A 57671-nucleotide genomic window follows, 5' to 3' on the forward strand; every position below is an offset into this window, starting at 1 on the left:
ATACGAGGAGCGGTCCAGCCCGCCATGCTTCTTATCCAGCGAGCCGTGGCGGATCAGCGTAATCAGCTCCTGATTCAGAGCTTCGAGGTGCTTGTCCTTCTGTTCATCAGCCATAGTTAGATTCCGTCCTTTACTGGTAACTTTGTCATTTGTCATATGTCTCCCTAGTATAATTGATAATACCGGCCTTATGCTAAGGCTGTCTGAGATTCTCGCCTCATTATGAAAGAATCATGAAATAAGTCACATTGACTTTCAAATACATAGTTGTATAATACACATATATTAATTTAATTGTATCATACACCTATATTAAGGTGAACCGCAAAATAGAGGAGAGAGCGCCCTTGAGCAGTCCGGCGGCAAAACATTCATCATTCTGGCTGATTATTCTGGCCATTTTTTTCGGTAATTTCATGGCTATTCTCAGTACAACTACCATTAATGTTGCGTTCCCGGTTTTCTTGAAGGACTTCCACGCCGGGATCAGCACCGTACAGTGGATGATTACCGGCTATCTGCTGGCTACCGGCGTCATTGCGCCTGTGGTGGGATATTTCGGGGATAAATGGAGCTATAAGGTTCTCTACGTATTTGCCCTGTCGGGCTTCACCTTGTTCTCGGCACTATGTACGGTGGCCTGGAATATTCACTCACTGATTACCTTCCGCATTATCCAGGGAATATTCGGCGGCCTGATTATCCCCACCACCATGACGATGATTTATCAGTTTATCGAAAAAGAAAAGCAGGCCTTCGCCATGAGCCTCTGGAGCCTGTCCTCGATGCTGGCGCCTGCCTTCGGCCCGACACTCGGCGGCTGGCTGACCGGATACTTCGGCTGGAAATCGCTGTTCGTGATTAATCTGCCGATTGGCCTGATTGCCATTGCCGTAGCGCTGAAGTGCCTGCCGTTCCAGCGGCAGAACACCGGGAGCAGAAGCTTTGATCTGCCGGGCTTCGTCACAGTCATTCTGAGCAGCGCCTTCATTATTCTAGCCTTCAATAAAGGGGGCGCCTGGGGCTGGATGTCATGGAACACCCTGACCCTGCTGCTGGTTGGGGCGGCGGCTTTAACGTATTTCATCCGCAGGGAGCTGTCGATCCAGGAGCCGCTGCTGAATCTTAAGGTATTCCGGCAGAGCCGGTTCACCTACAGCCTGATCATCAACTGTATTATCACCGTTGCGTTATACTCGGGGACCTTCCTGATCCCAGTCTTCCTGCAGGATATCCAGCAGTCCACCCCGCTGAAGACCGCGCTGGTGCTGCTGCCGGGCTCGATCGTGATGGCTGTTCTGTCCCCGGTGGTCGGCAAGCTGTACACCCGGATCGGCCCGTTCTGGCTGATCCTGGGCGGTATTCTGCTGCTAAGCGCCTCGACCTGGGAGCTTGCCCACATCACGCTGGCCGTGACCCATACCCGTGTGGCGGTGCTTATGGCGGTGCGCAATGTCGGCATTGCACTGGCCTTCATGCCGGTGACCAATGCCGGCATGTCGGCGGTGCCAAGAGCCATTACCGGCCATGCCTCCTCTGTAACCAATTGGGTCCGCCAGGCTACAGGTGCCTTATCCATTGCTGTATTCAGCTCGCTGCTCGCTTCCAGATCGCTTGCCCATCAGCAGGAACTGGCGGACGGGACGGCCCGGGCAGCGGGTTCTCTGCTGAAGGCGCAGGGGATGACGATGGGCGTACAGGATATTTTCCTGATCGCTACGGCAGTGGGACTGCTGGCTATTCCGCTGACCTTCCTCCTGAGAGGCAGTAGCGGCAAGCCAGCAGCTGCCCCTGCTCCGCAGGTGGAGACTTGAAGCCGTGACTCCGCCGTAAATACTCCTTTATCATGCGTTATAGCGCTTTCTCTTCGCATGTTGGGCGATTATGAGTTAGAATACTATAAAGCGAGCAAATCATAGGAGTTGTATACATGTCTAATAATGACGAAGTATTTTTGACCAAAGAGGGCTTGGCCAAGCTGGAGGAAGAGTTGAGGGAACTTAAGGGAGCAGGGCGCAAGGAGCTTGCAGCCCGGCTTAAGCTGGCGATCAGCTACGGCGATCTGAAGGAGAACAGCGAATACCACTCCGCCAAGGAGGATCAATCCTTCATGGAGACCCGCATTATGATTCTGGAGAAAATGCTGATCAAGGCGCAGATCGTGGATGCCAGCAATATGGATCTGAGTACAGTCAGCGTAGGCTGCATCGTTATCCTCAACGATGTAGAGTACTCGGAGAAGATCGAATATAGAGTGGTTGGACCGGCGGAAGCCGATGTGCTGGACAACAAGATCTCCTACGAGAGCCCGCTCGGCAAAGAGCTGATCGGCAAAAAGGTAGGCGATATCATCAGCGTCAACGCGCCGATGGGAATCATCAAATACGAGCTGCTTGAGATCAAAATGCTGTAAACCGAAGTCCTAACCGGAATCCCGTGGCCCTTAATTTGAGGGTGCGGGATTTTTGTTATGTTTTGGGGCGGGGGGCTGCCCATAGGCAATTGCTATTAAGGATATTGCTTCCTTGTCTTAGACGCTCCCTGCTAAGGAGGGTTATAGTAGAAATAACTACTACATAGAGGAGTCCTGGCTTGTGATTCAGACTGTACTCACGACACTTGTTGAGGTCATCGTACCGCTGTCCATTCCGGTGGCCGCCGGAGCGCTGCTTGGACGATATAAGCAGCTTGATACGAAGCCTCTGCTGACGCTGTATCTGTATTTTCTCAGTCCGGCTATTATTCTCGACACGCTGGCTACGGCGGATATCTCCTTCGATGATGTCTATAAGACACTCGCGTTCTCGCTGCTGAATCTGTTCCTCTTATGGAGCGTGGCGACGCTGATCGGCAAAATCCTCAAGCTGGCTCCGCCGGAAGCCGCTGGTCTTACGCTCATCTCCACCTTCACGAACAGCGTCAATTACGGCCTGCCGCTGGTGCAGCTGGCCTTCGGCCAGCTGGGCCTGGACAAGGCATCGGTTTACGTCATCGCCCAGATGGTGATTGTGAATACGATCGGCGTGTATTTTGCCGCCCGTTCACAGTTCTCCGTACGCAGCGCGTTGAAGTCAGTCTTCTCGCTACCGGCTATTTACGCCGCCATTCTGGCACTGCTGCTGCGGGCGCTGGGCCTGCATATGCCGCATGAGCTGGCTTCGGGGGTGTCGATGGTTGCCGGTGCCTATTCGCCGGTTGTGCTAGCGATTCTCGGCGCGCAGATGGTGAAGGTCAGAGCCGCGCACACGGAGCGCAATGTGCAGCTGGCCTTCTGGACGGGGCTGACCGTCCGGCTGGTGCTGGCTCCGCTGCTGGCCGCGCTGGTGCTGCTCGCCCTGAACATCACAGGCCCCCTTTTCTCGGTGCTGCTGATTCTGGCTTCCATGCCCGTGGCTGTCAATTCCGTCGTCCTGGCCGAACGCTTCGGCAGCTCGCCTGGGCTGGTCTCGCGCTGTATCGTCTGGACGACGCTGGCCTCTTTCCTGGTCCTGCCCGTGCTGATTGCGGCGGTGGGGGGATAGGGCGCGGGCCGAATGTATGCGAAAAACCGAATAAAGGGGCAATAATGCCCCTGGAAGTAATTATTCGGACACAGACACTTCACTCATCAAGGCATGTACATTCTTATCGGGGTCCTGAAAGAACGTCATCCAGGTTGCGGTTTGACCCATCTCAGCCACTTTATGCGGCTTGTCCAGGAAATGTACATTCCGCCCGACTAACGTTTCGTACGATGCGTGAATATTGTCAACCTGGAAATAGAATACCGAGCTGGGATGGTCGAACCGCGCGTCTTCAGCAATACTCAAGACCAGCTGAATCCCGTTACACTCCAGGAAGGTCATGTTCGGGATTTGAAATAACAGGTTTAGGCCTAGAGTATCTTGATAGAACCGGGTGGCTGCTTCCATGTCATGTACCCGAATGGATATTTGCCCGATGCCTTTAATTTGGAATTCTGAATTCATGTAAATATCGCTCCCTTGTGTAGGTTGTATGTTCCACGCAGTAAATGTAACATGTGCGGATGAAGATTTACTTTTCCAAAATCACTTTTTTCTAAACATCTGGGGCGATAATCCCGTTCTTTGTTTAAAAACCTTATTGAAGGAAGAGACATTGTCGAAGCCAACACTTAGGCTAATCTCGGTTACACTGTTTTCCGTTTGACAAAGGAGACGCTGTGCTTCAAGTATCCTTTTTTCAAGGATGAACTGGTGTGGTGTTCTTTTAAAAAAGTGACGGAAGTTGCGGATTAGATGGTTTTTAGAGAGACATGCGACTTTTGAGACTTCTTCAAGAGACACGTTTTGGTTGTAATACGCATGTAAGTACTCGTATGCTACGGTCAACCGCCGGAACAGCTCCTCCCTGGTGGCCGGGCGCGTGCCGGGGACGGTACTAATTTCTTGAACAATCTTCTGATGGACGTTAAGCAGTGCTTGAATCAGATTTTGATACTGTTCATCGACCCAGAGATTCTCGCTGCCGAATACAGGTAAGGATTGCTTAAAGTTCTCGATAAGCGGAGTGATCAAGTGACTATGACGGTATGACTTTGTATAAAATTGCAGCGGGTGCTTAGATTGTGAGAATGGATCGTCTAAAGACTTTTCTGCTCCGACATGAATAGCTCTAAGAAATTCTTCAGCATAACCTGCCTTGAAAAATACGCAAAAAGAGTCGACCTCTGTATCTGACTCAATGGCTATCCCGTACGGCTCCCCCTCATTTAAAAGGAGATAGCCCTCTTCCTCCACAGCATAATGACCTAGCTTTGTTTTGTAATAGGCACGACCATTCCGAAATGTCTTGATCGAAAGGGGGCCAGCGCCTTCCCAATGATGAGTTGTACTTCGGGCTTGCAGAACGAAGTTCCGCTGGAACAAAGGGAATGTGGAGGTTCCCATCTATACAATTCATCCCTTTCCGCAATTGGTTCATTCCATTCTACAATAGTCCTCACCGATAACAAAGAAGCTCCCTCTTCATCATCTGAAGGGGGAGCTTCTTTCATACAATCAGCGGCCAGGGTCTCAGTCCGGCTGGCCCTCAGCGACCTGGATGGTGAAGATGAAGGTAGCTCCGCCCACCACATCCGGCTTGGCATAGATCGTACCGCCCATGAGGTCGACCAGCATTTTGCAGATGGACAGACCGAGTCCGGTGCCGCCGAACTTGCGGTTGATGGTGGCTCCAATCTGGGTGAACGGCTGGAACAGGTATTTCATCTTGTCCGCCGGAATGCCGATCCCCGTATCTTCGATAATGAACTCTAGCTCCAGCAGCTGGTCCATGACCTGCCGGAGGCGGACATCCACCTTGACGCCGCCGGAATGCGTGAATTTGATGGCATTGCCGATCAGGTTATTGAGTACCTGACGCAGACGGTTGGGGTCACCGGTGAGCAGGGCAGGGATGTCAGGATCAATAAAGGTCTCCAGAGTCAGGCTGCGTTCTCTGGCCAGCGCCCGGAACAGATCAACGGTCTCCTTGAGGCAGGAGTGAAGATTGAACAGCTCGTAATCGAGCTCCATTTTACCGGATTCGATCTTGGTGAAGTCCAGGATATGTGTAATGACAGAGACAAGCGCGTGACCGCTGGTATGAATGATCTCAGCCATCTCCTGGTCGTCAGCGGACAGCTCGGAGGAACGAAGCACATCTGACATGGCAATAATTCCGTTCAGCGGGGTACGGATCTCGTGGCTCATCATGGCGAGGAAGCCGCTCTTGATCCGCAGTGCCACCTCGGCCGTCTCCTTCAGCTCGGTCAGGATGCTGTTGGCGGTCTCCAGCTCCCGCGTTTTGAGCTGCAGCTCCTTGTGGGTCTGGTAGAGACGGACGAAGCCGTCAATCTTGCTTTTTAACACGGTCGGATGGAACGGCTTAGTCAGGTAGTCAATTGCTCCGACCGAGTAGGCCATCATATAATTCTCCAGTTCGGAGGTCAGCGAGGTTAAGAAAATAATAGGGATATCCCGGGATTTCTGACGCATCTTAATCCGCTTCGCCGTTTCAAACCCGTTCATGCCGGGCATGAGCACATCCATAATGATCAGGGCGAACTCCTGCTCCAGCAGACATTTCAGAGCATCCATGCCGGTGAGGGCATGAACCAGCCGGTAGGGCGACTCGGCCAGCAAAGCCTGAATGGACAGGAACTCGTCTGTCCGGTCATCTACAACCAAAATATTAATCGGATACTCCATGCTGCCTCCTATTGAATCAACCATAATTTCAGCACTCTCACCAGTTGTGTGGTATTAATCGGTTTGGATATATAATCGTTAGCTCCTGCTTCAAGGCATTTGACCCGGTCTTCCTCCAGGGCGCGGGCGGTCAGCGCAATAATGACGATCTGATCATAGCCCGGGTTACGCCGGATATGCTCCATCGTCTCGTAACCGTCCATCTCCGGCATCATGATATCCATGAAGACCAGTTCAACGCCCGGGTGGGTCTCCAGATGCTCCAGGGCTTCTCTGCCATCCTGGGCAAAGCTGATCTCCATATTATAACCTTCCAGCACACTGGATAACGCAAAAATATTACGCATATCATCATCCACAAGCAAAATACTTTTGCCGGCAAAGGCTGACTCCGGATTATGCAGATTCTCAATCAGGCGCTGCTTATCCAGAGGCAGGTCTGCATGCTTGCGGTGGAGGTACAGGGCAGTATCATCATAGAGACGTTCCATTGAACGCACGTTCTTGATTACAATACTCTCAGCGTAGTGCTTAAGGCGCTGCTCATCTGTCTTGCTCAGATCCTTGCCTGTATAGATAATGACCGGCAGGGTCTGCAGCTTGCGGTTGGTCTTGACCTGCTCCAGCAGGTCGAAGCCGGAAATATCCGAGAGGCCCAAGTCAAGCACCATACAGTCAAAATGATGGCTCGCCAGATGCTCCATTGCTTCTCTTCCGGTACCCACCGCAATAATGTTCACATCGGGATGGGCGATGAATTCAACAAGACTGCCGCGCAGAACCTTGTTGTCTTCGACAATCAGCAGACTCTTCACCGGACGGCGGATATAAGTCTCGATCTGGAGGAAGGCTGCTTCCAGCTCCGCATAATCATTCGGCTTCTTCCAGAAAGACAAAGCGCCCATCGACAGGCTCTGCTGGTTCTCCTCGGCTGTAGAGATTACATGCACAGGGATATGCCGCAGCTCCGGCCGGCTCTTCAGGCGGCTGATAATGGACCAGCCGTCCAGAACGGGAAGATGCAGGTCCAGCAGAATAGCATCAGGCTTATAGGCATGGGCCAGGGCAAGTCCCTGATCGCCCTGGAAGGCGACGATGGCCTTGAAGCCCCGGCTGCGCGCCAGCTCCAGCAGCCGGGCGGCGAATTCGGCGTCCTCCTCGATAATTAGCAGGGTAATATCCCCGCTTAGCAGATTGCCCCGGTCATCATCCATCTCCGCATATTGCAGCAGCTTCGGATTGGAGATGGAAATGTCGGGCACGAAGGACTCGCGGAAGGCCGGATTCTCACGGCGGATAGGCTCGGAAGCCGGAATCTCCGGAGAGGCTGCTGCTGAATAGGCTGCGGCAGCAAGGGTCTGGGCATCCTCTCCTGGTTCCACAGCGGGAATAATCAGGGAGAAGGTGCTGCCCTTGCCCTCCATGGAATCCACCTCAATTCTTCCGCCGAGGAGTGTAGCCAGCTCCCGGCAGATCGTGAGGCCGAGGCCAGTGCCGCCGTATTTGCGGCTGGTGGTGCCGTCCGCTTGCTGGAAGGCTTCGAAGATGCTCTCCAGCTTAGAGGCGGCGATGCCGATACCGGTGTCGCTGACGGCGAAGATAACCTCCCCGCCGCTGGTGCGGATCGACAGGGAGACGGAGCCTTGCTCCGGTGTGAATTTGATGGCGTTGGATAACAGATTATTCAAGACCTGCTGCAACCTATGACCGTCGGTCATCAGATAATCAGGCAGCCGGTTGTCGGAATGGACATCGAACCGCAGGTTCTTCTTCTTGGCCTGCTGTTCGAAATGGCGGTGGACATGATTGCTGAGATCGACCGGGGAGACCGGCTCGATGACCGGGGGCATTTTGCCGACCTCCAGCTTCGCCAGATCAAGAATCTCATCGATCAGCTGCAGGAGATCCTTGCCTGCCGAGAAGATCGTATGCACGTATTCCAGCTGCTTCGCTTCCAGATTGCCGTCCTTGTTCTCGGCAAGAATCTGCGAGAGGATCAGCAGGCTGTTCAGCGGGGTGCGCAGCTCATGGGAGACATTCGCCAGGAATTCTGATTTGTACTGTGCAGCCATGAAGATCTCCTGTGCCTGAGCCTGGATCTCCTCTTTCTGCTTCTCGGTAAGCTCGACTTGAAGCAGCAGCTGATCATGGGAGGCGGCCAGCTCCTCCTTCTGGGTCTGAAGCTCATCGGCCTGAGCCTGCAGTGTATCTGTCTGGGACAGCAGCTCCTCCGTCTGGGCCTGGAGCTGCTCCTTCTGCTCCAGCAATTCACTTGTCTGGGCCTGCAGCTCATCGGCCTGATCTGCAATCTCGGACTTTTGCAGCTCCGTGATTTGCAGCTGCTTCTGCATATCGCGGTTTGCCGCAGAGATCTCATCCGCCTGGGCCTTGATCTCAAGGGTTTGCCGGCGGGAAATCTCCATTTGATTCTGTAATTCCAGATTGGAGGCGTGCAACTCCTGTGTCTGTTGCTTGAGCTCATCGGCCTGGGCCTCAATCTCGGCTTTTTGCTCCTCTGTCAGCTGCATTTGCGTCTGGAGGTGTTCATTGGAGCTTAGCAGGCTCTCAGCCTGAACCTCCAGCTCTGTCTTCTGGTCATGCAATTGCTCAGTCTGCATCCGGAGCTCCTCGGTCTGAGCCGCAAGCTCCTCGGTCTGAGCTTCAAGCTCCTGCGTCTGGGCCAGCAGCTCCTCGGTCTGAGCTTCCAGTTCATCCTTCTGCTGTTGTGTCTCATTCAACAATTCTTCAATTCTGGCGACATCCGCCAGCGTATTCATCAGCACGCCCATGTTCTGTCCGGTGCGTTCAATCAGCTGCATCTCCTTGGAGCTGAACGGGCTTAAGGCCGCCAGTTCCATGACAGCTACAACTTCCTGTTCATGCTTAATAGGAACGATAATCAGCGAGGAAGGGGCAGCTTCTCCGAGGCCGGAGCGGACCTTGATATAATTCTCCGGGAGATCCTGCAGAACGATCATCTGCTCATCCAGTGCGCATTGTCCGACCAGGCCGCTGCCCAGCGGTATGGATTCCTGTTGTCTTGCGGCATCATCGAAGGCATAGCCGGCTGCGAAGTCCAGCTGACTGCCCTGCTTCAGATAAATAGCCCCGTAGCTTCCGCCGACAGCGGTAGCCAGCCTGCGGATGAACACACGTGAGGCTGTTTTCAGCTGGACAGAGCCCTGAAGCAGCAGCGCCATCTCTGACACCTGCGTATTAAGCCAGGCCTGTTCCTCGGCTCTAAGCCGCAGCTCGCGCTCTTCAGCGGTTCTGTGGTGAAGGTCAGCTGCCAGCCCGAAAAAGGAAGCCGCCAGCTGCCCGAATTCATCCGTCCGCACAGTAGCCGCCGCCGCAGGGTTAAGACGGTCTGCGGCGATATCCTGCGAGATCTCCATAATCCGCTTCAGGCCGCGGTCTACATTCCGTCCGATACTGTAAAGAAGTCCGATACTGACCAGAATGCCGACCGAACCTAACCCTGCTGCAATCATGCGCGAGCCACCCTCCATAAAGAGGAGTGATATAGTAATCATACTGCCTAGAAGCAGTATAGTAGCTGAAGTTGCTAACCAAACCTGTTGTTTTATTCTCATTGTTCGCCGCCTTTGTTCAGTTAGAATGTTAAGCTATATAATTATAGCTTTTATGGAACTTCAGTGATATAGAAGACAGGAAGAAAACACCGTACACCTAAAATTTACAAGGCGCTCCGGAGTCAGGCCTGCTTTTGCCTGGGGTTTCATGAAAACTTTGAAATCACCGCAATTTACTTAAAATTTTGCTTGTAAGCAGCGGGGAGAGCGTGTAAGATAACAGACATGCTTCATGAATAGATTTCATATAACAGATTCATATAACTCATATAATCTTGGGAATATGGCCCATAAGTTTCTACCGGATAGCCACTGTAATTATCCGACTATGAGTGAAATAGCGCATCTAGGGTTCCGTTTCTTGTGCTGCGGCACGGGAAAGGCTGGTCCAAGCGATGCGGACACGTATATGTGTTACACCACCAAGGGACAAAAACCCAGAAGGACAGATTCACTTGAGAGAAACACTCAGGGAATCTGTCCTTTTTTATATCCGTTTTTTATTTCTAAGGAGGAAGATCCGCCGTAATGAAAGTATTGGAAGAACGTATTAGACAAGAAGGCTTAATTCTATCGGAGACTGTACTGAAAGTAGACTCGTTCCTGAACCATCAGGTAGACACAGCGCTTGCGCTTGCGATCGGGAAGGAATTCGCAGCGGTCTTCGGGGACCGGCAGATTACCAAGGTGCTGACTGTAGAGGCGAGCGGCATCCAGTTCGCCATGGCGGCGGGAATTGCGCTGGGCGTGCCGTTCATCTACGCCAAGAAGAAGAAGGCAGTCACCTTGTCCGAAGCGGTGTATTCGGCACCGGTTCACTCCTTCACCCGTCAGGAAGACTACCAGATCAGCATCTCGCAGAAATATCTCGGGCCGGCCGATACCGTATTGATTGTTGATGATTTCCTGGCTACCGGTGCGGCACTTGTAGGGTTATGCGATATCGTAGCAGAGTCCGGGGCGCAGCTGGCCGGGGTCGGCTGTGTCATCGAGAAAAGCTTCCAGGAGGGCCGCGGTCTGCTGGAGCAGCGCGGAATTCCGGTGTATTCTCTGGCACGGATTGCTTCCATGTCGCCGGGGGAGATTCATTTCATAGATAATGAAGGATTAATCAAGGAGAGTGCAGGATGTTAAGCAAACAGAAGATATTCGCCCTAGGGCTTCAGCATGTACTGGCGATGTACGCCGGAGCGGTCATTGTACCGCTGGTTGTCGGGGGAGCGCTCAACTTGAATGGTACGCAGATGGCGTATCTGATTGCAGCGGATCTGTTCACCTGCGGACTGGCAACTCTGCTGCAGATTATGGGCAGCAAATATTTCGGAAGCGGACTGCCGGTGGTTCTCGGCTGTACCTTTACGGCCGTTAGCCCCATTATCGCCATCGCTTCAGGTTCCAATCTGGCAACGGCTTATGGCGCAATCATTATCTCCGGGTTGTTCGTGGTGCTGGCAGCCCCGGTGTACGGGAAGCTACTGAAGTTCTTCCCGACCGTAGTCACCGGCTCGGTAGTCACAATCATCGGACTGTCGCTGATTCCCGTTGCGATGAATAATGTGGCCGGCGGCCAGGGAAGCGCCGACTTCGGGCAGCCCCGCAATCTGCTGCTGGCTCTGATTACTCTGCTCGTTATTCTGGCCGTGAACCGGCTGACCACAGGGTTCCTGCGCTCCGTATCTGTGCTGGTAGGACTTGTAGTGGGTACTGTAATCGGCTATGCCATGGGTATCGTGCATTTCTCTACCGTGACCACAGCCTCCTGGGTCAGCGTTGCGCAGCCGTTCTACTTCGGCTGGCCGCAGTTCAGCATCACCGCGATATTCACAATGATTATCGTGAATATCGTGTCTATGGTCGAATCGACAGGGGTCTACTTTGCCGTTGGTAAGGCGACGGACCAGCAGGTGGAACAGAAGCAGATCGTGAACGGCCTGCGCTCCGAGGGACTGGCCATCATGCTGGGCGGCCTGTTCAACGCCTTCCCGTACACCGCATTCTCCCAGAATGTCGGCTTACTGTCGCTGACGCGGGTGAAGACGCGGAATGTTATTTTTGCGGCTGGCGGAATTATGATCGTACTCGGTCTACTGCCTAAGCTGGCAGCATTGACTACAGTTGTGCCGAATGCGGTGCTGGGCGGGGCGATGATTGTCATGTTCGGCTCGGTCGCCGCTTCCGGCATGTCGATTTTGTCCGATGTGGATCTGCGCAAGGACGGCAATCTGCTGATCGCCGCCTGCAGCATCGCGGTGGGCCTCGGCTCTGCGGTGCTTCCGTCCATGTTCGACCAGCTGCCGGAATTCGCCAGAATGCTGCTGCAGAACGGAATCGTATCCGGATCGCTGACAGCGATCATTCTCAATATCTTCTTGTCGAAGACCCAGGAGAGTGTGGTTCCTGCAGCCGCCGCTCCGGAAACAAAGTAAAATATTCCATACACGTAACTCTAATCAGATGAACAGCCGATTCCGAAATAAATGGAACTCGGCTTTTTTTTGCTTCAGATGAACGGAGCCTGTTGTATAATTTATACAATGACAACTAGAAGGGACTGGCAGAGGATATGAGAAGGTATTGGCTGAGTATTCTCGGCAGTCTGGTGCTGGTGCTGATCGTTCCGCTGCTCTCGGTCCTCCAGACACATCAGACCAAGGGAGACAGGCCGCAGGCCGTGCAGGGCGTGATTGACCTTCGCTCCTGGGACTCCCGCCACGACGGAATTATGAAGCTGGATGGAGAGTGGGAGCTGTACCGTGATGTGTTGCTGTCGCCCGGGGATTTCCATCCGGTGAATGCAGGTAAGGAGGTTCCCGCTGCCTCTACGATGATTCAGGTTCCGGGGAAGTGGAACGACGAGATCGCTGAAGAGGGCGAGCGCAGAGCTAAAGGCTATGCTACTTACCGCCTTCAGGCGAAGATTACTCCAGGGGAAGCTGTAGTCTATGGTCTGCGCACCAGCAACATCCGGAGTGCGGGCAAGGTCTATCTGAACGGACAGGAGATTGGAAGCAGCGGAACTCCGGCAGCCTCGCCCTCTGAGGGTAGACAGAATAACATGCCTTTTATGGGATTCGCCTCGGTAACCGGGGATACCCTGGAGATTATTGTGCAGGTGGCTAACTACAGCTACTCTTCAGGCGGAATCGTTCAGCCGATTGTAATCGGTAATCAGGCCGCTATTTTGAAGCACAGGGAATTTGCCCTGTTTGTAGACGGGGCTTCATTGATCGGATTCTTCGTGTTATCTCTCTTCCTGCTGATGTTCTCCAAGGTGAGGGAGAGCCGGGGGGTCACATTGTATCTGGGCTTGTTCTGCATAGCGGCCTTTGTCTACATTTTCACGCATGGCGAAAAGCTCATCCTGACGGCGCTGCCCGGCTTCCCTTACGAGATTATACTCAAGCTGCAGCTCGCGTCCTCTACACTGGTCTATTATTATCTGCTGCACTATGTCGCCAATTCAGTGAATTACCCGATGTCTTTCGGGGTAATTAAGGCCTCCAGGCTAGTTACGGCATTCCTGCTGCTGATTGCTGCCTTCGTCCCGGCCTATCTGTTCAGCTATCTGGAGGTGCTGCTGCTGACCTGGGGCTCGGTAAGCCTGGGCTTCGTGCTCTACTCCATGGTCCAGGGCACCCGGAGAAATCCGAAGAATATGTTCCTGATGATGGTCAGCATCGAGAGCCTGAGCGTGGTTATTATCTATTATCTGGTCAGCTTCATGGGCCTGGGCTTCAGCTATTTCATCCTCTCCTACGAGATTCTTCTGTTCGGGTTCGTACAGGCAATTCTGATGACCCGGCAATACGCAGCCTCCTTTCAGGAGGTGGAACAGCTCTCCCGCCGCCTTTTGTCGCTTGACGGATTGAAGGATGACTTCATCTCTGACACCTCGCAGGAGCTGCGGAGACCGCTGCAGGGGATTGTCAACATGGCCAAGGTGCTGGCACAGGGTACGGCCGGCTCCATCAGCGCTGCCCAGCAGGATCAGTTGCTCACGATTGTCTCCACCGGCAAGCGGCTTACAGCCCTAATCCATGATATGTCGGACTTCGCGAAGCTGAATCACGGCGCGCTCTTCCTCCGCCGGCAGGCCGTCGATCTCCGCATGGCAGCTTCCTCCATTATGGCGGTCACCCGTCAGGTCTATGGCAACAGCCAGCTGGAATTCCGGCTGAATCTGCCCGGGCAGCTTCCGCTGCTGGAGACGGATGAGCAGCGGCTTGCCCAGATCCTGCATAATTTATTGGCAAATGCAGTGAATTATACGCCCAGAGGCGTGATAACGCTGTCTGCTGAGGTTAAAGAAGAGTATGTTGCCATTATCATAACGGATACCGGTCAGGGCATCCCGCCTGAGCGTCTGCGTACGATCTTCGATGCAAATGATCCAAGCGGTCCTGCCGCGAGTAAGGTCTACCGGGAGAACGGGCTTGGCCTCAGTATTACCCAGAGACTTGTAGAGCTGACAGGCGGAGAGATTGCGGTGCATTCCGAGCTGGGGCACGGCTCGGTCTTCAGCTTCACCCAGCCGGTATTGCAGCGAAGCAATGCGCTGCTGGAGGAGGCATTCGGGGAGCTTCACGGCTGGGAGACAGCGCCTTCGTACCCGCTTCCTGGAGAAGAGCCTGTGCTGCTGCCGTCTGAGGACTGTTGCTCCATTCTGGTAGTGGATAATGATCCTGTTAATCTTCGCGTGCTGGTTGGCGTACTGCAGCTGGATAACCATTCAGTGATTACCGCCAGCAGCGGGGCTGAGGCGATTCAGATCATCCAGCAGCATCCTGAGCTTGATCTGGTGATTGCCGACTGGGTGATGCCGGAGATGCCTGGGCTTCTGCTCTGCAAGGCCATCCGTGAACGGTTCACTTTGTCCGAGTTACCGATTCTGCTGCTCATGGCGAGCAGCCGGCCTGATGACATTCTTGCAGCCTTCGAGGCTGGAGCGAATGATTATCTGAGCAAGCCGGTGGAGGTGCGCGAATTCAAGGCACGGATGCAGACCCTGCTGGATATGCGCAAGTCGATCCGCGTATCCGTCCAGTCGGAGATTGCTTTCCTGCAGGCGCAGATTAAGCCGCATTTCTTATATAATGCGCTGAACGCAATTATCTCGGTCTGTCCGGTGGACCCGGACAAGGCCACAGAGCTGCTGCTGGACCTCAGCCAATATCTGCGGAGCAGCTTCGACTTCCAGAACCGGGGACAGACGGTTTCTATGGAGAAGGAGCTGGGACTGGTCAAATCATATCTTGCGCTGGAGCAGGCACGATTCGATGAACGGCTGAATATTGAGTTCGATGTACCGGAGGATGTAACGGCGATGGTTCCGCCGCTAAGCATTCAACCGATTGTGGAGAATGCCGTGAATCATGGCCTGATGCAGAAGGAGGCCGGAGGGACAGTAAGGCTGACCGTCGAGCTGCTGCCGGGCAGGCTCAAGGTAGCGGTCACGGATGACGGTGTAGGCATGACCCCGGAGAAGATTGCAGAGATCCTCTCGGAAGAGCGGACAGAGGGGGGCATTGGACTGCGCAATATTCAGCACCGTCTGCTCAAGATGTACGGAGCAGGCCTGAATATCGACAGTGCACCGGGAAGGGGGACCGCTATATCATATACCATCCCCACCTAAAGGCAGCTGAGAACGACGAAGAGGAGGTGAGTCCGGACGATGAAGGCCATATTGATTGACGATGAGAAACCGGCACTGCAGCATCTGGAGCGTATGCTCCAGAAGGATGGACGTCTTACGATTACCGGGAAATTCACCTCGGCACGCCTGGGGCTTGCGCATCTGGAACGGGAGAAGGCGGATATTGTATTCCTGGATATCGGGATGCCGGAGATGAACGGACTGGAAGCCGGTGAATACATTGCCGGGCTGGACCGGAGTATCCGGATTGTCTATATCACCGCGTACAGTGAGTATGCTATCGAAGCCTTTGAGCTCAATGCTGCAGATTATTTACTGAAGCCGGTGACCTCCCAGCGCTTAAGCAAAACCCTTGAGCGTCTGGAGGTCGGCAAGGAGAGCGCTGAAGGGAAGATGCCGCCTGCCCCGGCGTCTGCGGCGCCCGTTAAGGAGCTGTCCATCCTCTGCTTCCACCGCCTTGAATTCACAGACAGCACGGAGCCGGGGCGCAAAATGCAGTGGAGAACAAGCAAGGCGCAGGAGGTCTTCGCCCTGCTGCTGCATAACCGCGGCCAGTGGATACTCAAGGACACCATTGTGGATCTCGTCTGGCCCGATTTCAAACCGGAGAAGGCCGTTACGAATCTGCATACAACGGTATACCATATCCGCAAGCTGCTGAAGGCTTGGGATATGGAGGTGCTTGTGGAATTCTCACAGGAGCGGTACAGGCTGACCAAGGAGCAGGTGCTGCTGGATGTGGAGGAGTTCGAGCTGGGCTACGCCGGTACGCCAGTGGAGTCCGAAGAGGAATGGCTGCGCCGGGAAAAAATACTGAAGCTGTACCGTGGAGACTATCTGCAGGAGCATCATTACGACTGGGCAGAAATCCGGCGCAAGGAGCTGCAGGTCCGGTATATCCGCATGGCGCTGCATTCCGCCGAATATGAGCTGTCCTCCGGGCGGCCCCGGCTGGCGCTGGAGCGGCTGCTGGATCTGCAGGCAGCAGATCCTTATTCCGACCAGCTCTGCAGGCTGATTCTGCGAAGTTACGCCGACCTGGGGGATTTCATCGGGTTCAGGACACACTACGATAAGTACAAGGAGCTCCTGGAGAATGAGCTGGGTATCCGCCCCGATCAGGTTATGGACAGCTGGGTCCAGAAGGTATTGTAAGCCCGTAGCCGGCCACTGCAAAACTGCTTGTTGTCATTATTATTTATATGCTGTGGTATACATATTCAAGGCTGCGGAGTTGAAACGAAAGCGTTCATGACAGCGTATCAGAAGCATACGAATATTCAAGAGGAGATGGAGTGGGAATGGATAACGGGTTGAAGGTCATCCTGTTCGAGAAGCTGCCTGAAGGCGACCTGCAAATGATTGAAGAGCGTGTCTGGAGCATGAATATGGTCACGGCGCTTGAACATGTCAATTATATTGTCGTTGGCGGCCGTGAGTTCGAGGCGGTTGAGGGAAGGCTGAATGTGGATGAAGGGAAGCTGGAGCTTCTGCTGGTTCCCATGCGTACGGAGGGTTAAGGATGAATACCAGGAAAGGAGGTCTCAAGTTGGCAAAAGACGAAAGTGCTAAAGAGCCCGCAATCAGCAGGCTGTTCACGCCGGACGGCAAACCGGTCCGCGTATTATCCACCTCGCTCGGCATTGCCCTGCTGGCTAACGCATTATTCATTCCCGGCGGCGCAGGCGCAAGCGGCAACGGCGGCGAGGAGCCTAAGCTGGTCTCCTGGTCTACCGAGGAGGTTAAGCAATATTTCGATAAGAATGTAGACTGGAATATTCCATACCCGGAAGACCAGGAAGAGAAAGTTCAGGAAGGGCAAGGGGCTGTGACCTCCGGCGGTACGACGGTAATCAACAACTACGGCGGCTATAACTCGGGGTTCGGCTGGGATGATGTGCTTCTGTACCACATGCTCTTCAATAGCGGTTCGTTCTATTCCTCCAGAGGCTGGTACAATGACCGGCCTACTTATTATGGAGGTACACGCAATACCTATAAACCGCCCTCCTATAATAGCGGACGATTCCAGAACAAGCCGGTGGCCGGCTCAGTGGTGAAGCCGAAGACTTCAACTTCATCCACCGGCTCTATTACAAGAAGGAATACCTCTTCCAAATCGGGCGGCATCGGGGGTACCTCCAGCGGCCTGGGTTCGAGCAAATCCAAATCCGGCTCCAGTAAAAGCTCCGGCAAAAGCTCGGTGCGCTCCGGAAAGAGCGGGTTCGGCGGATGATCCAGGCGGAGCAGGCATTCGAATATATAGACCAGTCCGGTCTGGAGCGCGCTCCCCGGGTAGAGCGGCTGCATGAGCTGGGCTTCACCTGGGCGGATCTGGAGGAAGAGGAATACTGGCTGGACGCGGTGGCTGTGATGCGTAGTGAGACCTACGAGGAATTGAAGGAAGCCGCCGCAGCGCTCTGGGCGATTCTGGATAAGGCCGTGCGTTATGTCCATCTCAGACATGACCTGTACGACCTGCTGGGGATTCCTCCGGTGCTGTGGCAGATGCTGGATGACTGTCCATTGCCGGAGCCGGGACTAATCAGCCGGTATGCCCGGTTCGATTTTGCCGTGGCAGGGGATGGTACGATCAAGCTGCTGGAGCTGAATGCGGATACTCCCACCGGTTATGTGGAAGCATCTATTGCTACGCCGTGGATCTGCGCGGAAGCAGGCGTCGGAAGCGCAAATGCGGCCATGAAGCAGCAGCTTGCCGCAGCCTGGAGCGTGGAACGGCCTGACACGGTAGCCTGTGTGGATTATGGCAGCCATGAGGAAGACAGTGGAACGATTGAGGCGCTGGCCGCGCATAGCGGACTGGATGTCCGCTGTGTCGATTGCCTGGATCTGTGGATTGATGAGGGCGTGGTCAAGGACGGGGAGAACCGGATCATAGAGCGGATGTTCGCGCTGTATCCGAAGGAGTGGATGGCCGTAGATGAAGGCGGCGAGGCTCTGGCCTATGCCATTGAGAGCGGGAAGCTCCAGCTGTTCAATGGACCACATAGCATCATCCTCCAGTCCAAGGGGCTGATGGCTGCTGTCTGGGGAATGTATGAGCTTGGCCTGCTGTTCACGGAGACGGAACGTGAGGCAATCTCCCGTTACATCCTGCCGACATACAATAAGGCGGTCTTCTCAGAGAGCTTTGTATCCAAATCCGTATTCGGCCGTGAAGGAGGATCTGTACGGATCTTCGATGACAACGGCGCGCTTGAGATCGAGGACGAAGAGGGCTACGACAGCAGCCAGCTCTTCCCCGTGGTCTATCAGAAAAGGGCCGAAATGGCCCGGATCATGACGGCGGAGGGTGAGCTGCACCTGCTGACCGGCATGTTCGTTATTAACGGAACGCCCTGCGGGCTGCTTGGCCGGGCCGGCGGGCCGATTACAGGCAATGCCAGTCATTTTATCGCGCTAGGAGTGAGGGGGCTTGAAGATGTTTAAGAGTAGAGAGGGGCGTGCTGCCGGGCACAGATCCCGGAGCGCCCTGCTGACTGCAGTGCTGCTATTGGCGGTTATGGTGCTGAGTGCATGCTCAGCGAATAGTGGCAGTGTATTTCACACGGGTACTAATACAACGGATAATGTATCACGTGTACCATGGGATTACCGGGTGGTGGAAGGCAAGGTTGGCGATCTGGTCGGCAGCGATATGACTATATTGCCGGATAATGAGCTGCTTCCCAACGACGGGAATTATGCTACAGGCGACACGGTCTGGACGCTTCAGTTCATGGACGCCGAGCTGGTGACGGATGCCGACCAGAAGAATGAGATCAAGCTGTCCGCCTGGACGACGCTTAAGTCTTACGCCGACCAGAAGGCAGCCACGGAGGATCTGGCTAATCTTAAAGTATCCATCACAACGGATGTAGACCTGGTTGGTGTGTACAAGACGGAATACCAGAGCAAGACCAGAAATTTCGCAGTGCTGGAGCTGCCTTCCGGCAACCGGATTAAGCAGCCGATTGACGACAAGCGTTATACCGCACTGGAGAAACAGAAGAAAGTCTCTGTGGTGCTGGAGGAAGTACATGATTTCGCCGACTATGATTCGGCCTATGCGAAATTTCGGGGGTGGGCTAAGTGACGATCGTAATTAATCTGGTGGTCAGTATTCTGACCATTGTTCTGCTTCAAGTGCTGGGTATGGTAATCTTCGCGCTCATGACTCCCTTCAAGGATATGGAGGAGCTGAAGAAGGGGAATGTGGCAGTAGCGCTGGCGTTCGGCGGCAAGTTCCTGGCGACGGCGGTCATTCTTGGGGTGGCCGCCTACACCAATACCTCCATCTGGTTCATGATGCTCTGGTTCGCGGTAGGCTATGTCTGCCTGATCGCTTCTTACTGGATCTTCGAGCTGTTCACTCCCGGTTTCCGGATTTCAGAGCAGCTGGAGAAGGGTAATGTTGCGGTTGGTGTCATGCTCTGCATGGTGTTCATCGGGACGGCCTTCGCAGTCAGCAGTCTGATTATTTAGTTTTGGCAGTCGGGCGGCGGCTGTGCCCCGCAAGGGACTCGGCGCAGGCTGCTGCCCGCCGGCCCAATTCACCCGGGAGGCAGGGATGAGCGTTGCATTTTCTAATCCAATTATCCGGCAAGTTGCTCCATCTCAAGAAGAAGTCCATTGCTTTTATTATTCTGGTCTTCATTCTTCTAAGCGCAACCATCGCCTTCCTGCTGGAGCCAGGCACGTTTCATAGCTGGTTCAACGCCTTTTATTGGGTGATGACCACCATGGCTACTGTAGGGTATGGCGATTATTTCGCCGCTACCGTCACCGGTAAGGTATTTACAATTTTCTTATATATCTTTGGCATTGGTCTGCTCAGCTTGGTGATCGGCAAGATTATTGATGCCATGGGCGAGATGCAGCGCAGGAGAGGAGCCGGAACCTTGACCTTTCACGGACATAATCATGTCGTGCTGATTAACTGGAACCGCAAGACACAGGCGGCAGTAGATGAGATTCTGTGTTACGACAGGGAATGCAAAGTGGTCATTATTGATGAGAACGGACGGCATCCGCTGGAAGCCATGGAGCAGGTCCACTTCATCAGCGGAGATGCCGCAAGCGATGACATTCTGCTGAAGGCGAACATCGCGAGCGCCAGAGCAGCGATTGTGTTCAGCGACACCCGTATCGACGAAGCTTCCTTGAGCGACGGCAAGTCACTGCTGATTGCTTCCAGCATTGAGCGGATTGCTCCGCAGGTACATACAACCGTAGAGATTATGCAGGAGAAGAACATTAAGAACTTCAAGCATGTGCAGGTGAACGAGTTCGTCCTCTCCCATGATGCGATCTCCAGATTAGCCGTCCGCTCTGCCCTGCAGGAAGGAAATTCTGAGGTGATCACCCAGCTGCTCAGCCGCGAGCACGGGGATGATATCTATGAGATTCCCCGCCGCAGCGGCTGGACAACCTATGGGGAGGCCTTTCAGGACCTGCTTCGCCAGGGGGCGACCCTGCTGTCCGACCGCGGTGATCTGGGCATTAACCGTAAGCTTGGCCAGCCGATTCCGGCAGATGCCAGACTCTACATCGTCGCCGATGAGGCCACGTACCGGAGAATTAAAGAGAGCTAGAGGCAATACCAAGGTATTCATAGGAGCTGTTCCGGTCGTTAAGACCTGGAGCGGCTCTTTTTTTGGGACAAAAAGGAGAAAAATGTGATGCTGACACATAATGTTCGAAGAAACAGTAAATAATGTGACAATAATTACCGTTATATTAGTATGAATCAATTGCAAGTTGTCATTTAAGGATGTGATCGATTGGGAAGCGGATATAAGAAGGCTGCTGTTCTGGGGATGTCGCTGCTCCTCTTAACCTCCTGCGGCGGTAATCAGGCCGGGCCAGCGCCATCCTCTCCCGGCTATACTCCGGCGGTCTCTCCTGCAGGGACTACACGGCCGGATGAAGCGCCGCAGCTAGAGCCTACACTGGAACAGCAGGAATTATTCAATTTCATAAATACGCAGCTTACAGGACCCGATGGTGTATATACGAATCTGAAGGAGACCTCTGAATCGGCAGAGGTGGCTACCGGCCATGAGATTCTAAGCGAGTCCGCTTCTCTTCTGATGGAGACCGCCGTCCGGACCCGCAATCAGGAGCTGTTCGACCGGCAGTGGGAGACAGCCCGGAGAACCTTCGATATGGAGGGTGGTTTCAGCTACCGCTACAGTCCCAAGCAGCAGAAGCGTTATCCCGTGAATGCAGCGGTGGACGACCTAAGGATGATCGGAACGTTATATGAGGCGGGGCAGGCATTTGACCAGCCGGAATATACCAGAGAAGCCGATAAATATGGAGAACGTTTCTATAAAAACAACACTAAAAAAGGTTACATTTATGACATCTATGACAATTATTTGAAAATGGTCAACGGATTCGTAACTTTGTGTTATATTGATCTGAGTGTATTGCAGAAATTGTCGATATCTAGCGAATTACAAGAGAATTTGTTGAATAATATGAGCGGTATTTTGGAGGAGGGATATTTGTCCGATTCTTTTCCATTCTATGAGACCCGCTTCGATTACAAGAGTGGACAGTACAGCTCTGAAGGCATCAACTCGGTAGAATCTCTGCTGACTATTCTGCATCTGGCAGAGACTGGACGTCAGCGGCCGGCAAGCATCAGCTACATTAAAGCTCAGGTCGCAGCGGGAACCTTGTTCGGACAATATACCCGAGAGGGCAAGCCTGCTAATGACATTCGTTCAACAGCGGTCTATGCGCTCACTGCCATGATTGGAGCTGTGCTGGAGGATGGTGACCTCTATCAGTCCAGTATGGGCCGGATGAATGAATTCAGGGTGACAGATCGTTCAAGTCTGCTATATGGCGGCTTCGGTGATCCTGCCTCCGGGCAGGCGTACTCTTTTGACAATCTCATGGCACTGCTGGCTTACTCCTATAAGGCGCCTTAATATAACCAAAAGGGGAATCGGAATGATAGACAACTTAGAGCTTACATCCACCCGGCCCAGTATCACGTTAGCTGGCTTTCGGATTACTCCGGCATTTGCCGCCGCGTTCTGTGTGCTGCTGGTGACGGCTATTTCGCTGTTTACCTCCCCTTACATCGGCATGGCGGATAACGGAGACTTTTACCGGATTATATATAGCAACGGTCTGTATTTCAATGCTCCGGACTATGACAGCCAGTACTTCGGCTATTTCGTGAAGCAGTTCGGAATCTTTCAATATTTCAACGAGAACAGCACGATGATGGTCTCCTCCCAGTCCCTGTTCATCAAGCTGGCGATCTTCGTCAACAAGCTGTTTTTCAGCCGCGAGGTCTTCGATATCCGCTTCCAGGCTGCAATCTACACAGTGCTGTATGTTGCCGCAGTCTACCTGCTGGTTGAAGCGATCACGCTGAAAATGTCGCCTAAGCGGGGGATGGCAGTCGCGGCACTTGCGGTGTTCATTTTCGGGGATACGGGGTACACCAACTATTTCAGCTCCTTCTTCGGCGAGAGCCTGGTGATGGTGACCATGATTCTGGTGTTCGCCTCCTGGCTGCTGCTGTACCGGAAGAGATATAACGATTATGCCATGCTGGCGATCCTGTTGATCAGCACCCTGATCCTGACCACCTCCAAGCAACAGAACGCCCCGGTGGGGATGGTGATTTCCCTGCTCTCAATTCCGCTGGTGCTGATCCGCCGGGACAAGCTGTTCCGCTGGGTTACACTGCTGTCGGCCGGTCTGATGATGTTCGCCGGAATTGCGACGTATCTTAATATCTCCAAAGAGTTCGTGAATATTAACCAGTACCATGCGATGACGCGCGGGGTGCTGATGGAATCCAAGAATCCGGAGACCGCGCTCGGTTCATTTGGCATCAATGAACAATACGCGATTCTCAAAGAGAATACCTATTATGACCAATACGGGACGGTGGATGTGAAATCCGAGCTGCTGGATAAAAATTTCTACAGCCGTTACGGCTTCGTCTCCATTCTGACCTATTATGCTTCTCACCCGAATGAACTGGGCTCGATCCTGGATACGGCTGCTGAGAGTGCCTATAAAATCAAGCCGGCAGCTATGGGGAACTATGAGCAGTCGGCAGGTAAGGAGTTCCGGGCGCAGAGTCATTTCTTCAGCTTGTACAGCACGCTTAAGGAGAAGCTGGCTCCCCGCCCATTTGCCTTCATTCTTCTCTGGATGGCCGTGACGATAGGGGTCTATATGCCATCGTTCGTCCGGTCCATCCGCACCCGGGATTTCCGGGGCATGCAGCGTCTGCTGGTGATTCTGGCAACGATGCTGGTCGGACTGTCGGGTATCGTAGTCTCCATTATCGGGGCGGGTGACGCGGATATTGCCAAGCATGAGTTCCTGTTCACGCTGGCCTTCGACCTGATTATCTTCCAGACGGCTGCCAGCGTAATCGGCCGCGGAATCTCTTCACGCAGATCAGTGCCGTCTGCGCCGTCTGCACGGCCGCTCAAGGAATATGCGGCGCTGAATAAAGGGGTGGGCATGTGAGACGCAGAGGGATCGTCATTCTGCTGTTCATTGTATTGGCAGGTGATCTGCTGCCCTCTGCCGGGCGGGCATCCGCTGCCGCTTCTCCGGCTCCGGCGCAGCGGATTCTGCTGCTGTTCGACAGCCTGGCGAAGAATACAGGCCAGGAAGGGAATGTGGCCGAGCTGCAGCGGCTGCTTGCAGCCAACAGTGCACAGGTCACGCTGAAGCTTATCTCCTCTTATGCGCCGGGCGGCATGAAGGGCTATTCCGGCGTGATCACTGTGATTAACAATGATGAGCTTGAGATTACGAATCAAGCCTACCTTCAGGAGGCGGCTGGGTATAAGGGGCCTATGCTGCATGTTGGATATAGACCGCCTGCCCGGATGCAGCAGACGCTGCGGCTGAAGACCGGGGTATGGCATAGAGCGGGCGCAAGCCTCTCTATCGGCGGATTCACCGGCATTCCGCTGGAGGCCGAAGGGATGCCTTATATAACCGCTTCCGACGCGGGGCGTTCTTATGGAGCTTGGTCCTCATCAGATGCGGGGGCACAGGTGCCGTTTGCGGTAAGCAGCGGCCGGGTGGCTTACCTTCCTTATCTGAAGCAGGGCGATTTCACAGCCATAGCAGCGGCCTATGTGCTGAAGGACTGGCTGCACTATACTGCAGAGCCGCAGATGTATCTGGTCATCAAGGAGATCTATCCTTTCTCGGATCTTAATCTGCTGGAGCAGATGGCAGACCGCCTCTATAGAAGCGGTGTTCCCTTCATCGCCAGTGTACGTCCGGTATTCGCGAATACGGATTTCCCCGCCATGAAGCGGTATCTGGAGGCGCTCAGAGCCGTCCAGTCCCGCAACGGAAGTATCGTTGTCAATGTCCCGGCGGTCAGACCGCCGATCAATTCGAATGACCGGTCGCTGCGCGGGAAGATGAATCAGTTCATTAATGTGCTGGCGGAGGGGGGCGTGGCACCGCTCGGCGTTGCTGCCGAGAGCTATTGGACGTATGACAAGGAGTATTCTGCCGCAGGCATGGGGTTCTTCAATTCGGCAGTGCTTTTTCCGGATGGAGAGACTCATTATATGGAACAGACTGACACTTCAGTGGCCTTCTCTTCCTCTCTGTACAGTCTGCCCCCGGAGCTCCTGCAGGGAATTGGCAGAACAGGCAAGGCGATGCCGGAGCTTCCGCTGAATACAGCGGTGACGCTGGATCTTCCGGAGGATGAGCGGGGGCTGGAGGAACTTCTGCGGAATTTGAATGCGGAATGGTATACCTTCGCAGACTATAAGCAGGAGGCCCATACGGTCCGCACGGACATGCACACCCTTGAGTCTGCTGACGGGGTGATCCGCATGGATGGCAACACACTGGATGTCGATTATACCCCGCAGAAGGTCGCCGTTGATTTCCAGTACAAGGAGAAGCAGGCGACGAGCTTCAACCGGCTGTTCAGCGTGCAGAATCAATTCTTCATCATCGTGATCCTGGCTGCGCTGCTCTTGTTCGGCGGCTTGCTCACTATCGGCTACAGGCTGTACCGCAGGAAATATTTGAACAAGTAATCCCGTGAAAATATAGCGAGTTTAGGAGAATACTATGACGATCTCAGACGTATTGATGGTGATCGCGGTCATCTGTATCTGGTCCCTGCTGCTGGTGAATGTGATGCTGATTATAGCGGGGTATCTGTACTACATTCAAACGGAAAACGAACCGGTGCCGGAGATTATCGGGGAGCATCCCATGGTGACAATTATGGTTCCTGCTCATAATGAAGGAATTGTCATCAGTAAAACCGTGGAATCCCTGCTGGCACTGGATTACCCGCATGACCGGTATGAGATTATCGTCATCAACGATAATTCGTCAGACAACAGCGCCGGGCTGCTGGCTGCTATCCAGGAGCGGAATCCGCTGCGCAAGCTGATCATTATCAATACAGACGCCGTCACAGGCGGCAAAGGGAAATCCAATGCGCTGAACATCGGCTTCACCCGCAGCAGCGGGGAGCTGATTGCGATCTATGATGCCGACAATACGCCGGAGCGCACAGCGCTGAAATACCTGGTGGCAGAGATTATGAATGATGCCTCCCTGGGGGCGGTAATCGGCAAGTTCAGAACCCGCAACCGGGATGCCAGCCTGCTGACCCGGTTCATTAATATCGAGACCCTGTCCTTCCAGTGGATGGCGCAGGCAGGGCGCTGGAAGCTGTTCAAGCTCTGTACGATTCCGGGAACGAACTTCATTATGCGCCGGACGATTGTCGAGAGCATCGGGGGCTGGGATGTGAAGGCGATTGCCGAGGATACGGAGATCAGCTTCCGCATCTATATGATGGGTTACCGGATCAAGTTCCAGCCGAAGTCGGTCACCTGGGAGCAGGAGCCGCAGACGGTGAAGGTATGGTTCAAGCAGCGGACACGCTGGGCGAAGGGCAACATCTATGTCATTGTGAAGAACCTTCCGCTCCTCATCGACCGGAAGGCGGCGAAGATCCGCTTCGATATTCTGTATTATGTCTCGATCTATTTCCTGCTACTGATCTCGCTGGTCACCTCGGATATTCTGCTCGTGCTGCATGCCATGGGGTATGTACATACGACCATCGCCGGACTCAGCAGCTTCCTGTGGCTGCTCGCCATTGTGCTGTTCGTGGTGGGGATCTTCGTTACCCTGACCACAGAGAAGGGCGAGATGAGCCTGTCGAATCTGTGGATCATTCTGCTGATGTACGTCTCGTACTGCCAGCTCTGGATGGTAGTGGCCGCTTACGGGCTGTACAACTATCTCAAAGACGTTATTTTCAAACGGGAAGCCAAGTGGTACAAAACCGAGCGTTACTAGTGCGCCGGAGGTCCAGAAATAAGATGTCAGGAGATACGGAACATGATGAAAAAACAGATTCTAACAGTGCTGCTCTGCCTCTCCCTCCTCCTGGTTCAAATCCCTGCGGCGCAGGCGGCGGTGCTTCCCGGTGAAGCCGGAGCAACGTATGAGACGCTGTTCACGGGCAGCGACGTCTCGCTGAGGGGCGCAAGCTCCCAGCAGCAGTTCTTCACAGTCATGGATTACTGGAATGTGGATAAGGTGATGATCAATCTGCAATTCCAGACCTCACAGATCAGTGAGGATAAGCTGTCGAGCGTAACACTGTCGCTGAACGGTATTCCGTTCTATTCCTTCCGGCCGTCCCTGGATAATAACGGACAGCAGAGCCTGAGCGTGGAAGCGCCCAAAGGGTTCCTGACGAAGGGGAGTAACACGCTAAGGATACAGGGGAGCTTAAGAACCACGACGGGCGGCTATGAGCTTTGTAATATCGATGATATGCAGGACAGCTGGCTGCATCTGTTCAACACATCGAACATTGCGGTGAATTATACGCCGAAGCCCATTACTGGAGGCATTCAGGATTTCAGTGCCAGATTCTCAGGAATGGATATGGTAAAAAATGCACAAAGCCTGCTCGCCGTGCCGCAGAACGCCAGCGGGGCAGAGCTGGAGAGCGCTGCCTACGCCCTCTCGGGATTCGCCAAAGGCAACACATTGAACGACAGAACCATTCCGCTGCTGCCTTACCGCGAGGATACCGTCAAGGACAAGAGTGCAGTAGTGCTGGTAGCTACGTATGATCATCTGCCGGAACGAGTGAAGAAGCTGGTAAGTACGGCGGACGATCTCGGCACCCATGCGGTCATTCAGCTGGTCAATAAGGATTCCCTGCCTACGCTGGTCGTGACCTCCAAGGACGAGAGCCTGCTGATCAAGGCCGGACGGCTGATGGCAAGCCGGGAGCTGATGAGCCAGCTCCGCAAGGATCTGAAGGTTGTTACTAATGCTACCGATGTAGTCAACCCTGCGCCGGCCATCAGCTCGAACATTACGTTCACGGAGACGGGGGACAAGCTCACCGGGCCGAATCATCAGGAGCAGACGTATTTCGTCTCCCTCCCGTCCAATCGCTCCATTGCGGATGACGGCAGAATCAGCCTGGATTTCCGGTATGCGGCGAATCTGGACTTCAACCGTTCCCTGGTGACGGTGAGCATCAATAATACGCCCATTGGCAGCAAGAAGCTGACGAAGGAGCTGGCGAACGGCGATGTGCTGAATCTGAATGTGCCGCAGAGCCTGAATATCTCCGGCAACTTCACCGTGACGGTGGCTTTCGATCTGGAGCTTGCGAGCATGCTCTGTACACCGAACAAAGAGCAGATGCCGTGGGCTTACATCAGCAAGGAATCACTGATGCGTCTGAACACGAAGGACCGCACCGACCTCCTGCTGAGCAATTACCCTTATCCGTTCCTGCGGGACGGCATCTTCAACCGTGTGGCGGTGGTGCTGCCGGAGGAGAAAGATGATTACACCTACCGGAGCCTCGGGAATGTCTTCAATATGCTCGGGCAGTTTGCCGGAGGAAATACCGGTGATGTCCACTTTTATAGCGATAACGCAACAGCGGATAACCTGAAGGACAATAATATTATTGCGATCGGGAGCTATAAGAATAATAAGGTGATCCGTGACAACAACGGCAAGCTCTTTTTCAAGTATAACAAAGACGGATCAACCCTCCTCTCCAATGAGAAAATCGCCCTGGACGAGCAGTACGGAGCCGCCATCGGCACGCTCCAGCTCCTGGAATCTCCTTACGAGAGCGGACGCGGCCTGCTTGCAGTCACTGCGGTTAGCTCCGAGAGCTACTTCTTAGTCTCCAAGCTGATCGGGAGCGAGAAGGACAGGTGGAGGGTGTACGGTGACGGCGTTGTGGCGGATAAGGACGGCACGGTGAATGCCTACCGCTTCAAGACGGTCTCCGGTGCCAAGGCGGACTCGCTGGTCTCGCGGGTGATGGAGCGCAGTGATGTGCTGGGCTTCGTGACGGCAGCGGTTATGATTGTGACGCTGGTGGTCGTGGCGCTGATTCTGATGCTGCGCAAACATAAGAAGAAACGTGGTGATCAAGCGTGAGACGTAACCGCAGCAGTCTAACCTCGGATCTGGGCTTCCTGGCCTTTCTGGTCCTGATCTTTGCCTGCATCGTATATATCGCGGGCTCACCGGATAACTACGTTCAGAACATTATTATTCTGAATGTATCGTTCATCCTGGCGCTGGTCACGTATTTCACCACGGTCACGGCGGGACTGACGCTGAATCTGGCGTTTGTCTTCGGCTACGGCTTCTTCGTGGTCTATCAGACGGTCTCCCAAGGCGCTTCTATCGGTGTAGAGACGTATTTCTGGCTGATTATGACCCCGCTGCTTACGGTGGTATTGTGGGTCTTCACCACAAGCACCCGTGAGCTGCAGGCGGAGAATGAACGGCTGCTGAAGCGCACGAGTAATCTGGCTGCGGTAGATGAGAATACGGATCTGCGCAACAGCATTTCTTTTCAGAAGGATGCCAGCCTGTTCACCGGAATCTCGGTCCGTTATAAAATCCCGCTGACGCTGCTTGTGGTGAAGGTGAAATACTGGAATGAGATCCGCCGCCTGATCCCGGAGGAGCAGCTGTCCGAAGCCATCTATGATGTCTCGCAGCTCAGCCAGTCTAGCATTCGTACCAATGATGCGCTGTATCTGCTGGACAAGGAGGATGCTACCTGGGGCCTGCTGCTCTTCACGGACCGGGAAGGGGCCAAGATTGTCATTGAGCGGATCAAACAGCGGCTGCAGGACCTGAATGACTCGGAGTTCTCCGGCAAGTACAAGGTCACCCTGGGGCTGAAGATCGGTGCAGTGGAATATGCGGCGGACACCATCGAGAATCCGCTCGATTTCATTGTCCAGGCCAAAAAGGAACTGGAATACGATGTATAATGAGTGGGAGCAGGAAATCCTGCAACCAATCTGACAGGAGGACTGGACGATGGATTTGGGTCTTGAGGGGAAATCGGTGCTCGTTGCGGCGGCAAGCAAGGGGCTGGGTCTGGCGACCGCCCTGGAGTATGCCCGTGAAGGGGCGCGGGTGACGATTGCCAGCCGGAGCCTGCCGCAGCTGGAGACGGCGCGGCAGGCGATCCGTGAGGCTACGGGACAGAGGATCGCCGTAGCGGAGCTGGATGTGACCCGCCCGGAGGAGATTACCCGGGCGGTGCGGACGGCCGCCGAATTCGGCGGCGGCCTGGAGGTGCTGGTCACGAACGCCGGCGGGCCTCCGGGCGGCAGCTTCGGGGATATGGCCGACGCTGACTGGAGCGGCGGCTTCGAGCTTACGCTGATGAGCGCGGTCCGCCTGATCCGCGAGGCACTGCCGCATATGCGCAGCGCAGGGGGAGGGCGGATCGTCAGCATCAGCTCGGTCTCGATCAAGCAGCCCATCGCCGGGCTGATTCTCTCGAACGTGTTCCGCGCAGGCGTGAGCGCGCTGAACAAGAGCCTGGCTACAGAGCTTGCCCCGGAGGGCATCCTGATCAACAGCCTGGCCCCCGGACGGATCGGCACAGACCGGATACTCCAGCTTGACGGCAAGCGGGCGGACGCGCAGGGCATCACGCTTGCACAGATTCAGGAGGAAGCCCTGAAGGCGATTCCGCTGGGAAGAACCGGCACGCCGGAGGAGTTCGGCAAGGCGGCCGTATTCCTCGGTTCTTTTGCGAATACGTATATTACCGGACAGTCCCTGCTGATCGACGGCGGAATGGTGAAATCGCTCTAGGACAGGCTCTTGACTCAGCGGCTCATTTCACGTATGATAGTATGGCGTGTAAAAATCGGAAGATTTACGCATCTCCCTTCGTCTAACCGGATTGTTCAAATAGACCAAGAGATGGCTTCAATACTTCTTCATAAGTTGTATTAGTTCGGAAAGGAGGTTACTACAATGAAACAAGGCATACACCCTAAGTTCAACCAGGTTATTTTCTTCGATGCTAGCGTAGGCTACAAATTCCTGAGCTCATCCACCAAATCATCCGGTGAAACAATGGAATGGGAAGACGGCAACACTTACCCAGTGATCCGTGTAGACTCCAGCTCTGCATCCCACCCGTTCTACACAGGTAAACAAAGAGATACCGAAACTGGCGGCCGCGTTGACAAGTTCAAACAACGTCTCGCTCAGAAGAAATAATGGTATTCCTATAGAGGATATTCCCGCATCCATGCAGATGGTGAAGGAGTATCCTCTTTGTTTTGCGTACTTACTTTTGTAAGAAAGATTCATTTGTACGAAAGAGTAGGATATAATAAGGCAAATCAATCTCAAAAATAGGAGAAATATGACATGCCGTGGATGCAGGGTTATCCGTTTTACTTGGTAATGGGCAGCGTTCTAAGTCTCTACATGGGCATCGGTTCTTACCGGCATCGCCATACACCAGGAAGATGCTATTTATGGATATTGATGCTGCTGGTCAGCATGATCTTCGCAGCTACGGCCGGAGAGATTCTACCCGGTTCCTTCGCGGCGAAGCTATGGTGGAAGAATGTGCAGCAGGGCCCGCTTTTTTTGAGTGCGATCTTCACCTATGCGGTTATTAAAGAGTATGTATCCCGTTCCTCTGAGGGTTTGTCCAAGAGGCTTATTTACTTTTGTATCCCGGCGGTGCTTGATGTGCTGCTGATCTTCACTGACTCCTACCATCATCTGATGCGTAGCGAGGTCGGACTGGCTACGGTGGCTGGTGTTACCGGAATCGTAGTGAAGCCCACGGTTCTCAGTATGATCCTCATCGCGTACGATCAGTTATTCGGACTGTATGCTGTGTATTTGCTGGCCATCTCTCTCCTGAATGGGTCTAAGTATTATTTCCGCCATAATGCGTTGCTGTTATTCAGTCTGCTGGTGCCAGTCCTGTCGGTGTTCCTGCTTCCGCTGCTGCAGATTACGATTACAGGTTTCACAGCCTTCACCTACTTGCCGCCAATCGTGGCCGCTTACCTCACCTTGTTCCGCGATCCCAGATTGTCCTTATATCCGCTGGCTAAGAATAAAATCTTCGAGAATATGAAGGACGGCATCGTCTTGACGGACCGCTATGATTACATCATGGATGTGAATGAGGCGGCAGATGCTATGCTCTCCGAGCTGCTGGAGGAGAAGCCGGCGACCTGGATGGGTACTAGCATTCAGCCGCTGCTCAGGCAGCACGGACAGTTGTCGGTCTGCTATGCCGAGCGGCGGGAGGGGCAGTTTGAAATCGAGCCTCCCGGCCGGAGCGGGTCCTGTTATGGAGTGGCGCTCATTGCTACGGAGCAGGTCCGGGGGAAGGGGGCGGGGATGCTGCTGGTCTTCAGTGATCTTAGCGAGAAGAAGAGGTATGAGCGGGAGCTGCTGCATCAGGCCACGGTGGACGATCTGACCGGGCTGTACAACCGCAGGCATTTCATGAGGCTGGTACAGAATTACTCTGCGCAGATCGGCGCGGGTATGGCCTTGCTGCTGTTCGACATCGATGATTTCAAATTAATTAATGATACATACGGACACATGGCCGGTGATCAGGCGCTGGTGGATTTATCTGGCAAGATTATGCAGGTATATCATAACAAAGGGATTGCCGGGCGCGTAGGCGGCGAAGAGTTCGCCGTCTGCTTCTCCGCCGGCAGCGAAGCTGCGGCCTTGAAGGAGGCAGAGAGCTTCCGCACCGCTATGGGCGAGCACATCGTTGAGCTGGACGGGGGACATCACATCCAGCTTACGGTGAGCATCGGCATTGCTTTTACGGATCAAGCGGATGTGACCTTCGAGGATCTGTACCGCGAGGCGGACGAGGCCCTCTATCTGTCCAAGGCTACCGGGAAGAACCGGGTAACCTTAGGCCGCGAACCGCTGGTGCGTCAGGCGGCTAAGGGGTAGGGGGCGGCGGGTTTACACGTTGATCCTTTCCTCCCCGAATCAGGTGTGAAGCGATAGGCGCGGCCTCACCCGGGCTTGTTCTGGCTGAGACGCGTCAGCTTCAGGACCGTGCTGCTGCGGTCGTAATGGATCGCTACGCCTAGCTCGGAGCATAGTGCATCTAGCGGAATCATGACTTTCCCGTTCCGCAGCTCCGGCGGAGTTCCGGTAAGGAGAACCCTCCTCCCGTTCACGGTCAGAATCATCGGCGGCTCGAATTGCTTCAGCTGCTGGATGGACAGCTCTGGCGTGAGTGTCCGGTTCCCTTCATTGATCCGTGGAGCATTCAGCGTAGTTCTGGAGCCGAGGCCCAGCCCGATATTGAATTTCAGATGGATGCCGAGTGAATCGCAGATTTCCAGCAGCTTTTCGTTATAGGAACCGTAAGGGAAAGCGATAGCCGAATCCGTATTGTCCAATTCTTCTTTCAGCCTGCGCTCTGCATGAGCGAGGTCCCCGGTTACTCTTCTGTAGTATTCTTCATTCAGTTCATTCCGGTTCTCGTCATGAATGTACAGCAGGGAGCTCGCCGCCGGGCGGGTGCCGCCCTCTGCATCGACCACTGCATAATAATGCAGATTATACGTATGATTATAAAAGCCCATTCCGGCGCGCTTCATCTCCCGCATCTGCTCCCAGGTCAGCTTGGGCACCTGATGCTTATTAGTGTTGTCCACATCGGAGACAATGATGAAGTTCACTGCAGTGTAGCCGTACTTTTGCAGAATGGGAAACGCCAGCTTATAAAAGCTCTCATAGCCGTCATCGAACGTCAATAGAACCGCATTATCGGGAACCGGCGCGCGGTCAAGCATGAATTCCCGGTACTGCTTCATCGTAATGACATGGAAGCCCTCCTGCTTCAGCAGCTGCATCTGCTCATCGAACTGTGCGGCGGGTAATACGCCGGGATAGAGCATTAACGGGGTTTCCGTCAGATGGTGATACATGAGTACCGCCACATGATCCTTGTAGTACACACCCTTGGGGAGCGGAGCCTCCTTCTCCCAGCCGATACGCGCATGCAGAATCCGTTCAGCGAGGTCTTTATCCACCATCAGCTTGTGATCCGCTGTCAGCGCGTAGGCATCTGTCGTGATTTTGACTCCATCCAGCCCGGTAATGTTCAGCTTGGTCGTCGCCTTATGTCTAAACGGCACAGGCAGGAGGACCACCAGCAGCAACAGGATGAGGATATAACGTTTTTGCGGTTTGTGCAGGTTCAGTTTCAATGTCCGATTCTCCCCATCTCCCGAATATACAACAATAATAAACCTATAAGGTCTGCCAAGACAAAAATGTGACAGGATCTTAACTAAGTAATGTGGTTTTTGTTAGGTCTGTGGTGGTAATTAGAAATATAGTAATATCAATATATTAACAATTTGCCGATTAGCAGATACTGGGGGGCGGCTATGGAGGATTTCAGAGATCGGATGAGGGCTGTGCAGCAGCAGCAGGACGGGCTTTTGAAGGAATACCAGTCTTTAATTGAAGAATACGAGAGCAGTGATCTCGTCCGCGAGAACGAAGTGTTAAGACGGGAAAATGGGGCAACCAGGCAGAGCCTGGCGGAGCTGAAGGCTCAGGCGGCGAGGCTTGAGCGCGACAACTCAGAGCTGCGGACTGCGCTGGCGGAGCAGATTCTGGATGAGAAGCTGGGTATTCTGCGGGTATCGCGGCAGAAGCTGCAGACTTATTTTGCCTCACGGGATCATGCGTACCTCGACCGGCTGACGTCCTTCGAGCAGGACGCGAAGCGGCGTATAGAGCAGATGTACAGTATCGGGACCCGCGAGCTGGGCCAGGAAAAGACCCAGATCACTTATATTCTGGATGAGGTGCAGGCGAAGCTGAATGAGAGTATTCTGCTGCGCAGACAATGGCAACGGGAGGCAGAACGTTCGCTCAGAGGGACGATAGACAGCGGTCTGGATGATTTGACCGCCGAAGGGGTTGACGAGGAGACCTTGCTGCGCCGCCGTAAGCAGAACCGGATCGAAATGAAGATCGGCCTGAACTGGATCAACCGCCTGGGGATTCTGCTGCTGATCCTGGCAGTGGGCGCCGGGTTCAGATACACTTACTCCACCTGGTTCAATGATTATATGAAGGGCAGCGCCTTCTTCCTGCTGGGGGCAGTCATGCTGGCGGGCGGGGAGTGGCTGTTCCGCAAGGGGCGGGGAGCCTTCGCTTTGGGGCTGATTGGCGGCGGGGTGTCGGTGCTGTACGGCTCGATATTTTACAGTTATTTTCTGCTGGAGATTATCGGGTTATGGGCCGGGATCGGCCTGTCGGTGCTGGTTACGCTGTCCGCTGTGCTGCTGTCGCTGCGCTATGAGTCACGGACGATCTGTTCTATGGGGCTTGTAGGAGGGTATCTGCCGCTCTTCTCTTATATTGGAGCCTTCGGGCTGGAGGGCAGTGCAGTGTATGCGGCAATGGGGTATCTGTTCGTGCTGAACCTGCTGATTCTGCTGATCTCTCTGCGCAAGCGCTGGGTGGTTGTCAATTACATCAGCTTCCTGTTCAACACGCCGTCTATCCTGCTGCTGATTTATCTGGCGGATAGCTACGCCGCGGGCATTCTCTGCGCTGTGCTGACCTTCGCCATGTATCTGGGGATTACACTCTGGTATCCGTTCAAGTTCAAGACGAAGCTTAACTGGCTGGACTTCGGCCTGCTGGGCTGTAATACGCTCGTTAGCTGCATAACGCTGTATCTTCTGTTCATGAATGCCGGGCTGGATGAATTCACAGGCGCGCTGGCGCTGGCCTTCTGCCTCATGTATCTGGGGCTTGGCGTGCTGCTGGAGAAGCAGATGCCCGAGGAACGCGAGAGCCGTCTGCTCTTCTATGTCACCTCACTGACCTTCGCCATCCTGATGATTCCGTTCCAGCTGGGAGCGGCCTGGTGGTCGATCGGCTGGCTGGTGGAAGGCGTGGCGCTTACGGTCTACGGACATCTGTACCGCTTCAAAATGGCAGAACGCTCAGGCTGGGGCATCCTTTCCCTCTGTCTGCTGACCTTCTTCGGATTCGACGTTCTGCTGCAGCTCTCGGATTATAATGCGGTCATCTACTACACGAACTCCTATTTCGATCTGAAATATACATTTATTACGGCGGGAATGGTGATTGTAGCCTTATTGTATGCCATCCGTTATTCGAATCAGGAGACGCTGCTCCGCAGTACGCCTGCGGAGGTGCAGGCTACCGTATGGTTCAAATATGCGGCTATCGTCAATTTCTACGGGTATGCAGTGTATGAAGCATTGCGCCTGTACGACTGGATGGTGCCGGAGGATATGGCGCACAATGCCTTTTACAAGCTGCTGCTGGCGGGTCTGCTTACCTCTGGACTGGCTTATGCGCTTCCGAAGGTGAATGTTCTGTATGACAAGGTGGTCGGCATTATGGTATTGGTGCTGCACGGGATTGCCTATGCGGTCTGTATCGGCATTACGCTGGGTCTGCCCAGTCTTCCGGAAGGGTGGTCCGGCAGCACTGCTGCCGATGTAGCGGCGCTGGGTCTGCTTATTCTGTTCAATGTATTCGTATGGTTCAGCAGTGCAAGGCTGCTGCGGACAACGCTGCTGCGCGATTATAAGAATATAGAGCTGTATCCGGTAGCTATGGGTATCTATCTGCTGGTGATGGTTACGGCGTTCCTGGGAGTGCAGATGCAGGTACGTGACGGCGGGCTGGCCTTCAGTCTGCTCTATCTGCTGCTGGCTGTGCTGTTCATTATGTACGGCTTCTGGAAAAGATATCTGTATATCCGCCGCTTCGGACTGGCGCTGTCCCTGCTGGCAACCGGCAAGCTGTTGCTCTATGACTTGACTCTGCTGAATACCGGCAGCAAGATCATCGCTTATTTCAGCTTCGGACTCTGCCTGCTGGGGATATCCTACCTCTATCAGCGGATAACAGTCAGAATGGAGGAAGCTTATGCGCTTGCTGAGCAAGACAGGCCGGAGAGCTAGGGCGGCTGTGCTGCTCGCTGTATTGGGCGGACTCGTGCTGGGTTCCGGCACCTTCCCGGCGCACAGTGCGGCAGCGGCATCCGGCGGAGCGGAGAAGACGGACGGCGGGCAATGGAAGTTCTCTCGCGAAATCTCCGTGCCGGAGGCGGCTCCGTACTATGAATTGTATCTTGATGAAGCGGTGTACCGTTCGGCGGCAGAGGACTTGCGTGATCTGCGTATACAGGACAGCACCGGCGCTCCGGTTCCCTATTATATGGAGAGCGGAGCGGAGACGGTGGAGGAGCATAGCGCGGTCTATGCCTCAGAATTGATTCACAAGGCAGTGAAAGGAACGGATACCCTGCTGGATTATCAGATTAAGCCGCTTGCCGAGGATGTCGATATTCAGGGGAACCGACTGGTGTTCGAGTTGCCCGCAGAATCCTTCCTGAAGCATGTGGAGGTATGGGGAGGCTATGACGGGCAGGCCTGGGAGCAGCTCGGCACAGGGGATCTGTATGCCACAAGCGGGTTAAGTGCGGACAGCATTACGCTGGAGCGCAGCTACAAGTTCGGCTATTACCGGCTTGTAGTGAAGAACAACCCGGAAGGGCTGGAGTTCCCCGGCCTGACCCTGGTAGACAGCAGCCGGGAGTGGAGTACGGCTGCATTCATGCGGCAGAAGACGCCGCAGACAGAGATTAAGCAGGTGGAGAACCGTACCGAGATCATGATAAGCAACACGGACCGGCTGAAGATTGGGAAGGTGATGCTCGGCAGCACCGGGAATTTCCTGCGGCGCTATGAGCTGTATGACAGTGCCGGGATTAAGATACCGGTCACCGGAAGCGGAGAGCTGTACCGGCTGGACTTCAAGGATACCCGGATCTCCCGGACGGAGATTCAGCCGGAGGCCCCAGCCTCATCTAATAGCCTGCGTGTGGTTATCTACAATCTGGATGATGCCCCCATCTCCATCACAGATATTAAGATCGAATATCTGGTAGACCGGCTTGTATTCGCGGGCGGGGAGAAGATGCCGTATTCCTTGCTCTATGGCAATGCGCTGGCAACCGCTCCGCAGTATGATATTATTAATTTCAAAGACCGGATCGGCGGGGAGAAGCTTGTGCAGGCTGCGCTGGGTGCAGAGACCCTGGTACCGGTAACGGCAGCAGATCTGCCCGGCACAAGCTGGTGGCTTCAGGGCCGCTGGGGCTTCAATGCCATTATTATTGCGGTCTCGCTGCTGCTTATTCTCATCGTTGCCCGCAAGCTGGGCCAGGCGAAATAGGAGATGCGGCACGAACCCGCAGAAAGAAGGATTACCGCATGACCCTGATTATTATTGGTTCCATTCTGCTTGCAGTTGTTGCCGCTGCGTATCTTCTCATGACCGTCTATCCGGCGTTCGGGCGGAGGGCCGGGACGCAGGAGAAGGCCCGTAACCTCCGTTCCGCCCATTACAGCAAGGGCAAATTTGCTTATCCGCAGACTGCAGACCTGAGCGGTGAGAAGGCCGGAGGCAGCGGACTCTCCATTCTGAGAGACTTCATTAAGGGCAACCCTCACTCCAGACCCGCTGAGCCTCTTCAGCCGCAGCCGCTGTCGCCGTCCTCTATTGGACAGGGCCGCGACACCCGGGTTACCTGGTTCGGGCATTCAGCGGTGCTGCTGGAGATGGACGGCCTGAACCTGTTCCTCGACCCTATGCTGGGCCATGCACCGTCACCGTTTCCGTTCATTGGCGGCCGCCGCTACAGCAAGCAGCTTCCGCTGGAGGCTGCCCTTCTGCCGCAGCTGGATGCGGTGGTGCTCTCCCATGATCATTATGATCATCTGGACTATGGGACCATCCGCCAGTTGAAGGATAAAGTGGGACTGTTCATTGTACCACTGGGCGTTGGCGCCCATCTGCGCCGCTGGGGGGTGGCCGCAGAGAAGATCCGTGAGCAGGACTGGGGCGATACGCTCAGCTATGCAGGGATTACCTTCACCTGCGCCCCGGCACGACATTTCTCGGGCCGGAGTTTGCTGGACCGCAACACTACACTGTGGTGCTCCTGGATTATTCAAGGGGAGAAGACCAAGGTCTTCTTCAGCGGAGACAGCGGGTATGGCCCGCATTTTGCCGAGATCGGACGTACGTATGGTCCCTTCGATCTCACGCTGATGGAATGCGGCCAATACGATCCGCGCTGGGCAGATATCCATATGCTGCCGGAACAGACTGTCGAGGCGCACATCGATGTGCAGGGAGGTCTGCTGATCCCCATCCATTGGGGCGCATTCACCCTGTCGATGCATGACTGGACCGATCCGGCAGAACGGATCTCGGCTGCTGCGGCGCTGAGAGGGGTACGGTTGGCCACGCCGAGAATCGGGGAGACTGTAACCGCAGGGGCCGCCGGATATCCGGTTCTTCCCTGGTGGAGATGAGGCTGCGCGCACGAAGGGGACTTGTGGTACAATCAGGGTTCACAGAACCCAAGGAGCTGACGAACGAAGATGAGTAATGAAGTGAACGAGCAGGAACTGGTGGAGGTATTATCAGCACAGACGAAGGTGGCCCCGGATGTCATCCGGCTGGTGCTGAAGCATGAGCAGGCGTTCATCAATAAGGCCAAGGCCAATGCCAAAGGCGAGATTGATATCGATAATGATGATCTGGTCGACTATGTGACTGCGCAGCGCGATGTGAAGCTGGACGAGCTAACGGTGGAGACTATTCTGGATGCAGAAATGGATTACTTGATGGACAAGGGACTGGCCGGATATATCGACTGAATCCTGTAGCCGGAGGTGCATGGCGGATTCCAAGAACCCGTGCGCCCGGCAAGGTTTCTCTAAAATTTAAAATTTATTTTGGGTAATTGGCAATAATCCTTTGCATTTGGGAAAACAGTGTGCTACAATGAAGTTAATCATAAATTTAACCCTTAATTCACATATTGTAAAAGGTTATCAATTTGTGTTTGAAGCCTTTTCCAATGTGTGAATTTTTATTTGTTCGTACAATACGTAGGAATAAAAGGACATGTGTTAAATAAACTTTGGAGGTAATATCATGCAAACAGGTACAGTAAAATGGTTCAACGCAGACAAAGGTTTCGGTTTTATCGAGGTTGAAGGCGGAAGCGACGTATTCGTACACTTCTCCGCAATCACTGGCGACGGCTTCAAATCTTTGGACGAAGGCCAACGCGTTGAGTTCAACGTAACTCAAGGCGCTCGTGGACCACAGGCTGAAAACGTTGTAAAACTGTAATATCACAAATAAACTGCCCTTAACATCAGTTGAGGGCAGTTTTTTTTATGACTAGGTAAGAGAAAGAATAAGCATCCGTTCTGACACAACAGTCCGTAGGACGCACTAACCAAGCTATTAGGAGGGGTACTTATGTATTTTCGTAAAAAAGCGATGGTAGATCTTCCACAGGAAGAGACAGCCATCTGGTCCTGCACCAAGGAAGAATGCACCGGATGGATACGCGACAACTTTGCGTTCCAACATGTGCCGACCTGCTGGCAATGTAATTCACCCATGACCCGGAGCATGAAGATGCTGCCTACGCTCGTTAATAAGAATTTGGACGCGAAGGCCATTAAGAAGAGCGTTACTATTCGTTAGGCTGCCGCCCTCTGATCGGTTCATATAGAATTAGAGAATAGCAACCCTAGTACAGCAGTCCGTTCCTTGCCCGCAATGGGCTATTTTTTTTGTTTGACAATAATGGATAATACAGGGATGATGGAGCTATGAGACAATATTTTCTGCTTCTGACGCTCCTTGCGGTTGCCCTGAATGCAGTGGGGATTTTTTATCATAAGCCTATGTTTAACATTATCGCAATTGGTATGATTCTGATCTTGATTCCGCTGGATATTTATCTGGAGCCGACCCGCCGCAAAGTCATGAGTTACTGCATCGGCGCGGTATTGCTGGCTCTGCTGTGGGCGGCCCTGCATTTCGAATGGATTACTCCGCTAATGTTCATCTAGGTAGTCTTCTCTGTAAGCCCTTAGGGCAGCTCCTTGAACCGGGAGAACTGTGCTAAGGGCTATTTGTTGTTGGGCCGTCTTTCCCCTGCGGGCAATGATTTATCTTGACAAAACTCCCGGGGTTTGGAGAATAGAGTTGGAAACGCTGCCAACGAAAGAGGGAATTCTGATGCTTCAGAGGTTCAGAGAGCTCAACACACTGCGCAATCAGATATTCATCGGTTTTTTGCTGGTGATGCTCATTATTATTCTGGTTTCTGGGATATTTGTGTATGATCGTGTCTCTATTCTGCTCAAAAATAATGCCGAACGGCATATCCAGCAGACGGCGGTTCAGGCCAACGGAAGGCTGGACGCGCTGACCGGTCAGATTGATGGTCTGATGGAGCAGGTGGCCAATCATCCTACCGTTCAGCAGCTGCTGCTGGAGGAGCTGGACGGCAATGAGGTGTCCTTCAATCAGCGCCAGTCGCTGCTGCAGATTGTCTCCAGCTATCAGGCGTACATGCCGAGCGTGGGCTCGCTGGAGCTATATACCGCTGATTACAGGCTGCTGTTCCCGATTAAGGAAGGCAGCCTGGAGAGCAGAATTAACGAGCAGCATATCAGTGAGGCTAATGCCCAGAAGGGGCGGCTGGTCTGGATCGGCGTTGATCCGCATGATGAACAGAGCCTGCTGGCGATCCGCCAGGTCAGCCTGATGGACCGCTGGTTCTCACGGGGGGGCTACCTGATGGCCCGCATCCAGCGCAGCTACTTCCAGCTCGACGATCCCTTCTCCGGCAGCGATAGCGGGGAGTCAGTGCTGCTCGTGAATGATGAAGGCCAGCTTCTCGGGAGCAGCGGTACACCGCAGGAGGATCTGCTGCCGCTGCTGGAGAGCGTCGATCAGACGGTCAGCTTCCGGGGCAAGGAGTATGTGCAGGTCAAGCTGCGCTCGGACAAGACCTCCTGGACACTGCTGGTGCTGACGCCTGTCAGCTATGTCACTAAGGGGCTGTCTGTGCTGCGGACGGTACTGCTGGTGTCAGGCGGAATCGGAACCCTGCTGTTCCTGATAATATCCTTCCTGTTGTCGACAATGATTACCCGGCCGATCATTCACCTGATCCGGGCGATGCGCAAATCCCGCATGGGGGTGCTGACCCCCAATTCGCAGAAGGTATCTACCATGGAGCTGCGGGAGCTGAATAATACCTATAACGGTATGGTGGCTAATATTAATGATTTGATCAGGGTGGTCTATGAGAAGGAGGTCCTGCAGAGCCGGACTGAGCTTAAAGCCTTGCAGGCGCAGATCAATCCCCATTTCCTGTTCAATACGCTGGAGGCCTTCAACTGGTCACTGGAGGAGAAGGGGGAGGAGGAACTGGCCGGATTAGTGGTGATGATGTCCAGGCTGTTCCGCTACATTATCGGCAGCCCCCATAACAAGGATGAATGGGTAACGCTGAGCGAAGAGGTCGAGCAGATCAGGCGGTATTTGCGGATTATGGAGATGCGGATGGGGGAACGCCTGTCCTGGGATATCAGGCTTGACCCGCATGAGGCTGCTGTACCAGTGCCCAAGCTGCTGATTCAGCCGATTGTTGAGAACGCGATTCTCCATGGAGTGGAGAGCCGCGTCGGCAAGGGCGCGATTGAAGTGATCATCAGCCCCTCCTCCCGCAAGGGGTGGACCTCAGTTGAGGTGTCGGACAACGGGCCGGGTATGGATGAGGCTACGCTGCTGGCGCTCCGCGATGCGCTGGATGGCGGGCCGCCGGTCTCTGCCAAGGGCAGCGGAGTGGGGCTGGTGAATGTGCAGCGGCGGCTGAAGCTGTACTACGCGGAAGCGGACATGCAGACGGAAGGCCTGATCGTGGAGAGCCGGCGGTCTGAGGGGACCGTAATAAGGTTTGAGATTCCAAGCAATGGAGGAGATACCTATGAGTCTGGGCAATAAGACGATTCTAATCGTAGATGATGAACCAAGAACGCGTCAGGGGATTAAGCAGACGCTGGAGGTATGGGCGGCAGGCCGGTATATCGTGGAGACCTGTGACAATGGGGTGGAAGCGCGCGAGCGGCTGCGGCATGAGCGGGTTCATCTGCTGATTACAGATGTGCGCATGCCGGAGGTGAGCGGGCTGGATCTGATTCATTCGCTGCAGGAATCTCCCCGGAAGCCGGTGATCATTGTCATCTCCGGCTATGCGGAGTTCGATTATGTGCAGCAGGCGATGCGGCTGGGGGCGGTCAATTATCTGCTGAAGCCGCTGGACAAGTCTGAGCTGCTGACAGTGGTTGAGGATGCGCTGAAGCGGGAGGAGGAGCAGCAGCGCCATGTGAAGCTGGAGAAGCTGGTGGATCACAAGCTGCTGGAGATTGACCCGGAGCAGTCCGGGATGGGGCAGCCGGTGAAGGAGGCAATTGCCTATGTGGAGCAGCATCTGCACGAACAGCTGACGATGGCTGAGGTAGCGGGGCTGATTCACCTGAATGCCAGCTATTTCAGTGTGCTGTTCAAGGAGCAGGCCGGGGTTTCCTTCACTGAATATCTGTCCCGTCTGCGGATTCAGCGGGCGAAGGAGCTACTACTCCAGACTGCGCTGCCGGTCGGGGAGATCGGAGAGCGTGTAGGGTACCGGACGGATAAATACTTCATTAAGGTCTTCAAGTCCTTGGAGGCCATAAGCCCTAGCCGATACCGTCAACAGATGAAGGGAGGAACTCAGGAGATCCAATAAATGTGGTATTTTAGCCAATAAGTGTGCCCTTATCTGCCTCAGGGTACGATGCTAGAATTTTAATGATAGCGATTACATGGGCAATTTCGGCCTTTTGCAATGTGAGATGGGGAGGCAAGGCAATGCGAAGGAATCACATGACCAAGGGGCTGCTTCTGGCCTGTACCTGGCTGCTTGTTCTGACGGGTTGCGGCTCTGCGGGAGACAATAATAGTACGCTCGCAGCTAACGGCGTCTCTTCCCCCAAAAAAACTATTCATATGATGCACATCTGGCCCGCCGGACTCTCTGCGCAGCAGTATAAGCTGGTCAGCCAGATTATCGCAGAGTACGAGAAGGAGCATCCGGGTATCCTCATCAGGCAGGATGTGCTGGAGAATGAGCAGTATAAAAGCAAGCTCAAGGTGCTCTCCGCCTCCAATGACCTTCCCGATGTGGGTATAACCTGGGCGGCCGGCTTCATGGAGCCTTATGTAAAAGGCGGATTATTCGCTCCGCTGGATGACATCCTGAACGGCGGGCAGCTTAAGGATAAATTCGTGAAGAGCACTACAGAGTCTTATGCTGTTGATAACAAGACCTATGCGCTGCCTCTGGAGATGAACATCTCACCGATCTTTTATAATAAAGAAATCTTCGCCCAATATAATCTTCAGGTGCCTTCAACGTATGAGGAGTTCAAGGCAGTTGTGAGAGTGCTCTCCGGTCATGGTGTGCCTCCGGTGGCGCTGGGCAATAAGGACCGGTGGACAGGCTCGCTGTGGTATATGTATCTGGCAGACCGCATGGCCGGAAGTGAGACGCTGAAGCGGGCGACGAAGGGGACGGGTTATTTCGATGATCCCGGACTGGTGCAGGCTGCGGCGGAAGTACAGAACCTCGTCGATATGAACGCCTTCAACAACGGCTTCAACGGCTTGTCATATGATGAGGGCAAATCGGAATTTATGGAAGAAAAGGCGGCCATGTACCTGACCGGTACCTGGGAGCTGCCCAACTTCACGACCAACCCGGAGACTCCGCAGGCCTTCAAGGATAAGGTCGGCTTCTTCAAATTCCCTACGGTGGAAGGCGGGAAGGGCAATTCGGGCGACTGGGTAGGCGGTCCGGGTGTCGGACTGTTCGTAGCGGAATCGTCCAGGGTGAAGGAGGAGGCTAAGGCTTTTGTCGAATACTTCGTCTTCAAATGGGGCGAGGCTTCAGTGACGAGTGCGGGAGTGATTCCGGCGACTAAGGTCGATACCACGAATGAGAAGCTGCCGCAGCTATACGTGGATCTGTTGAATGAACTGAACAATGCCAGCAGTATTACCTTGTTCGCGGATGTGCAGATGAAGCCGAATGCTGCCCAGGTCCATCTGGATATGATCCAGGCGCTGTTCGGCAAAGCGGTCACGCCGGAGCAGTTCGCAGCCAGACATAAAATTGCAGTAGCCAAAGGGAACTGAGTATGGGACGAGCTTACGACAAAGGGATGCTAATCAGCCGTATTTCCGGTGGCTGATTAGCATCCCTTATTTGAAATATAAGAATTTTTATGTTTCACGTGATAAATTATCCTTCTATTTCTCGCTGAAACGAATGCCGTCCTATTGAAGGACGGCAAGGCCGTTTTCGCTTGTCTGAGGAGCTGCCGCAGAATTAGTGCGCCGGGGCTGCCGGAGCCGCTTCCGGCGGTTCATGCTGGATCAGGCCATGCTTCTCCCAGGCTCTGCTTTTCCAGCGGAAGTACATAATGACGGCCCGTACCCATTCGTCGAACGCTGTGGCCAGCCATACCCCGGCCAGACCCAGATCAAGCGTGAATACCAGGAAGTAGCCCAGCGGCAGACTCATGCACACCATAGAGATCATGCCCATGTAGACCGGGAACTTGGCATCGCCCGACGCGCGCAGCGAGTTGATAATGACCAGATTGCAGGTCCGCCCGGTCTCCAGGAAGAAGCTGAGCAGGATCACCTGGGCTCCCATGGTGATAATCAGCTCATTATCCGTGAACAGGCCCAGCAGCGGCTTGCGGAGCAGAATGACGATCAGGTCCATGATGACTGTGACCAGAAGTGCCCACTTCACACTGGTGAACACCCGTGAGTAAGCCTCCTGCGTCCGTTTTGCACCTACAAGATGGCCCACAATAATTGAGGTCCCCATTGCCACCGCTACGCTGAACAGGAAAATGTAGTTCGAGATATTGACCGCATACTGGCGGGTAGCCATGGCCTCGGCCCCCAAATAGGTGATATACAGGGTGAAGACGAGCTGGCAGCACTGGTACATTACGGATTCGAAGGCGGATGGAATACCGATTTTGAGAATCTGCAGCACATATTTCTTGGAGAGGTGAACGTAATAGCTCCATTTCACACGTACCTCCATAATGCGGTAAAGCAGCAGGAAGAAGATCAGGAGAGCGATGGAGCGGCTGATTACGGTTGATACGGCAGCGCCCTCTACACCGAGCGCAGGCAGTCCGAAATGACCGAAGATCAGCAGATAGTTACCGCCAACATGGATGACGTTCATAAGCAGCGATACCGCCATCGTCTGCTTGGTGAAGCCGTGGGTGCGGATAGTTGCAGCCAGCGCGTTGATAAGGGCCTGCAGGAAGATCGCGCCTCCGACAATGTTGATATACGAGCGGGCGTAGGCGAGAATGTCGCCCTTCACGTTCAGTGCTTGCAGCAGATGACCTCCGAATAGCAGCATGACTGTACTAAGTACGATCCCTACCGCAAGATTCAGGGTAACTGCGTTGCCGATCACTCTGGCGGCTTCCTTGGGCTGCTTGGAGCCGAGGTATTGCGACACGACGATCGCCGCGCCGTTCCCGATGACACTAAGCGCCAGAATAGCTATGGCAATAATCTGATTGGCCGCTCCGACACCGGAGACCGCATCATCTGACACAGAGCTGATCATGAAGGTATCCATACTTCCCATAAGCATGAACAGGAACAGCTCCAGGAAGATCGGCCAGGTCAGCTTCATTAGGTTGAATGTCTTGGGCTTGCTTGTTTCCATCATACACCTTCTTATTAGGATTCCTTGCGGCTGTGAATCTTCGAATCAAATGTATGGTAGCACAGCTGTTGTGAAAATGCAGTAGGATTTCCGACATGTTGCCTAAAAATCCGCCGGCTTCGCCCAATAGTATCCTCCAGGTGACTACCTCACAAAAAAGTGCCTACTTCCCTTATCGGCAGTATATCCCTAAACTGAGAAACAGCACTTCCTAAAATACATTACGGATAAGGAGAACTTACACATATGAAATTACAGTTAGCACTCGATCTGGTGGATATTGCTGGAGCCAAGGCGGTTGTTGCAGAGGTTGCCGAATCTATAGATATCGTTGAGATTGGAACACCTGTCGTTATCAATGAGGGGCTGCATGCGGTGAAAGCGATCAAGGAAGCTTTCCCGGCGCTTACAGTGCTGGCCGATCTCAAAATTATGGATGCCGGCGGTTACGAAGTTATGAAGGCAGTGGAAGCGGGCGCGGGTATCGTGACTGTGCTGGGTGTATCCGATGATTCAACGATCCGCGGTGCGGTTGAGGAAGCGAAGAAGACGGGTGCTGAGATCCTGGTCGATCTGATTAACGTGAAGGATCTCAAGGCCAGAGCCGCTGAAGTGGATGCGTTGGGTGTGGATTATGTCTGCGTGCATTCCGGCTATGACCATCAGGCCGAAGGTAAGAATTCCTTCGCGGATCTGAGAGATATTAAGAGCGTGGTAACCCGGGCCAAAACGGCAATTGCCGGCGGCATCAAGCTGAGTACGCTGCCTGAAGTGATTGCTGCGCAGCCCGATCTGGTAATCGTTGGCGGCGGCATTACCGGCGAAGCTGACATGAAGGCAACTGCGGCGGAAATGAAGCGCCTTGTAAGCCAGGCTTAAGCAGCCATGGACACGCAGTATTACGCACATGAAATTGTGAAGGAGCTGGAAGGCTCCGTTTCCGGGCTGGATGCCGGAGAGGGCGAGGTGCTGACGGAGCTGCTGCTGCGTGCAGGTCAGATCTTCGTGGCTGGTGCCGGGCGTTCCGGCCTGATGGGCCGGGCCTTCGCCATGCGGCTGATGCAGGCCGGGCGGACAGCTTATGTGGTCGGAGAGACGGTAACGCCGGGCATTGGCCCCGGCGATGTGCTTGTACTGGGTTCCGGCTCAGGCGAGACGAAGGGACTGGTCTCCATGGCTGAGAAAGCCAAGGCAATCGGAGCAGCTGTAGTCCTCGTAACCATTCAGCCGGACTCGGCGCTCGGACGTCTCGCAGATCATACAGTCAAGCTGCCCGGCGCTCCCAAAGAACGGCCGGACGGCGGCTATACGACGCTGCAGCCGATGGCCTCCTTGTTTGAACAGACGCTGCTTGTCTTCTATGATGCAGTCATTCTGCGGATCATGGAGCAGACGGGGCAGACCTCCGGCCGGATGTTCGGCAAGCATGCCAATTTGGAATAGCATACGATTTGGAATAGAATAGAGCTTGGAATACAATTAAGCTATCACACGGATGCTTTCCTTGACGGGAGGGCATCCTTTGCTGCCTAAATGCAAATATAAGAATTTATATGTTGCACACGACAAACTATCCTTATATTTCTCGCTGAAACGGTACCGTCCTTTAAAAGGACGGCGAAGCCGTTTCCACTTGGGTGGCTGATGGATCTGTATTATGATGATAGCCGGAAGGGGGCTGAATATTGGCGACTGAAATTAAAGACCGCATCAACCTGAAGGAGATCAACTGCGAGAAGGAGCTCACGCTCGCTGTGATCGGCGGGAAGTGGAAGCTGATTATACTGTGGCACCTGGGACTGGAAGGGACCAAACGCTTCAGTGAATTGAAGAAGCTGATTCCCCATATTACCCAGAAAATGCTGACCAACCAGCTCCGTGAGCTGGAGGAAGATCAGCTGGTATTCAGGCAGGTATATGCGGAGGTTCCTCCGCGCGTCGAATACTCCCTGACAGAGTATGGACATACGCTGATGCCGGTGCTGCGTATGATGTATGACTGGGGCAAGAATTACGGGGAGAAGGTAATCTGGAAAGATGTAACTCCCTCTGATAGATAGGTTCTGTAAATGCAGATTTACCATTTGTATTGTGTGAAATTAAGTTGTACACTATTTTATGTGTATATTTGATTTATTGGAGGGAATGGTAGTTATGCTAAAGACAGAATATAGCCCGCTGCTGGAGACGTTCAAATTCAAGAGCGGGATTGAACTGAAGAACCGTGTGGTCATGGCGCCGATGACTAACTTCTCCTCGAATGAGGATGGAACTGTCTCCCGGCCGGAGCTGGACTATTATATCCGCCGTTCGGGCGGAGCGGGGATGGTTATTACCGCCTGTGTCTATGTCTCGCGCGGCGGGAAGGGCTTCCCGGGTGAATTCGGAGCTGACCATGACGGTCTGATTCCAAGCCTGCGTGAGCTGGCAGAAGCTATCAAGGGCGAAGGGGCGAAGGCGGTGCTCCAGATCTTCCATGGCGGACGCCAATGCCCGCCGGAGCAGCTGGTTGACGGGCAGCCTGTCAGTGCAAGCGATGTGCCGGCTGAGCTGCCTGGCGGCGGACATGGGACAGTTCCGCGCCCGCTGACAGACGAAGAGATTACCGGAATTATCGCCGATTTCGGAGAAGCGACACGCCGGGCCATTGAGGCCGGCTTCGATGGCGTTGAGATTCACGGTGCGAACGGGTATCTGCTGCAGCAATTCTTCTCGCCGCACTCCAACAGACGCGAAGACCGCTGGGGCGGAGATCTGCAGAAGCGTCTCACCTTCCCGCTGGCCGTTCTGCGCAGTGTCAAGGCTGCGGTGAAGCAGCATGCACAGGGTGGCTTCCTTGTAGGCTACCGCTTCTCGCCTGAAGAGCCGGAGACACCGGGGATTACGATGGCTGACACGTTTGCCCTAATCGATGCGCTGACAGCGGAGGGGCTGGATTACCTGCATGCGTCCCTTATGGAGCTGTGGTCGCTGCCGCGCCGGGGAACAGAGGATAGCCGTCCGCGCATTGAACAGATCGTAGACCGGGCGGGAGACAAGGCTCCGGTAATTGGGGTAGGCTCGCTCTACTCTGCCGCCGACGCCCTGAAGAGTCTGGACAGCGGCATCAGCCTGGTGGCCCTGGGCCGCCCGCTGCTGATTGAACCGGACTGGGTGCAGAAGCTGGCCGGAGGCCGGGCCGATGAGATTAAGACTGAGCTTGATCCGAATGCACAAGCAGAGCTTGTGATTCCGGACCCGCTCTGGAGAGCACTGATCCATACACCGGGCTGGCTGCCGGTGAAGAAATAAGTCTAACAGACGGATAACGGTCTGTGACCTTAGCATGTTAAGAACCCCGTGCGCCCGTTGTTCCAGGGCGGCACGGGGTTTTTGCCGTATCAGCATCTATGATACAATTGTACTAAATCAGGGACGACCGGAAATGGGGGGCGGCAGAGATGAACGTACAAGGAAGAGACGGAGGCTCTGATGAGGCAGAAGGCGTGGATTGCGGGGCGGAGAACAGCTCATTGCAGCGGACCCTTGAAGTCATTGGCGGGAAGTGGAAGGGTGTTCTGCTCTATCATCTGATCAGCGGGCCGAAGCGGTTCAACGAGCTGCGCAGACTATGCCCCGGCATTACACAGCGGATGCTGGTGATGCAGCTGCGGGATCTGGAGCGTGACGGTCTGGTCCACCGGAAGGTGTACCCTCAGGTGCCGCAGAAGGTAGAGTACTCCTTGACCGAATGGGCGCAGGGACTGGAGACTGCGATCCTCAGCATCAAGCATTGGGGAGAGGAATACCGGGAGATCCTCGCAAGAGGCGAAGACAGAGCCCTGGATGAAGACGGACAGGCCAGCAAGAAATCCCGGGACGAAGCCCCACGCAGCGCAAAAATCCCCGAATAAGCGGTATGCGCTTGAACGGGGATTTTTTGCTGCATAAGTTAACCCTACTTACGCTTTCTGCTCAGCCAGACGGGCGATCTCAACGATAACCTGTACAGCCTGCAGCATGACGTCTACAGAGGCGTATTCAAATTTGCCGTGGAAATTCTCGCCTCCGGTGAAAATATTCGGTGTAGGCAGCCCCATATAAGAGAGCTGTGAGCCGTCAGTCCCTCCGCGGATTGGACGGATAACCGGCGTGATGCCGAGGCCCTCCATCGCTTCCCGGGCGATATCGACGATATGCCGGACGGGCTCGATTTTCTCGCGCATATTATAATATTGGTCATTCATCTCCAGCACGATGTTGTCCGCCCCGTACGTAGATTTGAATTCCTCCACAATCGCGGCGATATTCGATTTGCGGTTCTCGAACTGCCCGCGGTCAAAGTCGCGGATAATGTAATGAAGCTTGCTGTGCTCGGCACTGCCTTGCATGGAGATCAGGTGGTAGAACCCCTCGTAGCCGTCTGTGAATTCAGGAGCTTCACCGGCGGGCAGACGGAGATGGAAGGCCATGGCGATTTTGGACGAATGGATCATCTTGCCCTTGGCTGTACCGGGATGGACATTGACTCCGTGGAAGCTGATCTTAGCGGCGGCGGCATTGAAGCTCTCATATTCCAGCTCCCCGAGCGGGCCTCCGTCCACGGTGTAGGCATAGGAAGCGCCGAAGGCGGCAACGTCGAACTTATGCGGGCCGCGTCCGATTTCTTCATCGGGGGTAAAAGCGACCCGGATCTTGCCATGCTTAATCTCCGGATGCGCCAGCAGATGGGCCATAGCCGTCATGATCTCAGCGATGCCCGCCTTGTTGTCCGCCCCCAGCAGGGTGGTGCCGTCGGTTGTTATCAGCGTATGCCCCTTGTAGCCGCTCAGCTCCGGGAAGCTCTTCGTGGACATGATAATATTCTGGGCTTCATTCAGCACCAGATCCTGCCCGTCATAATTCTCTACAATCTGCGGCTTCACATTCGTACCGGTGAAATCCGTGGCGGTATCCAGATGGGCCAGGAAGCCGATCACCGGAACCTCTTTATCTGTGTTAGCGGGCAGCGAGGCCATGACATATGCATGCTCGTCCACCGTAATCTCCGTCAGTCCCAGCTCCTGCAGCTCCTCTGCCAGCTTATGCGCCAGTACCATTTGGCCTGGAGTGGACGGGCAGTTCTCGCTGTCCTCGCTGGATTGGGTATCCATTTCAGCATACGATACAAAACGTCTAATTAACTCTTCCTTCAATGCAGGTCATCTCCTCTTCAGCTTCGTATGTCTATATTATCACGATCCGGCCCGGGTCTCATACTTTAGGCGGATGGTGTGGAGTGAAGGGGGATGGAGGCTGGCGGGAGGCGAGGGGCAAGCTGGAGTGAGGAAGGCAGCGGGAAAGCGGGGGAGGAGCGGGAACGCAGGTTATGGCTGCTGCACCGGAGATTGGCTGGAGACAAGCTTGGCCGAGAGCAGGTAGCGGTCTGGCGCTGAGCCTACATAAGAGAACGGGTAGCAGGTAATCAAGGTGAGTATGGAATCTTTGCTGGGCTTAATCGCTCCCCTTGTATCTCCATCAACAATCCGGCTGCCGGTCACTTCATAGGTGAAAGTTCCATCCGCTGTCGCAAGCTCAAGCGTGTCTCCGGTCTCCAGTTCGCCGAGGCTGCGGAAGACGGTGTCACGGTGTCCGGCCAGCACGCTGTTCCCGGAGGCACCCGGGGCGGCGCTTGCTTCATCATGTCCTGCCCCCTGTTTAAGCTCCGCCCGTCCGGTTCCCTCCAGAATGGCAACCCGCTTCTTAAGCTTCGGAAAATAGATCTCTCCAATGACTTCGCCCGTTATATAAGCAGGCTTGTCACCCTTTGGTGCTTCCGCGCTGCTAACTATACCTTCGGGCAGCGGTATTTCTTCTTCGGAACTTACGGGCGTCTGGGCTTCCTCCCTCTTTTTGTCCCAGATTCTCAGGGCTTCGCGGGCTTCGGCGGGCGCTTTAAGGATCTGGAAGGCGGAATACACCATAACACACACAGAGAGCATGAAGATCAGCTTGACGGCCAAAGTGAACCCGCTGCGCATCTTCATGCTCTTTCTCCTCCTTACATATAGGCAAAGTTACTTCTTCTGTCCCAGCCTGCGGAGCACAAGCATACTGATCATGGCGACAACCAGGCTGGCCGCAATCAGATTGTACCAAGGGCTGGCTGTGTCCGGCAGTCTGCCGTCTTCCTCCGGCCCGCCCAGCGGAAGCGCGTCATCTGTAAGGTTGATCTCTTTCCCTGGTGAAGGGGCTGGTGTACTGCCAAGTGCAGCGGCTCCGGAATCCGGGGTCGCGGACGGACGGTTGCCGCCGTCTTCCTCTCCTCCGCCTAACGGAACAGGATCTTCACTTACAGTTACTCCACCCGCAGGCGGTGTTGCCGTCGCTGCTGGTATTGGCGATGGTGTACTGCCAGGAGAGACTGTACCGTCTGTTGAATCCGTAGGGGCACTTGTTGCTGCTGGCGTACTGCCGGGACTGACCGTGGTGCCCGGTGTTGACCCGGGTGAAGGTGTAGCTGAAGCTGCTGGCTCAGCCGTCGGTTGCTGTGAGGGGGTTGGCCCGGCTGTCGGCGCAGGCTCCGCTGTAGCTGTGAATTCAAAGGCGACACTTACCATCTTCTCCTGGAACTCGTTGCCTGCCTCCGGCGGGAACAACACCTTCATTTCGATAGCTTCCTCTTCCCCTCCGGCAAGCGAGCCGATGGTCACTACCCCCGGGGCCTCGCTCATCACCCCGGAATAGAGGATTACTCCCTCTTTTTGCAGAGTCATTTGCAGGATATTGTATAGATCTACGTCCCCGGTGCGGAATTGGAAGGCAACTGCATAATCAAACGGGTCATTTCCGTCATTGATAATCTTATAATCCGAAGCCATCGTATCTCCCGGCTGCATGTTGTTCATGGTTGCCGTACTGGTCGTATGCGAATTGACGGTGAGCTTGATCGTATCCTCAGCGCTGACCCCTCCGGCATGCCAGATCACACCTGCCAGAACGGCCAAAATATACGCGCCAATTATGGATGTATGTCTCTTCTTCACTCTCCCCGCCCCTTTCTGTGCTGACCTTCGGCAGCCACCAGCCACCAGCCACAATCCGCCCCGGTTCGCGTTTCTAAATCATAGTTTGTCGAACAAAGTGGTTTCTTGAAGAACTACTACATATTAAAACGATAGTATAAATCAGAACAAGCATTAACCGGCCTGGATGAGCCTGAATGTGCGATGAACAAGCCTGAATGGTAAGAATGCGTTGTCGTTCGTTATAACGAATTATAATTACAGTATAATCTTAAATGGGCATAAAGAAAAACGGGAAAAGATCCTTTAAGTAAACGAATCCGGCTGTTTACTATAAATTAATGACGTTTATTAGGCGTTTACTGTGTTTAACTCGTTATTTCTACGTATATTAATGATTTTTGTATTTTATAAAGAACGAATGAGGCTAGGGAGGTTCGGCTCAATAATTTCCGCACCGAACACTTTTGTTTTTTGCTGCAATGCTAAAATAGCCCACTTAGCTACCCCAACGGAGTTCTCCACAGGTAGTTAAATGGGCTAAATATATAGACTGGCCAGTAATCAGATTAGTAGACCATCAGAATAAAACAAGTGATTTCATTCCATAAATGCGGCCAAGCATCAAGCTAAGTTCGTAGCGGAAAGGAGGGATAAGTGTATTCCGTGCAACTAAAAACACTGAAACAGAAGGCTTTGCCCTCCTAACTGTAGTCTGTACAACTAAATTTGCCCGGATGGGCGAAAATCAAGTTATAGAGGCTGTTTAATTGCACGAAATACAGCTAAACGGTAATTTGGCGGCATATCAGGCGATTTAGTTGTACAAATTACAATTAAGCAATACTACCCACTTATTACTTCTTCAACAGGTCGGCCACAAGCTCATATGAGTGCAAGCGTGCAGAGTGGTCATAGATCTGTGAGGCGATAATCCACTCATCCGCATCCGTCTCTTCCTGAATCTGCAGCAGTCGTTCCTTAATCAGGGCCTGGTCGCCGGCGATGGAATATTGTTGTTTGCTCAGGAGCAGTGCTTTCTCCTGGGAGGTCCAGATTCCGTCCAGACTGTCTACAGGCGGCTGGAGCTTACCGGTGCGGCCACGGATTATGTTCAGGAATTGCTGCTGCTGGGAAGTGGCAAGTCTGCGCGCTTCCTCTGCCGTATCCGCTGCTGTAATTCCCAAGCCCACCATAACATAAGGCTTGCCCAGTACAGCTGAAGGCTTGAAGCTGGTGCGGTACAGATTCAGTGCCGGCAGCAGATAATCCGGTGCAAAGTGGCTGGCAAAAGCAAAAGGCAGACCCAGCTGGCCCGCAAGCTGGGCGCTGAAGCCGCTGGAGCCAAGCAGCCAGATCGGAATGTTCAGTCCTTCACCGGGCACGGCGCGAACACCGGCCGGACGGGAGCCTGATCCTTCGGGGTCGAAATACGCCCGCAGCTCGCTAAGCTGCTCGGGGAATTCACTGCCATCGCTGCCGAGGCTGCGGCGCAGTGCTCTGGCGGCTGCCTGGTCGGAGCCGGGGGCTCTGCCCAGACCCAGATCAATCCGTCCCGGATACAGGGACTCCAGTGTGCCGAATTGCTCGGCAATCACCAGTGGTGCATGGTTGGAGAGCATGATGCCGCCTGAACCAACGCGGATGGTGTTAGTTCCAGCCGCCACATGTCCGATAACAACGGAGGTAGCGGAGCTGGCAATGCCGGTCATATTATGATGCTCTGCCAGCCAATAACGGTTATACCCCCATTTCTCAGCATGACGGGCCAAATCAAGGGTGTTATGAAAAGAATCCGCCGCCGTTCCGCCCTCCCGGATAGGGGCTAAATCCAGTACGGAGAATGGTATATCGTGCAATTGCTTCACATGAATCCCTCCTATAGTAGATGCCTACAGCATCAGTAGCATTATTTGCAGCCATGAATCAATATACCCGCCAATTATAACATGAAATAATATAATTTACACACTTTAAGTAAGCGGCATGACGGGGAGGGGGGATTTGAAGGGCGAAAAGCACAAAATGTAAGCGCATAACAATTTGCTTGCCAATTTAAGGGAGCCTTGCTATAATCGCTTTGAAAAGCTTTTCTAACTTAAGCGGCTAGGCCAATCCTGATAAGGAGGGCACACGTTTCGGGCAAAAAGAATAAGAAGGAAGTCAGACTATGAAGCCAACTATCAGAGATGTCGCCAAGATGGCCGGAGTATCCATCAGTACCGTGTCCCGTGTAATGAATGCGCCGGATACGGTAGTGGAGAGCAAGCGAAGCCGGGTCATTGAAGCGATAGAAGCGCTCAAGTATCAGCCTAATGCATTCGCACGGGGACTAATTTACAGGAAGTCTTTCACCCTCGGGCTGCTCATTCCCGATATTGAGAACCTGTATTTCGCAGGGGTGATCCGGGGAATGCAGGATGCCTGCATTAAGCTCGGTTACAGTCTGATGATTTGCAATACAGACCGTGACAAGGAGCGGACATTGTCCTATATGGATACTTTTCATGAGAAGCAGGTGGATGGTGTTGTGTTCGCCAGTGATATTCTGCACCCTGAGTATTATGAGAAGCTGGTGGACTGCAGAATTCCATTCGTGCTGGTCTCCTCCCATTCCGATGAGTATGAGGTAGCGTCAGTGGAGGTGGATGACGAGAAGGCGGCGTATGATGCTGTTAAATTCCTGATTGAGCTGGGGCACCGGGAGATCGGGATGATCGGCTTCAATCATGATAATTCGGTGTCCGGACCACCGCGGATGGCGGGGTTCGTGAGAGCCTTGAGCGAATCGGGGCTGGAGCGTAATATCGGCAAAATCAAGTACGCCAACCACCGCTTTGAGCAGGCCTATCAGGCTACGCACGAGCTGTTCACTGAATATCCGGAGCTAACCGCTGTATTCTGTGTAGCGGATGAGTTCGCCATGGGAACGATCTCTTACTTAAAGGACCGCAATATTCTGGTTCCCGGTCAAGTGTCGGTCATCGGCTTCGATAATCTGCGGATGTCGGGGATGTTCATTCCGAAGCTGACAACAATCGCACAACCTATCTATCAGCTGGGATACCGGGCGGCAGAGAAGCTGCATGAATTGTTGACCACAGGCGAGGTGGCTGTCATGAAAGAGAAGATGGAACATAAGCTAATCGTAAGAGAATCCTCGCGTGAGAAATGAGACGTAGTTCCGGCGGGCTGAAGCACGGCTGCCTGACAGGGCAGCACGGTTTCTTCGGACTATTTTGAAAAGCTTTTCAGAATGGCGGGTTACAGGAATGTGAGCGAATCATTTCGGGAACCGGTTCAGGAACTGTTTCAGGAAACGTACCCGCAGCAGAGGGTACTAACGCACTATTGGAAGCGCATACATTATAGTGGGATATGGAGAATGTACGTTTGAATTAGCGGTGTTAATGAGTGTGGGTGCCTGGTGTCCGTGAATTTCGATAAGGGGGTGAGTTGCTGCTCTGCCGTAAGGGGTTCCGGTAATGAAGCTGGCTTGATGCAGTCTCTAAAAACAATTAAAGGGGATGTATGAAACAATGAAGAAAGCTCCAGCACGTAAACTGTCACTTGCGATGGTGTTGTGTCTATCCTTCACCATGATGCTCAGCGGCTGCGGCGGCAATAACAACGCTGCACCAACGCAGGCCCCGGCGGCTACAGAAGCGCCGACAGCAGCACCTTCAGCAGATAACAACGCAGCATCAACAGATAGCCCAGATCCCGCTGCGGCAGGCAGCCCGTTGGACTTGGCGATGAAGGGTGAATACAAAGGCACGAAGGTCACGATGTTCGGACCGTTTGTCGATGCGGACCAGGTGAAGTTCGAGAGCAGTATTAAGGAATTCGAAGAGAAAACCGGCATTGATATTCAATACGAAGGCTCTAAGGAATTCGAAGCCACAATTAATATCCGGGTCGATGGCGGCAATGCGCCGGATATCGCGGACTTCCCGCAGCCGGGCCTGCTGGCCTCTATTGCTAAGACTGGCAAGGTTATCGATCTGACCGGGGTGCTGGATCAGGCGAAGCTGACGGCCAATTACAATAAGAGCTGGCTGGATATGTCCACCATGGACGGCAAGGATGGCAAGATTATGGCCGGGATCTGGAACCGCAGCAATGTGAAGAGCCTGGTCTGGTATCCGAAGAAGC

The 57671-nt window shown here is 54.0% G+C and carries 50 protein-coding genes and 1 riboswitch (2 of these 51 only partly in view); of the genes, 39 read left to right on the top strand and 11 right to left on the bottom strand.

Features of this window, described 5'->3' with window-relative positions; all coding sequences use genetic code 11:
- On the bottom strand, positions 1–114 hold the start of the coding sequence (locus C162_RS04925; protein ID WP_036691913.1) for a MarR family winged helix-turn-helix transcriptional regulator. The gene continues 318 nt to the left of window position 1, outside the view; the window shows 114 of its 432 coding nt (coding positions 1–114); its start codon is at positions 112–114; its stop codon lies beyond the left edge, outside the window.
- Positions 115–347: 233 nt separating this feature from the next.
- Here C162_RS04925 and C162_RS04930 point away from each other — a divergent pair, with 233 nt between their 5' ends.
- The 3 genes from C162_RS04930 (at position 348) to C162_RS04940 (ending at position 3521) form a co-directional block, all read left to right on the top strand.
- The gene (locus tag C162_RS04930; RefSeq protein WP_036691916.1) at positions 348–1814 is read left to right on the top strand and encodes an MDR family MFS transporter; all 1467 of its coding nucleotides are present in this window, start codon (positions 348–350) and stop codon (positions 1812–1814) included.
- A gap of 116 nt (positions 1815–1930) precedes the next feature.
- A complete protein-coding gene (gene greA, locus C162_RS04935; RefSeq protein ID WP_036691918.1) occupies positions 1931–2413 on the top strand; it encodes a transcription elongation factor GreA in 483 nt (160 codons plus the stop codon).
- Between the two features lie 181 nt (positions 2414–2594).
- The gene (locus tag C162_RS04940; RefSeq protein WP_036691919.1) at positions 2595–3521 is read left to right on the top strand and encodes an AEC family transporter; all 927 of its coding nucleotides are present in this window, start codon (positions 2595–2597) and stop codon (positions 3519–3521) included.
- Positions 3522–3581: 60 nt separating this feature from the next.
- Here the strand turns inward: C162_RS04940 and C162_RS04945 are convergent, their stop codons facing one another.
- The 4 genes from C162_RS04945 to C162_RS04960 all read right to left on the bottom strand — a co-directional run bounded on the left by C162_RS04945 (position 3582) and on the right by C162_RS04960 (position 9703).
- Entirely contained in the window at positions 3582–3968 is a 387-nt protein-coding gene (locus C162_RS04945) for a VOC family protein (protein ID WP_036691922.1), read from the bottom strand.
- Between the two features lie 81 nt (positions 3969–4049).
- Positions 4050–4910 carry a helix-turn-helix domain-containing protein gene (locus C162_RS04950; protein WP_036691924.1) on the bottom strand — a complete coding sequence of 287 codons (861 nt, stop codon included), beginning with the start codon at positions 4908–4910 and terminating at the stop codon, positions 4050–4052.
- A 126-nt stretch (positions 4911–5036) separates the two neighbouring features.
- Positions 5037–6212 carry an ATP-binding response regulator gene (locus tag C162_RS04955; RefSeq protein WP_036691927.1) on the bottom strand — a complete coding sequence of 392 codons (1176 nt, stop codon included), beginning with the start codon at positions 6210–6212 and terminating at the stop codon, positions 5037–5039.
- Between the two features lie 8 nt (positions 6213–6220).
- Positions 6221–9703 (bottom strand): response regulator, encoded by a 3483-nt coding sequence (locus tag C162_RS04960; protein WP_235218355.1) that lies wholly within the window; start codon positions 9701–9703, stop codon positions 6221–6223.
- A gap of 347 nt (positions 9704–10050) precedes the next feature.
- Positions 10051–10154, top strand: a riboswitch (purine riboswitch).
- A 179-nt stretch (positions 10155–10333) separates the two neighbouring features.
- Here C162_RS04960 and C162_RS04965 point away from each other — a divergent pair.
- The 19 genes from C162_RS04965 to C162_RS05055 all read left to right on the top strand — a co-directional run bounded on the left by C162_RS04965 (position 10334) and on the right by C162_RS05055 (position 32774).
- A complete protein-coding gene (locus C162_RS04965; RefSeq protein ID WP_036691931.1) occupies positions 10334–10939 on the top strand; it encodes a xanthine phosphoribosyltransferase in 606 nt (201 codons plus the stop codon).
- Positions 10933–12231, top strand: coding sequence for a nucleobase:cation symporter-2 family protein (locus tag C162_RS04970; RefSeq protein ID WP_036691933.1), 1299 nt, complete (start codon positions 10933–10935; stop codon positions 12229–12231). The genes C162_RS04965 and C162_RS04970 overlap by 7 nt, the downstream gene beginning before the upstream one ends.
- Positions 12232–12368: 137 nt before the next feature.
- The gene (locus C162_RS04975; RefSeq protein WP_036691936.1) at positions 12369–15440 is read left to right on the top strand and encodes a hybrid sensor histidine kinase/response regulator; all 3072 of its coding nucleotides are present in this window, start codon (positions 12369–12371) and stop codon (positions 15438–15440) included.
- Positions 15441–15479: 39 nt separating this feature from the next.
- Entirely contained in the window at positions 15480–16616 is a 1137-nt protein-coding gene (locus C162_RS04980) for a response regulator (protein WP_036691937.1), read from the top strand.
- A gap of 146 nt (positions 16617–16762) precedes the next feature.
- The gene (locus tag C162_RS04985) at positions 16763–16981 is read left to right on the top strand and encodes a hypothetical protein (protein WP_036691939.1); all 219 of its coding nucleotides are present in this window, start codon (positions 16763–16765) and stop codon (positions 16979–16981) included.
- Between the two features lie 29 nt (positions 16982–17010).
- On the top strand, positions 17011–17697 hold the full coding sequence (locus C162_RS04990) for a hypothetical protein (RefSeq protein WP_036692216.1): 687 nt from the start codon (positions 17011–17013) through the stop codon (positions 17695–17697).
- Positions 17694–18911: a glutathionylspermidine synthase family protein gene (locus C162_RS04995; RefSeq protein WP_036691940.1), complete on the top strand. Its 1218-nt coding sequence runs from the start codon at positions 17694–17696 to the stop codon at positions 18909–18911. Before C162_RS04990 ends, C162_RS04995 begins: the two co-directional genes overlap by 4 nt.
- The gene (locus C162_RS05000; RefSeq protein WP_036691942.1) at positions 18904–19557 is read left to right on the top strand and encodes a hypothetical protein; all 654 of its coding nucleotides are present in this window, start codon (positions 18904–18906) and stop codon (positions 19555–19557) included. Before C162_RS04995 ends, C162_RS05000 begins: the two co-directional genes overlap by 8 nt.
- Complete coding sequence (locus C162_RS05005; protein ID WP_036691943.1) at positions 19554–19946, top strand: DUF350 domain-containing protein; 393 nt, start codon at positions 19554–19556, stop codon at positions 19944–19946. The genes C162_RS05000 and C162_RS05005 overlap by 4 nt, the downstream gene beginning before the upstream one ends.
- 92 nt (positions 19947–20038) lie before the next feature.
- The gene (locus C162_RS05010; RefSeq protein WP_036691946.1) at positions 20039–21055 is read left to right on the top strand and encodes a potassium channel protein; all 1017 of its coding nucleotides are present in this window, start codon (positions 20039–20041) and stop codon (positions 21053–21055) included.
- A gap of 189 nt (positions 21056–21244) precedes the next feature.
- Positions 21245–22405 (top strand): hypothetical protein, encoded by a 1161-nt coding sequence (locus C162_RS05015; protein ID WP_036691950.1) that lies wholly within the window; start codon positions 21245–21247, stop codon positions 22403–22405.
- 22 nt (positions 22406–22427) lie between these two features.
- Positions 22428–23975, top strand: coding sequence for a glycan biosynthesis hexose transferase WsfD (gene wsfD, locus C162_RS05020; protein WP_036691952.1), 1548 nt, complete (start codon positions 22428–22430; stop codon positions 23973–23975).
- Positions 23972–25528: a hypothetical protein gene (locus C162_RS05025; protein WP_036691955.1), complete on the top strand. Its 1557-nt coding sequence runs from the start codon at positions 23972–23974 to the stop codon at positions 25526–25528. The genes wsfD and C162_RS05025 overlap by 4 nt, the downstream gene beginning before the upstream one ends.
- A gap of 34 nt (positions 25529–25562) precedes the next feature.
- Entirely contained in the window at positions 25563–26813 is a 1251-nt protein-coding gene (locus C162_RS05030) for a glycosyltransferase family 2 protein (RefSeq protein ID WP_036691956.1), read from the top strand.
- Between the two features lie 42 nt (positions 26814–26855).
- Positions 26856–28943 (top strand): cellulose biosynthesis cyclic di-GMP-binding regulatory protein BcsB, encoded by a 2088-nt coding sequence (locus C162_RS05035; RefSeq protein WP_051493242.1) that lies wholly within the window; start codon positions 26856–26858, stop codon positions 28941–28943.
- On the top strand, positions 28940–29794 hold the full coding sequence (locus tag C162_RS05040) for a diguanylate cyclase domain-containing protein (RefSeq protein WP_036691958.1): 855 nt from the start codon (positions 28940–28942) through the stop codon (positions 29792–29794). Before C162_RS05035 ends, C162_RS05040 begins: the two co-directional genes overlap by 4 nt.
- 49 nt (positions 29795–29843) lie before the next feature.
- Positions 29844–30632, top strand: coding sequence for an SDR family oxidoreductase (locus C162_RS05045; protein WP_036691960.1), 789 nt, complete (start codon positions 29844–29846; stop codon positions 30630–30632).
- 165 nt (positions 30633–30797) lie between these two features.
- Positions 30798–31046, top strand: a complete 249-nt coding sequence (locus C162_RS05050; RefSeq protein ID WP_036691962.1) for a type B 50S ribosomal protein L31 — start codon at positions 30798–30800, stop codon at positions 31044–31046.
- Between the two features lie 153 nt (positions 31047–31199).
- Positions 31200–32774 (top strand): sensor domain-containing diguanylate cyclase, encoded by a 1575-nt coding sequence (locus C162_RS05055; RefSeq protein WP_036691965.1) that lies wholly within the window; start codon positions 31200–31202, stop codon positions 32772–32774.
- 65 nt (positions 32775–32839) lie between these two features.
- On the opposite strand, the gene C162_RS05060 is transcribed toward C162_RS05055, so the two are convergent.
- The gene (locus tag C162_RS05060) at positions 32840–34045 is read right to left on the bottom strand and encodes a polysaccharide deacetylase family protein (RefSeq protein WP_051493243.1); all 1206 of its coding nucleotides are present in this window, start codon (positions 34043–34045) and stop codon (positions 32840–32842) included.
- 183 nt (positions 34046–34228) lie between these two features.
- Between C162_RS05060 and C162_RS05065 the strand changes: the two genes are divergently transcribed.
- The 10 genes from C162_RS05065 (at position 34229) to C162_RS05110 (ending at position 44960) form a co-directional block, all read left to right on the top strand.
- Positions 34229–36799 (top strand): DUF2339 domain-containing protein, encoded by a 2571-nt coding sequence (locus C162_RS05065; RefSeq protein ID WP_036691967.1) that lies wholly within the window; start codon positions 34229–34231, stop codon positions 36797–36799.
- Positions 36765–38075 carry a DUF3999 family protein gene (locus tag C162_RS05070; protein ID WP_036691970.1) on the top strand — a complete coding sequence of 437 codons (1311 nt, stop codon included), beginning with the start codon at positions 36765–36767 and terminating at the stop codon, positions 38073–38075. The genes C162_RS05065 and C162_RS05070 overlap by 35 nt, the downstream gene beginning before the upstream one ends.
- Before the next feature lie 38 nt (positions 38076–38113).
- The gene (locus C162_RS05075) at positions 38114–39220 is read left to right on the top strand and encodes an MBL fold metallo-hydrolase (RefSeq protein ID WP_036691972.1); all 1107 of its coding nucleotides are present in this window, start codon (positions 38114–38116) and stop codon (positions 39218–39220) included.
- Between the two features lie 69 nt (positions 39221–39289).
- Entirely contained in the window at positions 39290–39568 is a 279-nt protein-coding gene (locus C162_RS05080; protein ID WP_036691975.1) for a hypothetical protein, read from the top strand.
- 280 nt (positions 39569–39848) lie between these two features.
- Complete coding sequence (locus tag C162_RS05085) at positions 39849–40049, top strand: cold-shock protein (RefSeq protein ID WP_019914790.1); 201 nt, start codon at positions 39849–39851, stop codon at positions 40047–40049.
- A 132-nt stretch (positions 40050–40181) separates the two neighbouring features.
- The gene (locus C162_RS05090) at positions 40182–40412 is read left to right on the top strand and encodes a cold-shock protein (RefSeq protein WP_036691977.1); all 231 of its coding nucleotides are present in this window, start codon (positions 40182–40184) and stop codon (positions 40410–40412) included.
- 128 nt (positions 40413–40540) lie between these two features.
- Positions 40541–40783, top strand: coding sequence for a hypothetical protein (locus tag C162_RS05095; protein WP_036691980.1), 243 nt, complete (start codon positions 40541–40543; stop codon positions 40781–40783).
- 169 nt (positions 40784–40952) lie between these two features.
- Positions 40953–42728, top strand: a complete 1776-nt coding sequence (locus C162_RS05100) for a cache domain-containing sensor histidine kinase (protein WP_036692223.1) — start codon at positions 40953–40955, stop codon at positions 42726–42728.
- Positions 42712–43512, top strand: coding sequence for a response regulator transcription factor (locus C162_RS05105; RefSeq protein ID WP_036691982.1), 801 nt, complete (start codon positions 42712–42714; stop codon positions 43510–43512). The genes C162_RS05100 and C162_RS05105 overlap by 17 nt, the downstream gene beginning before the upstream one ends.
- A gap of 122 nt (positions 43513–43634) precedes the next feature.
- Positions 43635–44960, top strand: a complete 1326-nt coding sequence (locus tag C162_RS05110; protein WP_036691985.1) for an extracellular solute-binding protein — start codon at positions 43635–43637, stop codon at positions 44958–44960.
- A 193-nt stretch (positions 44961–45153) separates the two neighbouring features.
- Here the strand turns inward: C162_RS05110 and C162_RS05115 are convergent, their stop codons facing one another.
- A complete protein-coding gene (locus C162_RS05115) occupies positions 45154–46533 on the bottom strand; it encodes an MATE family efflux transporter (protein ID WP_036691988.1) in 1380 nt (459 codons plus the stop codon).
- Between the two features lie 246 nt (positions 46534–46779).
- Here C162_RS05115 and hxlA point away from each other — a divergent pair, with 246 nt between their 5' ends.
- The 5 genes from hxlA (at position 46780) to C162_RS05140 (ending at position 50426) form a co-directional block, all read left to right on the top strand.
- Entirely contained in the window at positions 46780–47412 is a 633-nt protein-coding gene (gene hxlA, locus C162_RS05120) for a 3-hexulose-6-phosphate synthase (RefSeq protein ID WP_036691992.1), read from the top strand.
- Positions 47413–47418: 6 nt separating this feature from the next.
- Positions 47419–47976: a 6-phospho-3-hexuloisomerase gene (hxlB, locus tag C162_RS05125; RefSeq protein WP_036691994.1), complete on the top strand. Its 558-nt coding sequence runs from the start codon at positions 47419–47421 to the stop codon at positions 47974–47976.
- 242 nt (positions 47977–48218) lie between these two features.
- Positions 48219–48593: a winged helix-turn-helix transcriptional regulator gene (locus tag C162_RS05130; RefSeq protein ID WP_036691997.1), complete on the top strand. Its 375-nt coding sequence runs from the start codon at positions 48219–48221 to the stop codon at positions 48591–48593.
- Positions 48594–48687: 94 nt separating this feature from the next.
- Positions 48688–49824, top strand: coding sequence for an NADH-dependent flavin oxidoreductase (locus C162_RS05135; RefSeq protein WP_036691999.1), 1137 nt, complete (start codon positions 48688–48690; stop codon positions 49822–49824).
- 149 nt (positions 49825–49973) lie between these two features.
- Positions 49974–50426 (top strand): winged helix-turn-helix transcriptional regulator, encoded by a 453-nt coding sequence (locus C162_RS05140; protein ID WP_083678220.1) that lies wholly within the window; start codon positions 49974–49976, stop codon positions 50424–50426.
- A gap of 48 nt (positions 50427–50474) precedes the next feature.
- Here the strand turns inward: C162_RS05140 and pepT are convergent, their stop codons facing one another.
- The 4 genes from pepT to C162_RS05160 form a co-directional block, all read right to left on the bottom strand.
- A complete protein-coding gene (pepT, locus tag C162_RS05145) occupies positions 50475–51707 on the bottom strand; it encodes a peptidase T (RefSeq protein WP_036692002.1) in 1233 nt (410 codons plus the stop codon).
- Between the two features lie 171 nt (positions 51708–51878).
- Positions 51879–52538, bottom strand: a complete 660-nt coding sequence (locus tag C162_RS34105; RefSeq protein ID WP_051493244.1) for a sortase — start codon at positions 52536–52538, stop codon at positions 51879–51881.
- 30 nt (positions 52539–52568) lie between these two features.
- Entirely contained in the window at positions 52569–53537 is a 969-nt protein-coding gene (locus tag C162_RS05155) for a hypothetical protein (protein ID WP_036692004.1), read from the bottom strand.
- A gap of 836 nt (positions 53538–54373) precedes the next feature.
- Complete coding sequence (locus C162_RS05160; protein ID WP_083678218.1) at positions 54374–55384, bottom strand: LLM class flavin-dependent oxidoreductase; 1011 nt, start codon at positions 55382–55384, stop codon at positions 54374–54376.
- Between the two features lie 302 nt (positions 55385–55686).
- On the opposite strand from C162_RS05160, the gene C162_RS05165 reads away from it, so the two are divergent.
- Complete coding sequence (locus tag C162_RS05165; protein ID WP_036692006.1) at positions 55687–56691, top strand: LacI family DNA-binding transcriptional regulator; 1005 nt, start codon at positions 55687–55689, stop codon at positions 56689–56691.
- Positions 56692–57055: 364 nt separating this feature from the next.
- On the top strand, positions 57056–57671 hold the start of the coding sequence (locus tag C162_RS05170) for an ABC transporter substrate-binding protein (RefSeq protein ID WP_036692008.1). It continues 815 nt past the right edge of the window; only the first 616 of its 1431 coding nucleotides appear in the window; it begins with the start codon at positions 57056–57058; its stop codon lies beyond the right edge, outside the window.

It is taken from the genome of Paenibacillus sp. FSL R7-269 (assembly GCF_000517865.1).
GTDB lineage: Bacteria > Bacillota > Bacilli > Paenibacillales > Paenibacillaceae > Paenibacillus_AQ.

Bases quoted from the DNA above. Each gene is read 5' to 3' on its own strand.
- greA (WP_036691918.1), top strand. From the start codon at position 1,931: ATGTCTAATAATGACGAAGTATTTTTGACCAAAGAGGGCTTGGCCAAG.
- C162_RS04945 (WP_036691922.1), bottom strand. From the start codon at position 3,968: ATGAATTCAGAATTCCAAATTAAAGGCATCGGGCAAATATCCATTCGG.
- C162_RS04950 (WP_036691924.1), bottom strand. From the start codon at position 4,910: ATGGGAACCTCCACATTCCCTTTGTTCCAGCGGAACTTCGTTCTGCAA.
- C162_RS04955 (WP_036691927.1), bottom strand. From the start codon at position 6,212: ATGGAGTATCCGATTAATATTTTGGTTGTAGATGACCGGACAGACGAG.
- C162_RS04960 (WP_235218355.1), bottom strand. From the start codon at position 9,703: ATGATTGCAGCAGGGTTAGGTTCGGTCGGCATTCTGGTCAGTATCGGA.
- C162_RS04965 (WP_036691931.1), top strand. From the start codon at position 10,334: ATGAAAGTATTGGAAGAACGTATTAGACAAGAAGGCTTAATTCTATCG.
- C162_RS04970 (WP_036691933.1), top strand. From the start codon at position 10,933: ATGTTAAGCAAACAGAAGATATTCGCCCTAGGGCTTCAGCATGTACTG.
- C162_RS04975 (WP_036691936.1), top strand. From the start codon at position 12,369: ATGAGAAGGTATTGGCTGAGTATTCTCGGCAGTCTGGTGCTGGTGCTG.
- C162_RS04980 (WP_036691937.1), top strand. From the start codon at position 15,480: ATGAAGGCCATATTGATTGACGATGAGAAACCGGCACTGCAGCATCTG.
- C162_RS04985 (WP_036691939.1), top strand. From the start codon at position 16,763: ATGGATAACGGGTTGAAGGTCATCCTGTTCGAGAAGCTGCCTGAAGGC.
- C162_RS04995 (WP_036691940.1), top strand. From the start codon at position 17,694: ATGATCCAGGCGGAGCAGGCATTCGAATATATAGACCAGTCCGGTCTG.
- C162_RS05000 (WP_036691942.1), top strand. From the start codon at position 18,904: ATGTTTAAGAGTAGAGAGGGGCGTGCTGCCGGGCACAGATCCCGGAGC.
- wsfD (WP_036691952.1), top strand. From the start codon at position 22,428: ATGATAGACAACTTAGAGCTTACATCCACCCGGCCCAGTATCACGTTA.
- C162_RS05030 (WP_036691956.1), top strand. From the start codon at position 25,563: ATGACGATCTCAGACGTATTGATGGTGATCGCGGTCATCTGTATCTGG.
- C162_RS05035 (WP_051493242.1), top strand. From the start codon at position 26,856: ATGATGAAAAAACAGATTCTAACAGTGCTGCTCTGCCTCTCCCTCCTC.
- C162_RS05045 (WP_036691960.1), top strand. From the start codon at position 29,844: ATGGATTTGGGTCTTGAGGGGAAATCGGTGCTCGTTGCGGCGGCAAGC.
- C162_RS05050 (WP_036691962.1), top strand. From the start codon at position 30,798: ATGAAACAAGGCATACACCCTAAGTTCAACCAGGTTATTTTCTTCGAT.
- C162_RS05055 (WP_036691965.1), top strand. From the start codon at position 31,200: ATGCCGTGGATGCAGGGTTATCCGTTTTACTTGGTAATGGGCAGCGTT.
- C162_RS05065 (WP_036691967.1), top strand. From the start codon at position 34,229: ATGGAGGATTTCAGAGATCGGATGAGGGCTGTGCAGCAGCAGCAGGAC.
- C162_RS05070 (WP_036691970.1), top strand. From the start codon at position 36,765: ATGCGCTTGCTGAGCAAGACAGGCCGGAGAGCTAGGGCGGCTGTGCTG.
- C162_RS05075 (WP_036691972.1), top strand. From the start codon at position 38,114: ATGACCCTGATTATTATTGGTTCCATTCTGCTTGCAGTTGTTGCCGCT.
- C162_RS05080 (WP_036691975.1), top strand. From the start codon at position 39,290: ATGAGTAATGAAGTGAACGAGCAGGAACTGGTGGAGGTATTATCAGCA.
- C162_RS05085 (WP_019914790.1), top strand. From the start codon at position 39,849: ATGCAAACAGGTACAGTAAAATGGTTCAACGCAGACAAAGGTTTCGGT.
- C162_RS05090 (WP_036691977.1), top strand. From the start codon at position 40,182: ATGTATTTTCGTAAAAAAGCGATGGTAGATCTTCCACAGGAAGAGACA.
- C162_RS05095 (WP_036691980.1), top strand. From the start codon at position 40,541: ATGAGACAATATTTTCTGCTTCTGACGCTCCTTGCGGTTGCCCTGAAT.
- C162_RS05100 (WP_036692223.1), top strand. From the start codon at position 40,953: ATGCTTCAGAGGTTCAGAGAGCTCAACACACTGCGCAATCAGATATTC.
- C162_RS05105 (WP_036691982.1), top strand. From the start codon at position 42,712: ATGAGTCTGGGCAATAAGACGATTCTAATCGTAGATGATGAACCAAGA.
- C162_RS05110 (WP_036691985.1), top strand. From the start codon at position 43,635: ATGCGAAGGAATCACATGACCAAGGGGCTGCTTCTGGCCTGTACCTGG.
- C162_RS05115 (WP_036691988.1), bottom strand. From the start codon at position 46,533: ATGGAAACAAGCAAGCCCAAGACATTCAACCTAATGAAGCTGACCTGG.
- hxlA (WP_036691992.1), top strand. From the start codon at position 46,780: ATGAAATTACAGTTAGCACTCGATCTGGTGGATATTGCTGGAGCCAAG.
- hxlB (WP_036691994.1), top strand. From the start codon at position 47,419: ATGGACACGCAGTATTACGCACATGAAATTGTGAAGGAGCTGGAAGGC.
- C162_RS05135 (WP_036691999.1), top strand. From the start codon at position 48,688: ATGCTAAAGACAGAATATAGCCCGCTGCTGGAGACGTTCAAATTCAAG.
- C162_RS05140 (WP_083678220.1), top strand. From the start codon at position 49,974: ATGAACGTACAAGGAAGAGACGGAGGCTCTGATGAGGCAGAAGGCGTG.
- C162_RS34105 (WP_051493244.1), bottom strand. From the start codon at position 52,538: ATGAAGATGCGCAGCGGGTTCACTTTGGCCGTCAAGCTGATCTTCATG.
- C162_RS05165 (WP_036692006.1), top strand. From the start codon at position 55,687: ATGAAGCCAACTATCAGAGATGTCGCCAAGATGGCCGGAGTATCCATC.